Source organism: Amycolatopsis jejuensis (assembly GCF_000717335.1).
GTDB classification, from domain to species: Bacteria; Actinomycetota; Actinomycetes; order Mycobacteriales; family Pseudonocardiaceae; genus Amycolatopsis; species Amycolatopsis jejuensis.
In genome coordinates this window covers 1-56,931 of the sequence record NZ_JNYZ01000043.1, presented here as the reverse complement: position 1 = coordinate 56,931, position 56,931 = coordinate 1, and the positions used below count along the sequence as shown (strand labels likewise).

Genomic DNA, 56,931 nt, shown 5'->3' with positions numbered 1-56,931 from the left:
GACCTCGGCGCACCAGACGACCGCACGCTGACGGCAGTCGTCGATGTCGCGGAAGTCCTCTCCCACAAAGAAATTCGACCGTGCATATTGCACGCACCGTTCAACGCGCGGCTTGTCACGCGGATGCCGGACCCGCGCCGGATCGACCGCGAACCCGCGAGACTGGGCGTACTCGCGGAACGCGTCGTTCAACCGCGGATCGACCGCGTCGGCCTGATCCACGATCGCTTTCATGTTGTCCGGCACCACAACCGCGAACACGCCGCCGAAGAACACCCACGCCGCCTCGAACCCCGCCACCACATCCTCGAGCGTCTGCCGCAGCGTCGGATAGACGAACATGTGCCGCGAGTAGACCGCGGTGAAGATCAACCCCTGAGCGACCCGTTGCCGCGCCGTGGGCGGGTCCGGGACCAGGCCGAGCCGACCGAAATCGACCTGCACTTCCTGGCCTGGCTTGCCATCGGTCACCGGCACCGTCGGCTGACGGCGGCCGAACCCCAGCTCCGCCACCGCGAATCGGTGCAGCGTTCGGTAGGGCACCACGACACCGCGGCGCCCGAGCAGCATGTGGATCTTCGCCAGGGTCAAATCATGCTTCAGCCAGGTCTGGATCTGCTCACGTTGCACGGCGATCGCCTCCCACGAGGCGCCGTTGCCGCGGGGCCGGTCCGGGCGAACCACCGCCACCACCGCCCCGAGAACCTCGTCGGTCAGCTGCCCGTCGCCGCCCTCGCGGGCCACGCCTGCCGCCTGCGCGGCCTGGACGTACCTGCGGACCGTTTTCCGGTCCAACCCGGCAAGCCGGGTCACCTCACGCAGCGAATGGCCCGCCAGCCACAGCCGCAGCACCTCTTTGATCTCGATCACCGAAACCTCCCGATATGCCATCTGACCAGCACAAACGGCAGACGACCGGAGGTCGGGACGCCACACGGACACGTCCGGGTGGTGGTCCCATCAGTGGCAAAACCCTGATCAAGGTGGTCCCATCCTCATGGCAAACCAGCGCTCAGGTGGTCCCATGCTGGTGGCAGACGACACCTGACCACGCGTATCACGCACCGTGCACGCCACCCCACCGGCATTCACCAACCGCACGAACTCCCGCTCCACCGGCTTCGGCGAGGCATCCCACTTGCTGCCCGGAGTCGGATTCAACGGAATCACGTTCACATGCACCAACTGCCCCAGATGCTGCCGCAACCGGCGAGCCAGCAACTCCGCCCGCCACGGCTGATCATTGATATCCCGGATCAACGCATACTCGATCGAGACACGGCGACCGGACGTGTCCGCGTAGTACCGGGCTGCCGAGAGCACCTCATCCACCGACCGCCGCTCGTTCACCGGCACCAAAGTATCGCGCAGCTCGTCGTCCGGCGTGTGCAACGACACCGCCAAACGAACCTGCATCCGCTCGCCCGCCAACTTCCGGATCGCCGGAGCCAACCCCACCGTCGACACCGTCACCGAACGGTGCGAAATGCCAAGCTCAGCAGGAGCCGCATCAACAATACAATGTATCGCCGATATAACGCGACGGAAATTCGCCAGCGGTTTACCCATGCCCACCGTTTTACAACCTTCGAGCGATACGCATCGCGCCGGTTCAACAGCGTGTTCCGCTTCCTCATCCTTCGACATGAGCCCCACGTTTCCTGCGCTTGCGAACCCGGCAGACGATGCTGGCACCACACGCATCCACTAGCTTGGCGTCGACCGACATTGCAAGATCACGACAGCCAGGCCTAGACCGCGCTGGACCAAGCCCAACCTTTCAAGGGGCTCGTATCGCCACCGTGAGCAACCTAGGCGGTCAGGTCTGCAGCCGTGTTGGCCGAGGTTACTCGTCGACCAGTTGTCAGGTTGATGTATCGCAACTGGCCCGTCGGGGACACACTGTCCAGCACGCTGACAGTTCATTGCCCAAACCGATCAGTCGGAGTGGCGATGATCAGCGCCAGAGATCGATTGCCTTCCGATCACCGGGAACGCGGCCAGGACCTGCCCTTGCTTCGGCATCACCGCGCGAGACCCCTGTGCGCCGGTCAGTCTTCTTAGGAAAGTTTGACGCAGATCGGAATCGCGGTCCGGCCTCAGGAAGGCGATGTCCCGATCGCCCCGATGTACCGGCGAAGTGCCCACTCATAGCGCAGCAGCCTCTGGTCGTCGGACACATCCAGGAGATGGTTCGCCAACTCCGCGACACCGGCGGCCGCGTTCCCCAGGTCGACCAGAGTCAGCGCCGTGAACACGACAGCGGCGCCATCCAGGCGGTGTTCCTGCCGCACGGCCCGAAGCACGGCGAGCGCCTCGTTGTACCGGCCCAGGTTCCGCAGCGTGCTGGCATACTGCACCCTCCCGCCGCGACGATCGTCATCCGGCAGCGCTGACCAGTCACACCGCTCGTACTCCTCCGCCGCACCGGCCTCCAAGCCGGAGTAGTCCAGCGCGCAAGCGAGCGCGTACTGGGTCCGCGGGTCCTCCGGGTGTTCGGAACGGAGAGCCTGGAAGTACTCGAGCGTCACCGGGTAGTCATCGCGCCGAGCGGACGTCCAGCCGTCCTTGATCGCCAGTGCTACAAGATCGGGCAAAGTGGACTCCCGCCGCTTTCGTTGTCACCAATCGCCGAGTTCACCGGTCGTCGCCAAGATCCAGCAGTGCGACGGATCTGTTCCAGCGTAACCAGGAGTCGCGGTTCTCGTTGGCATCTCGCTCCAGGTCCAGTCGCTCCGCGACACGCGCGTCCGCGGCCGAATCATCCGGTTTCCGGCTCGAGTCGCCAGGCCAGAGGGCGGATCGGTACCTCGAATACGACCGTGATCGGAGAACCCGATCTTCCAGGACCCGTTCCACTTGCCGCCGATATGACGCGGCTGCGGCGGCGGGACTGTTGCGGGATATTTCTTCGATCAGCACGCCGGATTCCCACGCCGCAAGGGAAGCCCCTTGCCCAAGCTGGGGATCGGTCACCGCGAGTGAGTCGCCGACGCGAACGAGATAGTCAGGATCCGTCGAGGTGTCTACCAGCACATTCCTGGCGCCGCTATGGGTGGACAGGTCGGAAAGGGGGATCGATGTGCCCGGCCGACACCACTCGGCTATGCCGGGAATCTTCGAGAGAATCCGGTCGAAGTCAGCTGTGCCAGCGATCCGAAACGGGGCTTTTTCGCTGATCATGCGAGCGATGACCAGCACGAAATCGCTCGTTCCCTGCCGCAAGACCTGTCCCGACCACCCGCGGAACGAGCGACTGGTTCCGTAGCCGTATTCCAAGCTGGTGGGAGAAGGTCCGGTCAACGTGTAGAACCGGGAGGTGTAGATCAGGTCGCACGATTCGTCCATGTGCTTGGAGGAACCTCTCGAACTCGCACCGCCGCGTGCATCGACGACCAAGTCCGCGGTGTAGGAGGCGTTGTCGGTGGTGATCTCGGCTCCGGGCCCGGCCAGCGGGTGGACACCGGTCACCCGCTCGCGGCGGATCGTGAGTCCGGCATCCGCCCAAGCTGTGGCGGCCAGCACGGAATCGACGTTCGTGCGACGGCAGAAGAGGTACACAAGTTCGTCTTCGTTCCCGGCGGATGGCTGCGTGAGCAGGCATGCCGGTGGCGTGACCCGGTACTCGAACGCCCCTACGGCAACACGTCCAACGACTGGCTCTTCCGAAGCTCGATACCGGGCAAGACGATCCCGCTACGCGCTCGTGTCGAGAAACTCTTAGCTTGTTCGGAGGCAGGCAGCTGATCGAAGTGGTCAGCGGGCAAGCCAGGGAGCGAGCAGCTTCTCCAGGTCAGCATCCGACAGCGCCCGCGGGCCGCCATGGAACTCATGCCACCGCGATGCATCCCGTGCTGCCGTGTACTCCACCTCGAACGCCCGCATCAGCACATACATGAACGTCACCGTGCTGAACCGCTCACCCAGCAGTGCACGCGCCTCGCGAGCCACCTCGGTCGCACCACGGCCGCACACATCCGCGAGCCGCAGCTCCTCCCCAGCCGGCTCCAACAGGCTGGGGGCATACATCACGACAAACACTCCACCATCGAAACGAACAACTCAGCCTTCAGCCGCCAGCTGGCCACACGCCGCGGCGATTTCCTGACCACGCGTATCACGCACCGTGCACGCCACCCCACCGGCATTCACCAACCGCACGAACTCCCGCTCCACCGGCTTCGGCGACGCATCCCACTTCGAACCCGGCGTCGGATTCAACGGAATCACATTCACATGCACCAACTGGCCCAGATGCTGCCGCAACCGGCGAGCCAGCAACTCCGCCCGCCACGGCTGATCGTTGATGTCCCGGATCAACGCATACTCGATCGAAACCCGCCGACCCGACGTATCCGCGTAATACCGCGCAGCGGACAACACCTCATCCACCGACCACCGCTCATTGACCGGCACCAACGTATCCCGCAGCTCGTCATCCGGCGTATGCAACGAAACCGCAAGCCGCACCTGCATCCGCTCATCCGCCAACCGACGAATCGCCGGAGCCAAACCCACCGTCGACACCGTCACCGAACGCTGCCCAATACCGAGACCACCAGGGACCGGATCAGTGATCCGCCGCACCGCCGCCACCACCCGCTTGTAGTTCGCCAGCGGTTCGCCCATGCCCATGAACACGATGTTCGACAGCCGACCCGGGCCGCCTGGCATGGCGCCGTCGCGCATCACCGCGGCTGCCGAGCGGACCTGGTCCACGATCTCCGCTGTCGACAGGTTGCGGTCGAGGCCGCCCTGGCCCGTTGCGCAGAACGGGCACGCCATGCCGCAACCAGCCTGGCTCGAGATGCACAGCGTGGCGCGATCCGGGTACCGCATCAGGACGCTTTCCAGCAGCGTCCCGTCGTGCGCGCGCCACAGCGTCTTGCGCGTGGCACCGGCGTCCGCGGCCAGCGCGCGTACCTCGGTGAGCAGCGGCGGCATCAGGTCGGCCACCAGACGCTCGCGCGAGGCGGCCGGGATGTCGGTCATCTCCGCCGGGTCGACGGTGAGCCGCGAGAAGTAGTGGTTCGACAACTGCTTGGCGCGGAAGGCTTTCTCCCCCAGCGCGACGACCGCCTCGGCCCGCTCGGCCACGGTGAGGTCGGCGAGATGGCGCGGCGGCAGGCCGCGCTTGGGCGCGTCGAAAACAAGAGGGAGGACAGTCATGACCGATCAAGTGTCCCACACGCGTCAGCCGAGGTGCAGCTCCACCCCGGCCGGGACCGCGGGCGGCTGCCGCAGCGCGTCGAGGACCGCGTTCACCGCAGCTCGCCGCGGCGAAGCCCGCCGGGTGACCGCCACGATCGTGCGGGTGACCGGCGTCGCCAGTGGACGCGTCGCGACCCGGTACCGCTGATCCACCGCCAGCCCCGGCAGCAACGCGATCGACAACCCGGCCTCGACGTGCTGCAACGTCATCAAGTAGTTGCTGAACCGGCACACCACACGCGGCTCGAAACCGGACTCCCGGCACAGCCGCAACGTCAGATGCGCCATGTACGACGGCGGGACGTCCAGCGCCCACGGCTCGGCGGCGTAGTCCGCGAGCACTGCCGGGCCGCGCGGGCCGCCGGGTGCGGTCACCAGCACGATCGGGTCGGTCGCCAGCCGGACGATGTCGAGGTCCGGACCGAGCGGCAGGTCCGAGAAATCGGTGGTGGTGATGACGACGTCGCTGTCACCGGCCCGCAGGGCAGGCACGCTGTCGTGCGGTTCCCGTTCCACCAGTTCGGTTTCCAGCCGCGGGAAGGTGGCCGCGAGCCGGGTGACCGCCGGGACGACGAACGTGTGGATCGCGCTCTGGAATGCGCCGATCCGCACGAGCCCGGCCGGTTCGTCGCCGCGCAGTTCGGCCTCGATCGCGTCGAGGTGATCGAGGATCGCGCGGGCCTGGCGCGCCAGTTTCTGCCCGGCGGGCGTGAGCCGGACCCGCCGTCCCGTGCGTTCGAGCAGCCGGGTGCGCGTTTCCGTCTCGAGCACCGCGAGCTGATGCGACACGGTGGACGCGCTGAGGTTCACGTCCTTGGCGACCGCGCGGACCGTGCCCAGCACGTCGAGCCGGCTCAGCAGCCGCAACCGCCACGGGTTCAGCATGCCCCCATCGTTGTGCGACAGCATCGAACAAGCAAGCGCAAACTGTGAGATGGACACGGCGCTCGGACCGGATCTACCGTCGCAGGCATGGCCACCGACACCTTCTGGTCCGACGTCGACCGCCACCTCGTGCGCTACGCCGGTCCGGGCTCGTTCACCGGCGAAATCATCGACCGCGCCGAAGGCAGCTTCGTGTACACCGAGGACGGCCGCCGCATCCTCGATTTCACGTCCGGCCAGATGAGCGCGATCCTCGGGCACGGGCATCCGGAAATCGTCGCGACCGTCCGGCAGCAGACCGCGAAGCTCGACCACCTCTTCAGCGGCATGCTCAGCCGTCCGGTCGTCGACCTCGCCCGGCGCCTCGCCGAAACGCTGCCGGACCCCCTGGAGAAGGCACTGCTGCTCACCACCGGCGCCGAGTCCAACGAGGCCGCGATCCGGATGGCCAAGCTGGTCACCGGCAAGCACGAGATCGTGTCATTCGCGCGTTCGTGGCACGGCATGACGCAGGCCGCGGCGAATGCCACGTACAGCGCGGGCCGCAAGGGGTACGGCCCGGCCGCGCCCGGCAACTTCGCCATTCCGGTGCCGAGCGGGCCGGAGTGGCAGCACCAGCTGGACCTCGCCTTCGACCTCATCGACGCGCAATCCGTCGGCAGCCTCGCCGCGTGCATCGTGGAACCGATCCTCAGCTCCGGCGGCATTCTCGTGCCGCCGCCGGGATATTTCGTGGCCCTGCAACGGAAATGCCGGGAACGCGGCATGCTGCTGATCCTCGACGAGGCGCAGACCGGCTTGTGCCGCACCGGAACCTGGTACGCCTTCGAACACGAGGGCGTGGTCCCCGACATCCTGACCCTGTCCAAGACCCTCGGCGCCGGTCTGCCCCTGGCGGCCGTGCTGACCAGCGCGGAGATCGAGCAGGAGGCCCACGAACGCGGGTTCCTGTTCTTCACCACGCACGTGTCGGACCCGCTCCCGGCCGCCGTCGGCAACACCGTACTGGACATCCTGACCCGCGACCGCCTCGACGAACGCGCCCGTCAGCTCGGCAGCCTGCTGCACACCGGGCTTACGCAAATCGCACACCGGCACGACGTCGTCGGCGAAATCCGCGGCCGCGGCCTGCTCGCCGGACTGGAACTGGCCGGCGGCCCGGACACCGACAAACTCGGCGCGCGGGTGACGCAACGCTGCCTGGAACTGGGGTTGCACATGAACATCGTGCAGCTGCCCGGCATGGGCGGCGTGTTCCGGATCGCGCCGCCGCTCACCGCCACGGAACACGAAATCGCCCTCGGATTGTCCATTTTGGACGAAGCAATCGGCGACGTCGCCCGCGCGTGATCTTGGTGAGGGATAACCCCCCGAGGCACGGACACCGGCCCGCCGCGCCGTGCCCGCCCCCGCCGATGCGTCAGTGTGAGATGCGCAACTGGCGATCGAACAAGAGGGGCACCATGAAAAAGCTCGTGACAACGGCATTTCTGGCGTTGGGGATCCTCGCAGCCACCGCGACGAACGCTTCAGCGGCGAACTGGTACTACACCGGGCACTACTACGGCTCCGAAGGCGCCTGCCACCAGGGATGGATCGACATCCACGGCGGCGGAGGCGCGGCGCAACCGCACCAGTGCCGGAACCACAACGGATCGTGGGAGCTCTGGGAGTACCGGTGATCGTCCGGGGCCTGCGTGCGCGATGACGCGGGCCCCGCACTCCGGTCAGTGCACCAGATTGTCCAAGCGCCGCACCGTTTCCTCCGCGCCCAGTGCCTGCGTGATCGCGTGCAGGTCCGGGCTGCGGGTGGAACCGGTGATCGCGATGCGAATGAACGGAACCACTCCTACGCTACGTTTCGCGTCATTCACCGATTTCCGGGTCGTTCAGGAGTTCATGCGGATTCGCAAGTTCGCCGCATCGGCACTGGCCGTCGCTGGTCCGGGACTGGCTCTGGCCGTTCCGGCCGGCGTGGCCACTGCCATTGCCACGCCCGGTGCAGCATCGAGCCACACAGTCCTCGCTGACGGCGTCGACCCGACCCAGCCACCCGGAGGTGGCGGCGAAACCGCCCTGCAGTACCGGTGTCGGCACCGGCCACTGACCAGCAGGTCCCGGTACGGCGCGCGGCCCCGTCTGCCTCAGCCCACCAGATTGTCCAAGCGCCGCACCGTTTCCTCCGCACCCAGTGCCTCCGTGATCGCGTGCAGGTCCGGGCTGCGGGTGGAGCCGGTGATCGCGATGCGGATGATCTGTGACGCCTCGCGGATCGAACCCGGGTACGCCTCCGGGTCCTTCTTGTATTCCTTGGCATTACGGGCAAATCCGTGCTTCGCGGCGACGTCGCGGATCTGCTGGAACCATTCCTGGCCGTCGTCGAGCTGCCGGTACGCCGACACGAAATCCGACGCCACCGCGCGCACGACTTCCGACGGCACGCCGAGCGCTGCGATCCGCTCGTCCTCCGGGCCGGTCACCGGCTGGTGCAGCTGCGGGAAGAAGAACCCGTAGACCGCACGGAAATCGCTCCACTTCTTGAGGTCCTTACGCGGGTTCTCCGCGCCGTCGCGTTCCACCGCCAGCGCACGCAGCGCAAGCTCCCGCGAAGATTCCAGGACCTCCTGCAGCGCCGGGTCGAACCGCTGTGCCCACTCCAGCACCAGGTCGAGGATTTCCGTGCCGGACAGCGTCGCGACGTGGTCCGCGGAGAGGTCGTCCAGCTTCACCAGGTCCACGAGCGGACCCGCGACCCCGCATTCGTCGAGGTTGATCGGCGCGTCGAGGGCTTCGGGGAGCGGCATTTCGGCGAGCCGCCCGTTCGCGAGGCCGCGCAGGTAGTACAGCACCGCGGGCACCGGATAGCCGGACTCGAGGTAGAAGTCGACCGACGCCTCCGGGTCCTTGCGCTTCGACAGCTTCCGCTTGCTGCCGCCCTCCTGCTTCATCAGCGGCGCGATGTGCGCGTACTCGATCGGCTCGAACCCGAGCGCACCGAAGAGCTGCTGGTGCACCGGAACCGACGAGATCCACTCGTCGCCGCGGATGACGAGGTTCACCCGCATCAGGTGGTCGTCGACCGCGTGCGCGAAGTGGTACGTGGGCAGCCGCGGGCTCTGCTCGGAGCTCTTGAGGATGACGACGTCGTTGCGGTTGGCCTCGGCCTCGATCGTGCCGCGGATCGCGTCGGTGAAGCGCACACGCGCGCCGGTGTCGTCGGGCGCACGGAACCGGACCACCCACGGCTCACCGGCGTCGAGCTTCGCCTGTACGTCGGCCGGGTCAGCGTCACGCCACAGCGCCCAGGAGCCGTAGTACCCAGTGGGCAGCTTCGTCGCCTGCTGTCGCGCAGTGATCGACGCCAGCTCGTCCTTCGTCGCGAAGTCGATGTACGCGCGGCCTTCGCGCAACAGGTGCCGTACGTACGTCAGGTAGATCTGCTCGCGCTCGGACTGCCTATACGGGCCGTAGTCGCCACCGCGCAGCGAATCCTCGTCCGCCTTCAGCCCGAAGTAGGCGAAGCCGCGTTCGAACTGCTCCAGTGCACCTTCGACCTCGCGCGACTGGTCAGTGTCCTCGACGCGTACCAGGTACCGGCCACCAGAGCGGCGCGCGACGTCCTGGTCGATCGTCGCCACGTAGATGCCGCCGATGTGCACGAAGCCGGTCGGCGACGGGCCGAACCGCGTCACCTTCGCGCCGTCGGGCAGCTGCCGCTCCGGGTAGCGCTGTTCCCAGTGCTCCGGTTCGGGCAGATCCGTGGGGAACAGGGCGTCGATGACCGCACGGTCCAGCATCGGGGGTCAGGTCTCCCAGGTCGTCGGGGGTTTCGGCGTGTGGGACGAGTATCGCCGACTGCCGTCTTCGCCGGTCGGCCAGGTCCCCGCGCTGACCCGGCAGGTTGCGAACCGACCGTTTCCGATATATCGTGAACGTGTCGCAACAGTTCGAGAAAGGAACAGAGATCATGAACCGACGACAACATCCCTTCCCCGGTGGCCACCCCTTCCCCGGTCACCACGAGCACGGCGAAGCCGGACAGCGCGGACGATCCGCGTTCGGTCCGTGGGGCCGTGAGTTCGGCGAGTTCTTCGGCCCGGGCGGTCCCGGCCGGGGACGGCGTGGCCACGGTCCGGGCGGACACCGCGGACCCGGTCCCCGTCGCGGCAGGCGCGGCGACGTGCGGGCGGCGATCCTCGCCTTGCTGGTGGAGCAGCCGCGGCACGGCTACGAGATCATCCGCGAGATCGGCGAGCGCAGCGGCGGGTTCTGGAAGCCCAGCCCCGGCTCGATCTACCCGACCCTGCAGATGCTGGCCGACGAAGGCCTGGTCGTGAGCCGCGACGAGAACGGCAAGAAGCTGTTCGAGCTCACCGACGAGGGCCGCGCGGCAGCCGAGCAGCAGACCGGCACGCCGCCGTGGGAGCACTTCGCCGACGACGTCGACCCGGTCGAGCACGACCTGCGCAAGGCAGGCGCCACGCTCGCCGCAGCGGTCGTGCAGGTGATGCGCGCCGGCAGTGCGAGCCAGCAGGCCCGCACGGTGGACGTGCTCAACGAGGCACGGCGGTCGCTCTACTCGATCCTCGGCGAGGTCGACGAACCCGAAGAGTCCGAAGAGTCGGGTGAGGCGGCCGAGTGACCGGGCAGGACGAGGCCGGTGGGCTTGACGCGGCAATGCACGCGGTAGCCCACCGGCAGCGTCACCTCGCCCGATTCCGGGTTCAGCCGGCGCGTGTCGGCAATCGCCTGCCGGGCCACCTTCGCGCTGAACTCGATCTTCAGCACTGATTCCGCCGCGGCGAAGTCCGCGAAGCGCCAGCGCGTGCGCACCCGGCGGCAGCCGAATCCTTGCGCGGCGAAAAACCGTTCCACCGCGGGCGGGTCGTAATGCGGCAGGTCTGCGCGCATCCACCCGCCGTACGGCTCGCTGGTCACGTCGAGGTCCACGATCACGATCGACCCGCCGGGCCGCAGCACCCGCTCCGCCTCCCGCAACCCGGGTTCGCAACCGGGGCCGAAGAAGTACGCAGTGCGCGCGTGCACGACGTCGACGCTGGCGTCGTCCACCGGCAGCAGCTGCGCGCGGCCGAGGCGAATCCGCACGTTCCCCAGATCCCGCACCCGCCGCTCGGCATCGCGCGCGAGCGGCGGGTGCGGTTCGATCCCGAGCACCGAACGTGCGTCACGAGCGAAAACCGGCAAGTGGTATCCGTCACCGCAGCCGATGTCGAGGACGTCGCGACCGGTCCAGCCACACTCCTCGCGCAGCACCCGCCAGATCTCGCCGTCGGTGTCCTGCGCGCGGTTCTCGACGTCGTAAACCTGCTGGTGGTACCAGATGTTCGGGCTCGGAACGACCTCGTCGGACCGGTCCGGGCCGCGGGAGAACCAGCGCACGGGTACCTCACTTGCTCCGGGCCGGCAACACCTCGCGCCGGATTCTCCCGCTCAGAGGGTAGAACCTCGCTTCTGCGCATAGACTTCTCCCTCATCGGGAGGAGGGCAGTATGTCGATCAGCGGCGCGGGTACCCGCGTGATCCCGGCAGGTCTGCCGTGCTGGATCGAGGTCGCCTGCCACGACGAAACCCGGGCGCAGGACTTCTACGCAGGCCTTTTCGGCTGGCAGTACGAGGTCCGGCGCGACCCGGCGACCCCGAACGGCCGGTACTGGATCGCGGCGCACGACGGCGTTCCCGCGGGTGGTCTGTACCAAGCGGGGGCAAGAAGTGTGCCCGGGTGGACCTTGCACATTGCGGTACCGCACACGGCGAGTGCCGCCGAATGGGTGGAACACCTCGGTGGCCAGGTGACCCTGGGACCGGTCGCGATCCCCGAACGCGGCAGCATCCTGCACGCGCTCGACGCGTGCGGCGCGCCGGTGGTGTTCTGGGAGGCCCCGCCGGACTGGCAGTTCGCGGGCGGCGTACCCGGCACGTTCAGCGGCGCCGACCTCAACACGCACGACGGCGTGGCCGCGGATCACTTCTATACCAAGCTGTTCAACTACTCGAGCCGCCAGGTCGGCGACGGCGAGAGCGTCGATTACACCGAATATTCCATCGACCACACGCCGGTCCTGTACCGGTACGTGATGGGTCCGGAATACCGCCGCGACACTCCCCCGCACTGGCTCGTGTACTTCGAGGTCGACCCTGCGCGCGGCGCGGACGCCACCGCGGGACAGGCGCTGATGCTCGGCGGCTCGGTGGTGATCGAGCCGTACGACACCCCGTACGGCCGCACCGCCATCCTCGCCGATCCCGACGGCGCGGTGTTCGCGGTGATCGACCACTCGCGGGTACTCGAGGGTGTCGGCCGCGCCGAGGTCGACGACCCTTACGACGACTGAGGTCCGGTCGCGGCGGTCAGTGCCGCGATCCCGGCGTACCCGGCGGCGACGAGCCACATCGCAGCACCCGGCAGCAGCCCGCCGACGAGCGCCACCCCCACCGCGCCGCCGGTCTGCCGCGCTGCGTTCAGTACCCCGGCGGCGAGACCTGCCTTGCCGGGCAAGGCATTCATGGCCAGCGACGTCATCGCGGGCATGGCGAGGGCACAGCACCCGAACACGAGCGAACACGTGATCAGCAGCGCCAGTGACCGGTCCAGCAGCGCGAACCCCGCCGCACCCGCCAGCCCGGCCACCGCACCGGCGACGATCGGCAGGCGCGGCCCGAACCGCCCGGTGAGCCGTCCGCTGAAGAACGCGGCGATCCCGATCGCCGCGGTGAGCGGTACCAGCGCGAGCCCGGCCGCGAGTGCGCCGAATCCCCAAACCCGTTGCAGGTAAAGGGAAAGGCAGAAGAGGGTGCCGTAGATGCAGAAGTTGAACAACGCGCCGATCCCGGTCGCCACGGCGAACTTGCGGATCCGCAGCACGCCGGGCGGCAGCACCGGGTCGCGGACCACCCGCTGGACGACACCGAAGGCGACGGCCGCCACGATGCCGCCGCCGAGCAGGAAGACGCCGGCCCGGTGCCCGGCTTCGATGCATCCGGCGACGATCCCGGCGAGCGCCGCGGTCCCGAGGATCTGACCGGCAGCGTCGAACCGGGTACGCGGACGCGGCGGCGTTTCGGCGACGTACCGCCGGGTCAGCACGAGAGCGAGGATCCCGACCGGCACGTTCACCGCGAACACCAGCCGCCAGTCGGCGAGCCCGACCGCGAGCCCGCCGAGAAGTGGTCCGGCCGCGAGCCCGATCCCGCTCGTACCACCCCACACCCCGAGTGCGCGCGCACGTTCACCGGGCTCGGGAAACTGGTGCGCGATCAAGGCGAGCGACGACGGCAGCAACGCCGCCGCCCCGGCCCCCTGCACCGCCCGCGCGGCGATCAGCCAGGCGAGCGATCCGGCGAGCGCACACGCGAGCGAGGCAAGGACGAACACGGAAACCCCGACCACGAACACCCGTCGCGAACCCCACCGATCCCCCGCCGCACCCCAGGTGAGCAGGAACGCAGCGAGCGTAACGGTGTACGCGTCGATGACCCATTGGCTCGCCGCCGTGGACGTTTCGCCGAAGCCGGCGCCGATCGCGGGCAACGCGAGGTTCACGATGGTCGCGTCGACGAGGATCATGCCGAACCCGATGCAGACGGCGACGAGCGCGGGGTTGCGGATCATGTCCCCGAGTCAACCGTGGGGAACCTTCGGCGCGGACCGAAGCGTCAGGCCGGAACGAACGCCGACAGCAGCAGCCAGGACACGACGGCCGACGGCAGCAGCGAGTCGAGGCGGTCCATCATGCCGCCGTGGCCGGGCAGCATGGTGCCCATGTCCTTGATGCCGAGGTCCCGCTTGATGAGCGACTCGACGAGGTCGCCGAGCGTGGCAGTGAGCACGATGGCCGCGCCGAACAGGACGCCTTGCCACGCTTGGCCGTGCAGCATGAGGCTGACCGTGAGCGCCCCCGCGACGATCCCGGCGACCATCGACCCGGCAAAGCCCTCCCAGGACTTCTTCGGGCTGATCGTGGGCGCCATCGGGTGCTTGCCGCCGAGCACCCCGGCGATGTACCCACCGGTATCGGACGCGACGACGGCAATGAGGAACGTGAGCACCCGCCCGACGCCGTCCTCGGGTGGCACGAGCATGGCCGCGAACGCCCCGAACAACGGCAAATACGCGGCGGCGAACACCGAAGTGGCGGTGTCCCGCAGGTAGCCTTTGGCCCCGCCGGGCAACCGCCAGAGCAGACAGGCAAGCACGGTGAGCCCGAACGCGGTGAGCGCGCCTTCCCGCCCGAACGGCCAGGCCAGCCAGATCATCGCCTGCCCGCCGACGAGCACCGGCACGAGCGCAATCCGGGTATCCGCGACGCGCTTGAGTACGCCCGCGAATTCGAAAGTCCCGACGGCAATCGCGGCGGCGATCACCCCGATGAAGAGGAAACGCACGGTGAGCAGGGAGACGATGATCGCCGCCCCGAGCACTAACCCGACCCCGATGGCAGCAGGAAGATCCCGCCCTGCGCGGGAGGTTTTCTTTTCGGGTTGAGTCTGCGCCGCAGCGTCTTTGGCGGGGTGAGCCGCAGCATCCTTCGCCGAGCGACCCGCAGCGTCTTTCGCCGAGCGACCCGCACCGTCCTTCGCCGAACGACCCGCAGCATCCTTCGCCGAGCGACCCGCCGCGTCTACCCCAGGGTCAGCCTTGGCATCTTTGCCCACCCCGGCAGCGGATTTCGCATTCCTACCCGTACCAGCCGCGAATTTCGGCTTCTGTCCAGCCTGCACAGCGGATTCCGCACTCGGACCTGATCCGGCCCCGGCCGTCGACCCCGGCGTCTCCTCGAACTCGCGAGCCGCGGATTCCGCCGTCTTCCCCAACTCGGCAGCAGATTCCGCCGCCGAACTCCCCAGTCCCTCCGAATCCCGGAGCGAAGAACGCCCAGCCGGTCCCCCCGGCAAAGGCAGCTCGGCATCCGCAGCCCGCGGCTCATCCGCCGCTGGGTCCGGCCGCGATCCCCGGTCCGGCGCCCCGGCCGGTTCCGGTGGCGGGGTGGGTCCCACCCGCTCCTCGCGTTCCTCGCTCACCTGGCTCATCAGACCTCGAGCAGCTCGGCTTCCTTGTGTTTCACCAGCTCGTCGACCTGGTGCACGTAGGTGTCGGTGAGGTTCTGCAGCTCCTTCTCGGCGCGCACGACCTCATCCTCCCCCGCCTCGCCGTCCTTCGCGATCCGGTCCAGCTCTTCCTTCGCCTTGCGGCGGACGCTGCGGATCGACACGCGGGCGTCCTCGCCCTTGCTCTTCGCGACCTTCACCATCTCCTTGCGCCGCTCCTCGGTGAGCTGCGGGATGACGATGCGGATCACGTTGCCGTCGTTGCTCGGGTTCACGCCGAGGTCCGACTCGCGGATCGCCTTCTCGATGGCGACGAGCTGGGTCTGGTCGTACGGCTTGATGAGCGCCATCCGCGCCTCGGGCACGTTGACGCTCGCCAGCTGGTTCAGCGGGGTCGGCGCACCGTAGTACTCGACGACGATGCGGGAGAACATCGACGGGTTGGCCCGTCCGGTCCGCACCGACGTGAGGTCTTCCTTCGCGACGGACACCGCTTTTTCCATCTTCTCCTCGGCATCGAGGAGGGTCTCGTCGATCACGGCTACTCCCGGTGTTTGTGATTGTCGAACCTGTGCTGATCCCAGCAGGTCTAGGCGGTCACCCCGGCGGCGGGGGTGGAGACCAGCGTGCCGATCCTCTCACCACCCACCGCACGGGCGATGTTCCCCTCGGTGAGCAGGTTGAACACGATGATGGGCATGTTGTTGTCCATGCAGAGGCTGAACGCGGTCGCGTCGGCGACCTTGAGGCCGCGCTCGAGCACCTCGCGGTGGCTGATCTCGGTGAACATCTTCGCGTCCGGGTCGGTCTTCGGGTCCGCGGTGTAGACGCCGTCCACGGCCTTCGCCATCAGCACGGCTTCACAGCCCAGCTCAAGCGCGCGCTGCGCGGCGGCGGTGTCGGTGGAGAAGTACGGCATGCCGACCCCGGCGCCGAAGATCACCACGCGGCCCTTCTCGAGGTGCCGTTCGGCGCGGCGCGGGATGTAGGGCTCGGCGACCTGGCCCATGGTGATCGCGGTCTGCACACGCGTGGGCAGGCCTTCCTTCTCCAGGAAGTCCTGCAGGGCAAGGCAGTTCATGACGGTGCCGAGCATCGCCATGTAGTCGGCGCGGTCGCGGTCCATGCCCCGCTGCGACAGCTCCGCGCCGCGGAAATAGTTGCCGCCGCCGATCACCACCGCCACCTGGACTCCGGTGCGCGCGACCGCGGCGATCTGCTGGGCCACCGAGTGCACGACGTCGGGATCGACCCCGATCGAGCCGCCACCGAACATTTCGCCGCCCAGCTTCAGCAGTACGCGGCGATAGCCACCCTCGACCCGGTCGTCACCCATCAGTGTCGCCTCCTGCCCCTCGGTAGACCCGACTGTGCCCCGTCCCCGGATCCACGGAGACGGGGCACAGTGCCAGAACCTAGTCCCAGTGCCTCGCTCAGGCCTGGCCGACCTCGAACCGGGCGAACCGGGTCAGGGTCACGCCCGCCTCGTCGAGCAGGGCCTTGACGGTTTTCTTGTTGTCCTTCACCGACGGCTGCTCGAGCAGCACGTTGTCCTTGTAGTACGCGTTGACCTTGCCCTCGATGATCTTCGGCAGCGCCTGCTCCGGCTTGCCTTCCTCGCGGGCGGTCTGCTCGGCGATGCGGCGCTCGTTCTCGACGAGGTCGGCGGGCACCTCGTCGCGGGTCAGGTACTTCGCGCGCAGCGCGGCGACCTGCATGGCGGCACCGCGAGCGGCAGCGACGTCGCCGCCGGTGTACTCGACGAGCACGCCCACCGCGGGCGGCAGGTCCGAGCCGCGGCGGTGCAGGTAGGTGGCGGTCTGGCCCTCGAAGGACACGACGCGGCGCAGCTCGAGCTTCTCGCCGATGCGGGCCGACAGCTCCTGCACGGCCTCGTTGACCTGCTTGCCACCGAGGTCGGCGGCCTTGAGCGCCTCGACGTCGCTGCTCTTGAGCGTCTTCGCGGCCTCGACGATCTTGGCCGCGAGCTGCTGGAACTCGTCGTTCTTGGCGACGAAGTCGGTCTCCGAGTCGAGCTCGATCATGACGCCGCCGTCGCCGGCCACGAGGCCCTCGGCGGTGGCGCGCTCGGCGCGCTTGCCGACGTCCTTGGCACCCTTGATGCGCAGGAACTCGACGGCCTTCTCGAAGTCGCCGTCGTTCTCCTCGAGAGCCTTCTTGCAGTCCATCATGCCGGCGCCGGTCATCTCGCGCAGGCGCTTCACGTCAGCGGCGGTGTAGTTCGCCATCGTGTTGAATCCGTCCGTTTCAGGTACGTGGTGGTGCGGTGAGCGGTGCTCCGGGCGGCCCTGCGCGGACCGCCCGGGCACGGTGGATCAGGAGTTGGCCGGAGCCTGAGCCTGCTCGCCTGCCGCGTCCGCGGTGGCCGCAGCCGCCTCGGTCGCGTCGGCGGTGGCGTTCTCCGAGCCCGCGAGGAGCTCCTTCTCCCACTCGGCCAGCGGCTCGTCCGACGCGCCGGTCTCCGGCTTGGCGTCGGCCGACGCACCATTGCGGCCGGAACGGGCCATCAGCCCGGCCGCGGCAGCCTCGGCGACGACCTTGGTGAGCAGGGCGGCGGAGCGGATCGCGTCGTCGTTGCCCGGAATCGGGTAGTCGACCTCGTCCGGGTCGCAGTTGGTGTCGAGGATCGCGACGACCGGGATGTTGAGCTTGCGAGCCTCGCCGACGGCGATGTGCTCCTTCTTCGTGTCGACGATCCACACCGCGCTCGGCACCTTCGCCATGTCGCGGATACCGCCGAGGGTCTTCTCCAGCTTGTCCTTCTCACGGGTGAGCGTGAGGATCTCGCGCTTGGTGAGGCCGGTGAAGCCACCGGTCTGCTCCTGCGCCTCGAGCTCCTTCAGGCGGAGAAGGCGCTTGTGCACGGTCTGGAAGTTGGTGAGCATGCCGCCGAGCCAGCGCTGGTTCACGTAGGGCATGCCCACGCGCGCGGCCTCGTTGGCGATCGCTTCCTGCGCCTGCTTCTTCGTGCCGACGAACATGATGGTGCCGCCGTGCGCGACAGTTTCCTTGATGAACTCGAACGCACGGTCGATGTACGTCAGCGTCTGCTGCAGGTCGATGATGTAGATGCCATTGCGCTCGGTGAAGATGTAGCGCTTCATCTTCGGGTTCCACCGGCGGGTCTGGTGCCCGAAGTGCACGCCGCTGTCGAGCAGCTGCTTCATGGTGACGACGGCCATTGCCGGAATCACACCTTCTCTGTAGTCACGCGCTCCCGCGGCCCGTTCCGGCCCCGGAGGCGCTGTTCCGGTTCGTCGCTCGCGGCCGGGTGACCGCTCGCCCTGGTGCCGTGACCAGCGCCCGGACCCATGGGTTTCACTGCCGAAACCCCAGGGACCGCCGGACACCGTGCGCCCCACCGTCCGGACCCGGCCTTGCGGCGGACCGTCCGGGGAACGCGCGCACGTGCACGCGAAGTCAGCCCAGCGAGTGGACTGCGGGAATGATTCTACCCCCTGCCACCAGGCCCGCCCCTGCGGGCAGCCTTCGGTGACCCCGGGGTTGTCCACAACTCCGCCCGCCTGTGGACAACCCGGCCCGACGGCCCGGCCGACCATCGCCGATCCCCGACGATGGACGACGTGACCACTACCCGATCTTTCCTCCCGGCCCGCAAGCCGGGTTCCCCGCCGGACGCACCCGGCTCGGCCGCTGGGCCCGGTGACGAGGTTTCGCCGATTTCCGAGCCGGGCGCGTTCGGCCCGGACGCCGTTGCGGGCCTGGGTGCGGCGCTTGTTGCGGCGCATGTTGCGCCAGGTGAGCCTGCTTCGAGCACTGCGGATGAGGTGCTCGCTGGCCCCCCGGCTGACCTCAGCGCGAGCTCTGCGGACGGCGCGCCAACCGCGTGCGCCGGCGTAGCTCCGGGACCCAGCTTGGGCACGCCAGAGTCTCCCTCGGGCGCCGCAACCAGCACCGGTTCGGCCACCCACACCAGCACGCCACCACAACCCACCTCGGGCACCGTGACCAGCACAGGCTCGACCACCCACGCCAGCACGCCACCACAACCCACCTCGGGCACGGCAACCAGCCCGTCCAGCACCCACTCCGGTGCACCGCAGCCCATCTTGGGCATCGCGACCAGCGGCTCAGGTGCCGGTTCGACCACCGCACCCCTGTCCGACGAACTCCTCCCAGCAGTCAAACCTGTCACGACCAACGCCGGACCACCCGCACAATCCCGCTCCGCGCCCGAACCACCGACCGGCCCAGCCGTACATCCGGTCGTCCTGGCCACGGCCGCACTCCTCGAACGCCGACCACCGAACGCCGCCCCATTACCGACGACGCTGTTCTCCGCCAAGCCCATCCCCCCACGTGGCGGCCGCCATCGGCGGATGCCCGCTCGGCCGCGCCCTATCCACGCCATCACCACGCAACTCCGCCGAACCGGCTCACGGACCGCAGGTACCGTCGCCCGGTTCCTGACTCTCGCCATCCGATTCGCCGCCTTCGCCATCCGACGGCTCCTCCGGCCCAATCCCGCCACCTCCGAGAGCCGCCCGAAGATCCGAATCTCCTTCCCCTGCGACTTCAGCTGGGGACACCCACCATTGCGTCTGGCCGGAGCAGGCGGCGAAGTCGTACACCCGCTGTTCGGCCCGGACAGCCGTCGCGGCGCGATCCGTACCTGGCTCATCTTCGCGACGATCCTGCTCCTCTTCGGCTGGCCGCTCACAGTGCTCAGCACCCGAGCCAACGCCGCCGAACCTCCCGCCCCACCGCCGACCGCAGCATCACCGAGCCCGCCCACCCCGGGGCCGACCGCAGCATCACCAAGCCAAGCGGGCCGCCTCGCCTGGCCGCTCACGCCCCGCCCGCCCGTCACTCGCACCTTCGAACCACCGGCGACGCCGTACGGCCCAGGTCACCGCGGAGTCGACCTGGATGCCGCGGCAGGGCAACAAGTCCTGGCCGCGGACATGGGCGTGGTCGTATTCGCGGGGCAAGTGGCGGGCCAAGGGGTGGTCGCACTGGATCACGACGGCGGCCTTCACACGACCTACTTGCCGATCACGCCGTCAGTCGCCCCCGGCGACCAGGTCTACCGGGGCCAAGTCCTGGGCACGACCGTCGCCGGTCACCCAGGCTGCCCGGCCACGGTGTGCCTGCACTGGGGAGCGCGCCGCGGTACCGAGTACATCGACCCGCTCGCCCTGGTCGGCACTCCGAGCCGCGTGAGGCTCAAACCCTGGGCGGACGGTCCCTGATGCCGACCGCCCGCCCGCGACCACCGGGGGCAGCCTGGACCAAACCACCGCGAGCAGCCCGGATCGTCCTCGCCGCCGATGGCCCGCGGTGACTGCACCGTCGGCCAAGTAGCCCGCTGCTCGGCCGAGCTGTCGGCGGCCGGAATCCTCGCGGCGCACCACCGCTGCCGCCGAACTGTCCAGGAAAGGAGGGTCAGCCGCTGGGTTGTTCCATCAGCTTGGCGCGCAGGCGCATCACCGCGCGGGTGTGCAGCTGGCTCACGCGCGACTCGGTAACCCCCAGGACCTTGCCGATCTCGGCGAGCGTGAGGCTTTCGAAGTAGTAGAGGCTGACCACGATCTTGTCGCGGTCGGTGAGCTGCGCGATCGCTTCGGCGAGCTGACGGCGGTTGTCCTGATCGACCAGGACGGCGACCGGGTCCACGGCGCCGTCGTCGGGGAGGGTGTCGACCAGCGAGCCCGCGTCCTTGCCTGCGGCGACCAGGTCTTCCAGAGCTACGACGCTCGTGAGGCGGAGCTGGCCGTAGAAGTCGCGCAGGTCGTCGAGGCTGATGCCCATTTCGCCGGCCAGTTCGGCGTCCGTCGGGGTGCGGTGCAGGCGCGCGCCAAGGCGTTCCAGTGCCCGCGCGGTTTCCTTGGCCTTGCTGCGCACGGCGCGCGGCACCCAATCCTGGGAACGCAGGTCGTCCAGGATGGCGCCACGGATGCGTTGCATCGCATACGTCTCGAAGCGCAGGCCGCGCTCCTGGTCGAACTTCTCGATCGCGTCGACGAGCCCGAAAATGCCGGACTGCACGAGATCTCCGACATCCACGTGCGTCGGCAGGCCGGTGCCGACGCGGCCCGCGACGTACTTGACCAGCGGCGCGTAGTGCAGCACGAGCCGGTCGCGCGACGACTGGTCCGGCTTGTCGGAGAACTGCTGCCACAGCGCCTGTATCCCCGCGTCGACGTCATGAGCAGGACGGCCGTCACCGTTGACGGCGTCCTGTGCACCGGGGCGGCTCACCCCGGCGTCCGTGACCTGCGACGTGGAGGTCATTGCACGGTCGTTCTCGGCATGCGGCTCAGTGTGGTCTCCGTGCTCGTGCGGATGCGCGTGCGCCGGCGGTTCGGCCCTGCCGTCCCCGGCCGAGCCATCGCCGGCCTCTTCAGGCCCGCGGATGTGCTCGGTCATGGATCGCCTTCAGCCGATCGACGGTCACGTGAGTGTAGAGCTGGGTCGTGGCCAGCGTAGCGTGACCGAGCAGTTCCTGAACGCTCCTGAGATCGGCACCTCCCTCGAGCAGATGGGTCGCGGCGGAATGCCGTAGCCCGTGCGGCCCCATGTCCAGTGCGCCGGGTACCGCAGCGACCGACTCGTGCACCACGCGCCGTGCCGCGCGCGGGTCGAGACGTTTGCCGCGAACCCCCAGGAAAAGCGCCGGTACCGGCGTTTCCCCAGCCAGCGCAGGCCGTCCGTCGTCCAGCCACGCGGTGAGTGCGCCAGCAGCCGGGACACCGAACGGAACTGTCCGCTCTTTGTCGCCCTTGCCCACCACCGAAACCACGCGGCGGGAAAAGTCCACGGAGCCGACGTCGAGACCGCACAACTCCGACACCCGGATGCCGGTTGCGTACAGCAGCTCGACCACCGCGCGGTCACGCAGCGCGACCGGATCCCGTTCGGCTGCTCCTTTCGCGGAGGCCTCCATGAGCGCATCGGCTTGATCGGCCCGCAACACGCCCGGCAACGTCCGGTGCGCGCGCGGCGCGGCGAGCCGTCCGCCCGGGTCGGACTTCAGCAAACCGGTGCGGTGTGCCCAGGCCGTGAAGGTGCGCACGGCTGCCGCGCGACGCGCGAGCGTGGTGCGGCTGGCGCCGTCAGAGCGCAGACCGGCGAGCCACGCGCGCAGCCGCGTGACGTCCACGTCGTCGAAGCGCCGTGCGGGGCTATCCCCCTCCCCCGCGGTCAGGAACGCCAACAGCGAGACGACGTCGCCGATGTACGCGCGCACGGTATGCGGCGACAGGCCACGCTCCAGCGACAGATGCCGTTCGTAATCGGCCACCGCGGCCTGCGCCGACTCCGGCAATGCGCCGCGAAGTGCGCGAAGATCCGGTCGTGGCGGGCGTTTCCGGTGGCCACCGGGACGCGGGACCGCGTCCTTCCGTGCACTCGCTGACGGCATGACGGTTACGCTGCGCGAACCATCGCCGTTGGTCAAGCATCGCCACGCCGATCATCGCGCGGCCCTTCGGACGATCTGGCGCCAGCCGGTGTCGCCGCGGACCGCGAAGCCGTCGATCTCCAGTTCCGGCAACAAGCCGCGAACTCGCGAAACGGGCACACCGGCGCTCTGCGCGACCTGTTCCGGGCTGCGACCGGATCGCGGAAGCAGAGCGTCGTAGACCCGCAGTGCATCCGGACCGAGGACGTCCGTGGGCCGTCGTTGCGATTCGGGCGCGGCGCTCCCGATACCGATCAGGCCGACCGACTCCACGACCTCGTCGACGCTGGTGACGAGCGTGGCCTTGTCTTCCCGGATCAATGCGTGGCACCCGGCCGAGCCGCCCGAATCGACCGGCCCCGGAAGCGCCATCACGACTTTGCCGAGTACGCCCGCGGTGGTGGCAGTGTTGCGCGCGCCGCTGCGGATTCCGGCTTCGACAACGAGTGTGCCGTCGGTAAGACCCGCGATCAGGCGGTTACGCACCAGAAACCGATGGCGCGCCGGTTTCGTCGTGGGCGGGTACTCGCTGACGATCGCACCTCCTTCGTCGACGATGCGCTGCAGCAGATTGGCGTTGCTGGCCGGGTACGCATAGTCGACCGCGCAGGCCAACAGCGCGACGGTGACCCCGCCGGCACCGAGTGCGCCTCGGTGCGCAGCAGCATCGATGCCGATCGCGGCGCCGGAGAACACCGGTATTTGTCGGCCTGCCAAGAAGTATGCGAACTCGAGCGCGTTGCTCTCGCCGTACGGCGTGGCATTCCGGGCGCCGACGACGGCCACCGCACGAGTGGACACTTCAGCCAGGTTCACCCTGCCGCGGACCCACAGCCCGAGCGGCGCCGCCACGTCCTTCACCCCCCGGCCGGTGGCCACTGCCATCGACAGCAACGGCCAAGCCGGCCATTCGTGATCTTCGGGGACCACCAGCCGGTCACCGGACTTGGCCGCGGACTCGAGATGGAGTTCGGCGTTCAGGGTTTTGTACCGCGCGGCGGTTTCGCGGAGAACGCCGTCCGGGCAGTCCTTGGCACGCACCCGCGCGGCCGCCTCGATCGGTCCGCGCTCGCCGACGAACGCCAGCAAGTGGGGCGCAGGCGGCTCCGCGACGCCGAGCAGATAGGCCCGAGCGAGGCGTTCGGAGTCCGTCGCCGCGGTCTGGTCCTCGACGACGGCAGTCATGCCGCACCTCTTCGGACACCGGAGTGCTCGGCGGGGACGAGGGCGAGATGCCGGTGCAGCGCAAGGCGTTCCCGCACGCGGACCGGGTCGTGCTCCGGCCGGACTTCCTGGTACCGGACCGGATGCAGGTGCCGCACGATGTCTTGCTTGGCCGCACGCGGGCGGCGGTGCCGGGTGCGAGTGCGGGAGGACGGTACGGCTCGGCGGGTCATCATTGGTTTCCTTTCCTTGGAGGTCGGACGAGCGGGCGCTCGGCCGTGGGTCAAGCTGCTTTTCGTTCTCGGAAATCGAGGGCTGCGGTTACTTGGTCCGTGGTCGGTTGGGGCAGGTCGGCGAGGTCGGCCAACGTCCAAGCGATGCGGAGGCAGCGGTCGGCTCCGCGGGCGGTCAGGAGTCCTCGGTCCAGGGCTCGGTCCAGAACTGCGGTTGCCGGTGGCGGTAGGGCGAACTCTCGGCGCAGGACGGGACCGGGGACTTCGGTGTTGGCATGCCAGCCGCGGTCGCGCCAGCGGTGTCGGGCTCGGGCGCGAGCGGCGAGAACTCGCTCGCGGACTGTCGCCGACGTTTCCGGCGTGCTGGATTGGTGTGCGGAGATCGCGGTGAGCGGACGTAGCCGGACGCGGAGGTCGACTCTGTCGAGCAGCGGCCCGGAAAGCCTCGCCAGATAACGGCGGCGTGCGCTGGCCGAGCAGGTGCAGTCGGCTTCGCGCGGCGGGGCGCACGGGCACGGGTTCGTGGCGAGGACCAGCTGAAACCTCGCCGGGTAGCGGACGACGCCTTTTGCCCTGGCGATGCGGACTTCGCCGTCTTCCAGCACGGTGCGGAGGGAATCGAGGCGCTGGCTGCCAAATTCGCAAGCCTCATCCAAAAACAAAATTCCTCGATGGGCACGGCTGATCGCGCCGGGGGCGGCCAGGCCGGTGCCGCCGCCGATGAGTGCGGGCGGGCTGATCGAGTGGTGGGGCGCGACGAGTGGCGGCACGGTGACGAGCGGCGAGGACTTCGACAGCGAGCCGTCGACCGAGTGGATGGCGGTGACCTGCAACGATTCGTCCGGAGACAGGTCCGGTAGCAGGCCGGGAAGCCGACGGGCGAGCATGCTTTTGCCTACGCCCGGCGGGCCGGTGAGGAGCAGATGATGTCCGCCCGCGGCAGCGACTTCGAGGGCCCAGCGGGCTTCCGGCTGCCCGACGACGTCGGCGAGATCGGGGACTTCGGCAGGCTCGGCGGCGGCAGGGGCGGACGGCGACTCCAGGTCTCCCTCGTCTTTCAGCCATGCAACCAGTTCCGCCAGACGGGAGACGCCGGCGATCTCCAGGCCGTCGACGAGCGCGGCTTCGAAAAGTGACTCCGTGGGCACGACCGCGCGTTCGTGACCGGCGGCTTTCGCGGCGAGCAGACCAGGGAGGACACCGCGGACCGGACGGATGCGCCCGTCGAGCGAGAGCTCGCCGAGCAGGATGGTGCGCAAGAGTTTCCGGGCGGGCACAGCTCCGGTGGCGACCAGAATTGCGGCGGCGATGCCGAGGTCGTAACCAGAGCCCATTTTCGGCAGGTTGGCCGGGGACAGCGCGAGCGTGATCTTGCCGTCGGGCCACGGCTGACCCGAATTGCGCACGGCCGAGCGGACGCGATCCTTCGCCTCGCGCAGACCGGCATCAGGGAGGCCGACGAGCGTCACGCGGCTCAGGCCACCGCCCAGGTCGGCTTCGATCTCGACCACCCGGCCGTCGATCCCGAGCAACGCGACGGACCAGGTTTTGGCGTGCGGCATCAGAACGCTCCCACGAGATGCCGGACGACGGGTTCTTGACCGGGCTGCGCGAAAACGGTGACGACGTCGTAACGCGTGCGGCACCAGCCGACGCGGTGTTCCTTCAGCCAGCGCATGGCGGCGCGGTGGACGCGGTCGACTTTCTCCGGGGTGATGGATTCGGCGGGTGAGCCGTATTCGTTGCTGGAGCGGGTTTTGACCTCACAGAAGATGACCCGGTCGCCCTGGGAAAGGACGAGATCGAGTTCGCCTTCGCGGCATCGCCAGTTGCGGCTGAGCAGGACCATGCCGGCGTCCTGCAGATGCCGGGCGGCGAGGTCCTCACCCCATCGGCCGAACGACTGGCGCCAGAGCGCGCCGGAGTGCGGGCCGTCGTTCATGGTGTCCCCCTCGGACAACGTGAGCACCGTCGGTCACGGTGCGTGTGCCTCAACATTCGCAGCGTGATCCTCGGCGCGCCAGGGGTTTGTCGCCGCGCTGTGGATAACTGGGGGGTTGTGGATCAGGAGGGGGGTGAGGGGTGGGGAGGGCCGGGAATTGTCGGGGTGGTGTGCAGGGGGGAAATGAGAGGGAACGGCCGATGGTGCGGAACGGGCGCGGGGTGGCGGCGAGTAGCGGTGGCGTGCGGCGAGGGAGGGCAGCGGTGGCAGGGAAGGTGCAGCGACGGTAAGCGCGGCTATACGGGGCGAAGGGCGACAGACAGCGGCAGTCGGCAGCGGGAAGCGGCAGACAGGCGTGCGGCGGACCCGGGCAGGAAGGGCTTCGACGACGGAGGCCACCCGGGGGTGCCGGGTGGCCTCGTCGTCAAGCTGGTCGCGCGGGTCAAGCAAGTCATGCAGGGTCGAGCTGGTCAAGCGGGGTCGAGCAGGGTCAAGCTGTGTCGAGCCGGGTCAAGCAGCGTAGGCGGGTCAGCCCGAGAAGGGGCCGTCCTCGGGGAGGCGTAGGTCGGGTTTGTCCAGTTCCTCTACGTTGACGTCCTTGAACGTGATGACTCGGACGTGCTTCACGAAACGGGCGGGGCGGTACATGTCCCACACCCAGGCGTCCGACATGCGTACCTCGAAGTACACCTCGCCGCCGCCGTCGCGGACTTGGACGTCTACTGCGTTTGCCAGGTAGAACCGCCGCTCGGTCTCCACCACGTACGAGAATTGGCCGACTATGTCGCGGTACTCGCGGTACAGCGAGAGCTCCATCTCGGTCTCGTACTTCTCGAGATCCTCTGCGCTCATGAAATCCGCGCCCCTCCTCGCGTTCGTCCTGCTCCGGCGGCGGAGCGTTCATTCTTACCCACCGAGCGCGCCGGGGCACGGACCGGCCCGCCCGCTTTCTCCAGGGCGTTCTCAAGTGCAGCGTAGGTGAGCACGACCGGATGTGGGGCGGTGAGCCCGTGTGCAAGGGCCACCGTGGCGACATTCGTGTACGACCAGCGGTGTACGCGGCTCGGGCCGTGCTCACTCAGCGCAGCCAGATGGTCCGACGTGCTGTACCCCTTGTGCACGTCGAAACCGTACGCCGGAAGCTCCTCGTGCAGGCCTGCCATGATGCGGTCTCGCGTGACTTTCGCCAGCACCGACGCCGCCGCGATGCTCGCTACGCTGCGGTCTCCCTTGATCACCGCGACGCTCGGCGCCGGGATGCCGGGCACCGGGAACCCATCAGTCAGCACGTACCCGGGGTGGGTGCGCAAACCGGCGACGGCGCGGCGCATGCCTTCCAGGTTCATCACCCGGATGCCGAGCAAGTCCACCTGGTCGGTGGGGATGACGATCACCGAGTAGTCGAGGGCGCGCTGCAGAACGCGGTCGTACACGCGGTCTCGGGCCTTGGCGGTGAGCATCTTCGAATCAGTCAGTTCGGGCAGCCGCGCGCCGTCGCCGGGGCGGAGTACGCAGGAAGCCACGACCAGCGGACCGGCACATGCTCCGGCGCCTGCCTCGTCGACACCCGCGACCGGGCCGAGACCTCGCCGTTCGAGTGCGCCTTGCAGGCCCCAGAACAGGTCGCCACGCACCACGGCACGGGGCGGCCGCAGTGGTTCGGCCGGCGTACGGGGAGCGGGGACGGTCACCTCGAGCACCACCCGGAAGTCGCGGAGGGCACGGCTACCGTCTCCGGCCGGCCGCCTTGCGGAGGCCGGCCTTCAGGCGCCGTCCGGCGAAGAGCACCGGCACCGCGGTCGCGAACCCGATGCCGAGCGGCAGCCCCTGCTGCCACGCGGGAGCACCGAGCGCGACCGGCTGGGCTTTCTCCTGCGGATTGTGGTCCGAAATACCGCCCCAGCGGCTCGGCGGCAGCACGATGATGCGGGCCTTGCCGATGACGTCGTCGACCGGGACGGCACCATTGGGTCCGCCGCCGCCCTGGTAGCGCGAGTCGGCGGAGTTGTTGCGGTTGTCGCCCATCACCCAGAGTGCGCTCTGCGGGACCTTGACCGGGGCGAACGACTCCTGCACCGGGTGACCGGGATCTTCCCAGTGGATGTACGGCTCGTCGAGGGCCTTGCCGTCGACGATCACGCGATTTCGGTCGTCACAGCATTGGACCGTCTGCCCACCGGTGGCGATGACCCGTTTCACGAAGTCCCGCTCGTCCGGCGGCGCGAACCCGACCAATGAGCCGAGACCGCGCAGCGCACGCGTCACGACATTGCTCGACTCCTGCGGCGCGATCTCGTTCTCGGTCCACGCGGGCGGGCCCTTGAACACGACCACGTCGCCGGGGGCGGGGTCCTTGAAGTCGTACGTGACGCGGTCGACGAGGATCCGGTCGCCGGTGCAGCCGGGGCAGCCGTGCAGCGTGGACTCCATCGACCCCGACGGGATCATGTAGACCTTCGCCAGGAACGCCTGGATCAAGATCGTGAGCACGAGGGCGATCACGATCAGGATCGGCAGTTCCTTCCAGAACGACCGCTTCTTCGCAGGCTTGCCTCGCCGGTGCGACCCCCGGCGCCCACCGGACCGTTCCCGGTCCTCCTCAGGGCGCTCGGGGCCCTCCTCATCGGCGTTCCGGGACACGGGTTCGACCACGTCGCCAGGCTACCGGTAACCGTCCCGACACTCAGGAGGCAGAGGTGGTCTCGCGGTTCTCGCGGCGCTCCTTGATCTTCGCCTTCTTGCCGCGCAGCTCACGCAGGTAGTAGAGCTTCGCCCGGCGCACGTCGCCGCGCTTGAAGACCTCGACCTGGGCGAGGTTCGGCGAGTGCACCGGGAAGGTGCGCTCGACGCCGACGCCGAAGGAGATCTTGCGGACGGTGAAGGTCTCCCGCACGCCGCCGCCCTGACGGCGGATCACGACGCCCTGGAAGACCTGGTTGCGCTCGCGGTTGCCCTCGATGACGCGGACGTGCACCTTGAGCGTGTCGCCGGGGCGGAAGTCCGGGATGTCGGAACGCAGTGACTGCGCGTCCAGCGCGTCCAGGGTGTTCATCGGTGATCCGTCCTCGTCAGGTTCGTGTTCTCGGGTACTTCGTCCCGGGGCGCGCAGCGACCTGGCTGCGGCCACTCCGGGGGTGCTGGCGGGCTCGTGCACGAGGCGATCCACTCACGCCAACCGGTCAAGTATGGCAGAGGTGGCTAGCTACCCCTCGCAGGGGGTCTGGCCGGGCTGCTCGCCGAGCCGGTCGAGCACCTCGTGGTCCCTCCGGTCGAGGCTTCCATCGGGCAGCCGGGCCAGCAGATCGGGGCGGCGCCGGGCCGTGCGTTCGAGTGCCTGGTCGCGCCGCCAGCGGTCGACCAGCGCGTGGTTCCCGGACCGCAATACATCCGGAACCGCCAGGTCACGCCACACTTCCGGACGCGTGTAGCTGGGGCCTTCGAGCAGTCCGTCGGAGAACGAGTCCTCGGCTGCCGAGCGGACGTTGCCCAGCACTCCCGGCAGCAGCCGGACCACGGACTCCACGATCACCAGCACCGCGGCCTCGCCGCCGACCAGCACGTAGTCGCCGATCGAGACCTCGTCGACGGGCATCCGGCGGGCGGCGTCGTCGACCACGCGCTGGTCGATGCCCTCGTACCGGCCGCAGGCGAACACCAGGTGCTGCTCTTCCGCATATGCGTGCGCGAGCTCCTGGGTGAACGGCCGCCCGGCCGGGGTGGGGACCACGAGCCGGGTCTGCGGACCGCACACGTCGTCGAGTGCCGGACCCCAGATCTGCGGTTTCATCACCATGCCGGGGCCGCCGCCGTAGGGCGCGTCGTCGACTGCGCGGTGGACGTCGTGGGTCCAGTCGCGCAGGTCGTGGACCCCGATTTCGATGAGGCCGCGGTCGATCGCGCGCCCCAGTAACGCGGCGCGCAGTGGTTCCAGGTACTCCGGGAAAATGGTGACGACGTCGATGCGCATCTAGGCGTCCAGGAGCCCTTCCGGCGGGTCGAGCACGACCCGGCCGCCCGCGAGGTCCACCGTCGGCACGATCGCCAGCACGAACGGGACCAGCACCTCGCGGCCGTCCACGTCCAGCGAGAGCAGCTCTCCCGCCGGTGAATGCACAACCTCGACGACGGTGCCCACGAGCGACCCGTCGGCCAGCTCGGCGCGCAGGCCGGCCAGCTCGTGGTCGTAGAACTCGTCCGGGTCGCCGGTGGGCGGCAGCGTGTCCGTGTCCGCGAGCAGCAGCGCGCCGCGCAGGGTCTCCGCGACATCGCGCGTGAGCACCTGCTCGAAACGCACCAGCAGCCGCCCGCTGTGTTCGCGGGCGGCTGCGATGGTGAGGTCTCTCTTGCTGCCGTCACGCAGCTTCGTCGTGACGGCCGCACCGACCGCGAAGCGTTCCTGCGGCGAGTCCGTGCGCACGTCCACCGCGAGCTCGCCGCGGATGCCGTGCGCCTTCGCGATACGGCCGACTACGACGTCCATCCCTGACCTGTCCGTGACGACCGGGTCAGCGGTCGGTGTCGACGACGTCCACCCGGACGCCGCGGCCACCGATCCCGCCCATGACGGTGCGCAGGGCGGTCGCGGTGCGCCCGCCCCGGCCGATCACCTTGCCGAGATCGTCGGGGTGCACGTGCACCTCGAGCGTGCGGCCACGGCGCGTGGTCAGCAGCTCGACCCGGACCTCGTCCGGGTTGTCGACGATCCCGCGCACCAGGTGCTCGAGGGAGTCGGCGAGGAAGCTCACTCGGACTTCTCGCCCTCGGTACCTTCGGCCTTGTCGGCGTCGGCCTTCTTCGGGGCCGGCTTCTTCTTCGGCGTGGTGGCCTCGGCGGAGGGCTCCTCGCCCGCCGCGGCCAGCGCCGCGTTGAACAGGTCCTGCTTCGACGGCTTCGGCTCGGCCACCTTCAGGGTGCCCTCGGCGCCCGGCAGGCCCTTGAACTTCTGCCAGTCGCCGGTGATCTCGAGGATGCGCTGCACCGGCTCGGTCGGCTGCGCGCCGACGCCCAGCCAGTACTGCGCGCGCTCGGTGTCGACCTCGATCAGGCTCGGCTCTTCCTTCGGGTGGTACTTGCCGATCGTCTCGATGGCCTTGCCGTCCCGGCGGGTGCGCGCGTCGGCGATGATGATGCGGTAGTACGGCGCACGGATCTTGCCGAGGCGCTGCAGCTTGATCTTGACGGCCACGGGTGTGGGTACTCCTCGTTGCTCTCTGGTGCGGGCGCACGCCGAACCCCGTGGGGACAGGGCCGCGGGCACCCGAAGGTCAGGAGCTTCCGCACGGTGAGAGGGTCCGGCAGAAGCGGGCAAGCGAACATTCTGCCAGACGCCCTTGTTGTGCCTGCGCAGGGGCCTGCCGGACCGGCTTCAGAACGAGGCCGTCCCGAGCGCGCCGAGCAGGATCGCGACGGCCGGGAGGAAGTTGTTCATGGCGTGCGCGACGATGCTGCCCGCCAGCCGTCCGGTGGACAGCCTGGCGAGCCCGATCGGGATCGAGATCACGAGGAGCAGCGTGGTGCGCAGCGGTTCGAGGTGACTCGCCGCGAACACCGCGGTGGACAGCAGGAACGCGGCGAACCGGCCCCATTTCTCGCTGCGCCACTGCAGCCGCTCGACCGCGCCCCAGAGCAGGCCGCGGTAGATGATCTCCTCGCAGATCGGCCCGGCCAGCCACAGGTAGCCGAACATCACCGCGGCGGCGGGCACGGACATCTTGCGGTCGTCGACCAGCGCGCTGATCGCCGAGGTCGCGTTCGACGAGCCGACCAGCTGCGTCCACACGTACGCGCTCAGCGTGGTGAGCACGAGGCCGAGCAGGCCGAACTTGACGCCGACCCGCACGTCGGCCCAGCGCCATTCGAGCCGCAGGTCCAGCCTCGGCCCGTTGCCGCGCACGAGGGTGACGAGCACCGCGGCGCCGGCGGCGATCATGGTGGGCAGCATCGTCCCCAGCAGCACCGTGCTGATCGGGAGCGGCCGCCCTGGCGCCGGCTGGCCGGCGAGCACGCCGACGAACGCGGCCGACGCGAGCAGGATCGCCTCGACCAGCAGAAAGGCCCCGAACCCCCAGCGGTGCGCCGGGAACGTGGCGGGTTCGGCCACGAAGTCCTCCGGCGAGAGCGCGCCGGGAAGGGGCTCGCGGGACTGTGAAGTGGTCACGCCCGCCCTCCCGTGCTCGCTCGGCTCACCGGTCGAGCCTAGCCGCCGAAACGGTTTCGCACAGTACTCGCACCGGCATCGCTCAGTGACCGGTGAAGAGCAGCACGGCGGGCGGGAGGTTGTTGGCCGCGTGCGCGATGACACTCGCCGACGTGCGGCCGGAGTAGTACCGCGCCAGCCCGAGCACCAGGCCCTGGCCGAACAGCGCGATCGTGCGCGTGGCCTCGCCGTGCAGCTGGGCGAACACCAGTGACGTGAGCACCAGCACCACCCACGGCGGGACCCGGTGGTGCACGAGGGCGTTCCACAGCGCCCCGCGCACGAGCAGTTCCTCGGTGACCGGGACGGCGATCACGAGCACCAGCGCCGCGGCGACGAGCCAGACCGGATTCCCGCCGGAGACGTCGGGCAGATCGGTGAGCGGGCTGTCGGACACCTCGTCGCCGCCGAAGATGGCAATCTCGCCGAGGTTGAGCAGGAACCCGACCACGAGGGCGAGCGCGCCGCAGGCAAGGCCGATACGGACGTCGCGCCCGCGGGTGCGCAGCCCGAAGTCGGCTTCCGGACCCGTGCCGAAGCGGGCGGAGCCGAGCAGCGGGCCGAGCCCGAGCACCAGGTTCGGCAGGAAGGCCAGCAGCAGCAACGGACCGGCGAAGAGGTCGACCGGATCGTCGTCGCCGAACTGGTGGTTGACGGCGGCGGCGGTGCCGAGCGTGACGAGGTGGTACCCGGCGACCCCGGCGAAGAACGCAACGAACGCCCAGTGGGCGCCGAACACCCGTTTGTCCCCACCGTTTTCGGCCACCGGCTCACGCTAGGTGCCCGCTCGGTGGCGCATCCCGCCGGGGTGGGGTGGTGGGGGATGCACCCAATGTGGCATTGGGTGCGTCAGATGCAGCCAATGTGGCATTGGGTGCGTGAGATGCAGCGAATGTGGCATTGGGGCGGGATCAGGCAGTAGCGGCGATGGCGGCGAGATGCCGGGTCAGTCCGGCGGGATCGGCGAAGAACGGCGAGTGTCCGGTCGGCATGCGTACCGTGGCTCCGGCGGCTTTGGCCATTTCTTCTTGAGCGAACGGCGGAATCGCGGCGTCGTGCTCGCAGAGGACGTACGTGCTGGGGATCTTCGTCCACCCCGCACCGGACAGCGGCTGCTCGAACGAGTCGAGCGATTGCTTGCCGACGCGACCCGCGACCTCGGGAGGGCAGTCGTGGTAGAAGACCGCGACCGGGTCGGCGACCTCGACCGTGCGCCGGTCCGCGTCGATCACCCACCACGGCGGCGGGGTGCCGCCCACTGCCTGGAGCACCGACAGTCCTTCGGGAAGCAGGAACGCGGCGACGTAGACCAGGTGGTCGACGTTGTCGAGGCTCGCCGAAGCCTCCGTGATCGCCATGCCGCCGTAGGAGTGGCCGACCAGGGTCACGGGCTCGTCGATCGCGCTGGCCGCGGCGCGGACGACGGCGGCGTCGGCGCGCAAGTCACCAAGGTCGCCGCTGCTGGGCAGATCGACGGTGTGCACCGTGAACCCCTGTTCCGTCAGCAGCGGCGCGACGGCTTCCCAGGCCCAGGCGCCGTGCCAGGCTCCGTGGACCAGCATCAGGTGTCGGCTCATGGAATGACGGTAGAAGGGTGCGAGCCGCGAACCCCGTCGATGCTTCCGCCCAGTGAAAGTCAGTGGAAGACGGTGCCGCGCAAGACGATGTGGCTCGGGTGGTGCAGGGCGGCCAGATCGGTGCGTGGGTCGTCCGGATAGACGATCAGGTCGGCCGGGGCGCCGTGTTCGATGCCCGGGTGGCCGAGCCACTCGCGGGCTGCCCAGGACGCGCTGGCGAGCGCCTGCGTACGGGACATGCCTGCGCGATGGAGCGCTTCGACCTCGTCAGCGATACGGCCGTGGTCAACCATGCCTCCCGCATCAGTGCCCGCGAAGACGCGTACGCCTGCTTCGACTGCTGAAGACACCATCTCGGCCACGCCTGCGTGCAGGGCGCGCATGTGTGCCGCGTACGTCGGGTACTTGCCCGCCTTGTCCGCGATACCCGGGAAGTTCTCGATGTTGATCAGCGTGGGCACGAGAGCGACGTCGCGGCGCGCGAGTTCCGCCAGCTGGTCTGAGGACAAGGCGGTGCCGTGTTCGAGACAGTCGATGCCTGCGTCGATGAGGCCCGGCAACGCGGCTTCGCCGAACACATGCGCCGTTACGCGCGCGCCGAGATCGTGGGCGACGCGGATTGCTTCGGCCAGCACGTCGTCCGGCCACAACGGCGCGAGGTCGCCTTGCCCGCGGTCGATCCAGTCGCCGACCAGCTTGACCCAGCCGTCGCCGTCGCGGGCCTGTTCGGCGACTGCGTCGGGCAGCAGCTCCGGGTCGTCCAGCTCGATCGCGAAGCCCGGGATGTACCTCTTCGGCAGTGCGAGATGCCGTCCGCAGCGGATGATCGTGGGCAGGTCGGCGCGGGACTGCAGGGGCCGTACGTCGAGCGGCAGGCCGCAGTCGCGGATCAGCAGCGTGCCCGCGTCGCGGTCGGTCGCCGCTTGCTCCGCCGCCACGTCGACGCCAAGGCCGCCCTGCGGGCCGAGGCCGGGGTGGCAGTGCGCGTCGACGAGCCCCGGCACCAGGAACCCGCCGGTGGACAGGGTTTCCGCGCCGGGGACGGGCTCGAACGACAGCCGTCCGCCGTCGATCCAGAGGTCACGCGGCTCGCCGTCGGGAAGGACGGTGCCGGAAAGGTGCAGCGGGCTCAATTGTTGTTCGGGTCCTTCGGGAGCTTGAACTTCGACGGGTCGAAGCCGGGTACGTCGTTCATGCCGCCGAGCTGCGACAGGTCCGGCATGCCACCGCCACCCATGCCGCCGGGAGGCAGCATCGGCATGCCGCCGGGCATCCCGCCGCGCATCTTGGGCTGCGTGGGGCCGCGCCCCTTGCCCTTCTTCCCCTTCTTGCCCTTGCGCGTCTTGCTGCCGCCCCCGCCGAAGCCGAACCGGCCGGCCATCTGGGCCATCATCTTCCGCGCCTCGAAGAAGCGGTTGACCAGGTCGTTGACCTCGCGCACGGTGACCCCGGAGCCGTTCGCGATGCGCAGCCGGCGCGACCCGTTGATCATCTTCGGGTTGTCCCGCTCGGCCGGGGTCATGCCGCGGATGATCGCCTGCAGCCGGTCCAGGTGCTTGTCGTCGACCTGCGCGAGCTGGTCTTTCATCTGGCCCGCGCCGGGCAGCATGCCGAGCAGGTTGCCGATCGGGCCCATCTTGCGCACGGCGAGCATCTGCTCGAGGAAGTCCTCCAGCGTGAGCTGCCCGCTGGTGAGCTTCTGCGCGGCCTGTTCGGCCTGCTCCTGGTCGAAGTGCTGTTCGGCCTGCTCGATCAGGGTGAGCATGTCGCCCATGCCGAGGATGCGCGACGCCATCCGGTCCGGGTGGAAGGTGTCGAAGTCCTCGAGCTTCTCGCCGTTGGACGCGAAGAGGATCGGCTGCCCGGTGACGTCGCGGACGGACAGCGCGGCACCACCGCGGGCGTCGCCGTCGAGCTTCGTGAGCACGACACCGGTGAACCCGACGCCGTCGCGGAAGGCCTCGGCGGTGGTGACGGCGTCCTGGCCGATCATGGCGTCGACCACGAACAGGACTTCGTCGGGCTCGACCGCGTCGCGGATGTCCGCGGCCTGCTTCATCAGCTCTTCATCGACACCCAGCCGACCAGCGGTGTCGACCACCACGATGTCGTGCTGCGCGTGCCGGGCTTCCTCGATCGCACGGCGCGCGACGTCCACCGGATCGCCGACGCCGTTGCCCGGCTCGGGCGCGAACGTGGTGACCCCGGCCCGCTCGCCGACCACCTGCAGCTGCGTGACCGCGTTGGGCCGCTGGAGGTCACAGGCGACCAGCATCGGCGCGTGGCCCTGCTTCTTCAGCCACATCGCGAGCTTCCCGGCGAGCGTCGTCTTACCGGCGCCCTGCAGACCCGCGAGCATGATCACCGACGGCGGGTTCTTCGCCAGGTTCAGCCTGCGCGTTTCGCCGCCGAGGATCGCCACGAGCTCCTCGTTGACGATCTTGATGACCTGCTGTGCCGGGTTCAGCGCCTGGGAGACCTCGGCGCCCTTCGCCCGCTCTTTGATCTTCGCGATGAACGCCTTGACCACCGGCAGCGCGACGTCCGCCTCCAGCAGCGCGATGCGGATCTCGCGCGCGGTGGCGTCGATGTCGGCGTCGGACAGCCGGCCCTTGCGCGAGAGCGACTGAAGGGCCGAGGTGAGCCGATCGGAGAGGGTGTCGAACACGGGGGTGCACGCTCCAGCTGGGTCGAGAGTTCGCGTGCCGGGCGGCACTCGGCACCCCCGGCATCCCCCGAGGGTAGCCGCCCCGGCCACCCGGCTTCACAGGCGCAGGCCTGTTACTAGGCATCAGAGTACAAAATGCCCGAGCAGTATCCATTGAACAACAAGAAAATCACTCGACACCAGGTCGAGAAAAAGTAAACATACGAGTATGAAATCAGTCCAGCTGACCGAACCGGCCGGGGACGAGGACGAGCACGTGCCGTTCCGCCGCATCGCCGGGCTGTTCCGGCCGCACCGGCGCGCGCTGGCCGCGCTGTGCGGACTGCTGGTGGTACAGGCCGGGCTGGGCGTGACCTCGCCCTTCCTGCTGCGGGAGATGCTCGACGACGCCCTCCCCCACCGCGACGCACTGCTGGTGAGCCTGCTGGCGGTCGGGATGATCGCCGCCGCGCTCGGGTCCGGCGCGCTGAGCGTGCGCACCACCGGCCTGTCCAACACCATCGGCCAGCGCGTGATGAACGACCTGCGGGTATCGGTGTACAGCCACCTCCAGCGGATGTCGCTCGGCTTCTACACCCGAACGAAGACCGGCGAAGTGCTGTCGCGGGTGTTCAACGACATCGGCGGGGTGGACAACGTCGTCACCGGCACCGCCGCGTCGATCGTGCAGAACGGCACCACCGCGCTGGCGATCGCGGCCGCGATCCTGATCATGGACTGGCAGCTCGCCCTGCTGTCGCTGGTGGTCGTGCCGTTGTTCCTGCTCTTCACGCTGCGGCTGGGCGGGAAGCAGCGGAAGCTCGCGCGCGGCCGGACCCGGCGGATGGCCCGGCTGACCACGATCGTCGAGGAATCGCTGTCGGTCACCGGCGTGCTGCTGGCCAAGACGATGGGCAACGGGCAACTGATGCGCGACCGGTTCGCGACCGAGTCGCGCGAGGTCGCCGCGCTCGAACGCAGTGCCGCGCTGGCCGGACGCTGGCAGCGCGCGTCGCGGACGATGAGCCTCACGATCGTCCCGGCGCTGGTCTACTGGGTGGCCGGGCTGGAGTTCGCCGGTGGCGCCGCGGCGGTGTCGCTCGGCACCGTGGTCGCGTTCACCAGCATGCTGAACCGGCTGCTCGCGCCGGCGACCGCAATGCAGACGGTGAGCCAGAACGTCGCGTCGGCGAAGGCGTTGTTCGGGCGGATCTTCGAGGTCCTCGACCTGCCGGTGGAGATCGGCGACCGGCCGGGGGCGCGCGAACTGGTTCCGCGCGGCGGTGCGGTGTCGATGCGCGGGGTGTCGTTTCGCTATGGCGACGACGGCCCGTGGACGCTGCGCGACATCGACCTGGACGTACCCGCCGGGACTACCACGGCGTTGGTCGGCTCGACGGGTTCCGGGAAGACCACGCTCGCTTACCTCGTCGCCCGGCTTTACGAGACGACCGAAGGGAAGGTGTGCGTGGACGGCGACGACGTCCGGGACGTCACCCTCGCGTCGCTCGCCGCCGGGGTCGGGCTGGTGTCGCAGGAGACGTACCTGTTTCACGCGTCAGTACGGGAAAACCTGCGGTTCGCCAAACCGGACGCCACCGACGAGGAACTGGAGAACGCCGCCAAAGCCGCGCACATCCACGACACGCTGGCCGCGCTGCCCGACGGGTACGACACGGTGGTCGGCCAGCGCGGTTACCGGTTCTCCGGCGGCGAGAAACAGCGCATGGCCATCGCGCGGATCCTGTTGCGCAACCCACCGGTGCTGATCCTCGACGAGGCGACCAGCGCGCTGGACAACCGGACGGAACGGGCAGTACAGGCGGAGCTGGACCGGCTCGCGAAGGGACGGACGACGCTGACCATCGCGCATCGACTGTCCACTGTGGAGCATGCAGACCAGATCATGGTGCTCGACCGCGGACGGATCGCCGAACGCGGCACACATGCGGAGCTGCTTGCCCGGAACGGCCGGTATGCCCGGCTGGTGCGCGGGGAAACCGCCTGACCCGCCTTGCCCGGCCACGCGTTTCGTCCTATGATCTGGTTGTTTCATTTTTGGAGGCGACACATGCGTGACGAAGTCCGGGCGTCCCTGGTGCAATTCAGTTCGGTCCCGCTGGAACCGGCGAAGAACGCGAAACGGATGGCGGACTTCGTCCGGCGGGAACGGGACGAATACGGGGCCGACCTCGTCGTGTTCCCCGAGCTGGCCAACACCGGCTACGTCCAGTCGCCGCGCGACGACGAGTACGCCGAACAGCTGTATACCGCGTCCGAGCCGGTACCCGGGCCGACCACCGACGCGCTCGGCGAAGCCGCCCGGGAAACCGGAACCTATGTGGTGGCAGGGATTTCGCAACGGCATCCGGTGATCCCCGAGGTGCTGTACAACAGCGCCGTACTGCTGGACCCGTCGGGCGAAGTGGCCGGGATCCACCACAAGGTCCACGCGTGCCGCGACGAGAAGGAGTACTACATCGCCGGGGACACGGTCGATGTGTACGAAACGGAGCTAGGCGCGATCGCGCTGAACCTGTGCTACGACGTGCGTTTCCCCGAACTCGCGCGGGTACAAGCGCTGGGTGGCGCCGAAATCATCGTGTCGCTGTGGGCGTCGGCGGTGCAGCCGGGCAAGGTGCCGCCGGACAGCATCATCCAGCGATGTGCGACGCGCGGCATGGAGAACGCCGTGTTCTTCCTCGGCTGCAACCGCACCGGCACCGACGGCGACCAGGTTTTCTACGGCCGTAGCGCAATTGCCGGTCCCAGCGGCGACACTTTGGCGGCTTCCGGTACCGATCAGGAGGAAGCCGTCCGCGCCACGATGCGTGCCGCCGACCTGCGGGCCCAGCGCCGTTACCTGACGCTGTACCGGGATCGCCGTCCCGAGTTGTACGGCAAGATCACCGAATCGCTGTCGCAGGCCGGGCGGGTCGGGCCGCGATGAGCTACCTGCAGGTCACCACCCACGACACGGCGACGGACAGTCGCGCGCTGTACGAGGTGCTGATGGGCGCCGGATCGTGGATGACGTTGCGGGAAAGCGAGGAGCGAGCCGAATCCGGGTCGCGCTACGAGGAGATCTTCTCCGCGGACGACGCCCGGCCGCTGGCCGAGTCCGCACAGTACGTGTTCACCATCGAGATCGAGCTGGACCCGGACATCGATCTGGCGGCGTTTCACCATTGGTACAACACCAAGCACGTACCCATCGTCGCGCCCGCCGGGCTGCTGCGCGGACGGCGGTGGCACGACCTCGACCACGTATGGCGTTTCCTGGCCACCTACGACATGGCCGACCGCGACGTGCTGGACAGCGACGCGCTCGCCCGGGTCCGGGGCTTCGACGAGTTCACCCCGCAGGTCACCATCCGGCAGCGGACTGTGCTGGGGAAAGCCGGTCCGTCGTGGAGTTGAGCGAGCTGCTTGCGGGTACGCCGACGAACTGGGGCCGATGGGGACCCGGCGACGAGGTCGGCGCGCTGAACCATCTCACCGCGCAACGCGTGCTCCGCGGGGTGGCCGAGGTCCGGGACGGCCGGGTGTTCACGCTGGGTACGCGGATCGGCAGCCCCGAAGGCGATGCGGTGTGGCCCGGACGAGCGCAACCGCAGCGGTACAACACCCGTGACCGGTCGAGTTACGTGGCGGGCAAACAGGAATCGTTCGCCGGTGGTGGCGAGTACGCCGACGACATGATCGTGATGAACCTTCAAGGCGCCACGCACACCGACGCGCTCGGGCACGTGTGGCACGACGACACGATCTACAATGGACAGTCCGCGGGCACGACGGTGGACGCGCTCGGGTACGCCAGCGTGCTGCCACTCGCCGAACGGGGTATCGCCGGGAGGGGCGTGCTGCTGGACCTGGCCCGCCGCGCCGGGGTCGACGCGCTCGGCCCGGACGATCACTTCGGCCTCGCCGAACTGCTCGACACCGCCGCGCGCCAGGACGTCACCATCGAACCCGGTGACATCCTGCTGATCCGCACCGGCTGGCTGGGCACGTTCCGCGATGGGAAGTTCGCCGGTGAGACCACGCCGTACCGCGAGCCGGGCCTGGTGTTCGGCCGCGATCTCGTGGAGTGGTTCCACGCCACCGAAATCCCCGCGCTGGTCACCGACACGATGGCCAACGAGGCGACCCGGCAGCCGGACAGCGACGTCGTGTTCCCGCTGCACCAAAGCCTCATGCGCAACCTTGGGGTGACCTTCCACGAGATCGCCGCGCTGGACGAGCTGGCCGCCGACTGCGCTCAGGACGGCCGGTACCGGTTTCTGTTCGTGGCCGCGCCGCTCAAGGTGGTGGGCGCGACTGGCGCGCCGGTCAACCCTGTCGTCCTGAAGTGACTACTTGATCGCGATCGGGTTCACCGGCGAACCGGCCGCATCGACGACCTTCAGCGGCGCGGCGGCGTAAAGGAATTCGTAGCAACCGTCGTCCGCGCAATCGGCGGCCAGCTCGTCCAGCAGCGCTGTCTCGGTCATGGAGATACCCAGGTTGCGCATCAGCGCGCCGTGCAACGGGATCCCGATCCCGGTCGCCGGGTCGACGGCGACCTCGTTCGCCATCGTGTCCGTGACCAGGTTGGGGATTTCGGTGCGGTGGAACCATTCCACGAGCTCCCGGCTGTACTGGAGACCGGGCTCGGGAGTTCCGGTGACGTCGTCCCGGCCGCCGGTGTAGTACCAGCCGATCCAGCCCGTGCGGAGCACCACGATGTCTCGCGGACGCAGCTGCACGCCTTGCTGTTCGGCGCAGGACAGCAGGTCGTCCAGTCCGAAGGTCTCGCCGGAGGCCAGCACTTTCTTGTCGCGATGCCGGGCCAGGTCGAGCAGGACCCCACGCCCGACGACGCCGCGTTCGGCAATGGGCAGGACGCTGGCCTTGCTCAAGCCACCGACGGTGCTGGCGGCGTCGTAACCGTTCCAGAGCCGATCGTCGTACCAGGCATGGCCGAGCGCGTCGTATTGTGTGGAACCCTGGAGGAAGCACGTCATGGTGTCGTCGGCGTATTCGATGCCGCCGGGGAACGGGGCGAGGTCGCCGCTGGTGTAGCTGACCTTGTCGCACACCATTTCCCGCTGCGCGCCGGTCCGCCCGGCCACCACCGGGTCGCCGTCGGGGTGGGCCATCGGTGCCTGGAGCGTGAAGACGGCGCCCTTGCGAACCAGCCGCGCTGCCTCGATCACGATCTCAGGGGTGAGGTAGTTCAGCGCGCCCACCTCGTCGTCGGCTCCCCACCGGCCCCAGTTACTGGGGCTGTCGCGCAGCAGATCCGCGACCGGCATGACGCCGTCGGTCATGACGGTGCCCCTTCCAGCTTGTCCCGCGCGCCGAGCAGGAAACCCGCGGACGCAATGGTGGTCACCGATCCGGCGATCAGTGCGGCGGCGGTCATGGTCAGGCCGGATTGGAGCAGGATGGTCAGCAGCCCGGAGCCCACGATCAGCCCGACCGGACCCATTCCGTTCACCACCGAAGCGCCTGCCCCGCGCAGGTGCGCCGGGAACGATTCGCTGATGTAGTACAGCAAGGGGGCGTACGGGCCGAGCATGAAGAACAGGCCGATCGAATAGCAGGTGAGCACGAAACCCGGATTGTCCGGGCCGATCAGCATCACCGTGAAAGCAATCCCGGACACCAGCCAGCCGCCCGCGATCACGATCCGGCGGGGAATGAGGTCGCCGAGGAAACCGTGCAGAATGTAGCCGACGATCGCGCCGCCGTTGGAAATCAGCAGCAGCACCAAGGCGTTGTCGAAATTGACGTGTTTGGCTTGCGTGAGCACGGTGGTACCGAGAATGGAAAAGATCGCCAGCCCGATCATATTGCACAGGAATCCGGCGATGAGGAACAACGCGTGTCGCCGGATCCCGGGTTCGAGCAGCTGCCGGTACGCCGACCGGCCGATCCGCTTGATCTCCAGCCCGTGCTGCCGGGCCAGCGCTCCCGCCTCGGCTTCCTTGCCTTCGGCGCGCAGTTTCCGCGCTCGTTTCATGGCGGCGAACACGGGCGTTTCGGGCAGCCAGACCCGGAGGAGCACCACGATCACCGCGGGCGCAAGGCCCACCAGGAAGGCACTGCGCCAGCCCCATTCCGGTACCAGCGCCTTGGAAATCGCGGCACCGACCAGCAGGCCCACCGGGAAACCACTCTGCACGAAGCTGTACAGCAGACCTTGGCTCTTGCGGTTGCCGTAGAGTTCCTTGAGGTACACCGAATTCGCGACCTCTTCCGCGTACCCGAGGCCGGAGAACGTGCGGATCACCGCCATTATCCCGGCATTCGGCGCGACCACGGTGAGCGCGGAGCTGATGCCCGCCCCGGCCGTGGTGGCGAGCAGGGAGTTGCGGCGGCCCAGCCGGTCGAGCATCGGGCCGATGGCCAGCGTGCCGAGCACCATGCCGATGCTGGCGTAGGTGTTCATCGCCGTGCTGAATGCCGTGGACCAGCCGAGATCCGCGGCCATCAACGGCAGCAGCGTGCCGAAAAGCGTGTAGTCGTAGACCGAAAACGTCCAGGCGAAAAAACACACGACCGTGGCGTAAGCGATCTTCCCCCGCGAAATGGCGACCGGATCCCCGAGCCCGGTGGTTCGGTTCCTGACGGTCGACGTGTCGTCCATGACACCACCCGCGTTCCTACAGATGAAACGGTCAGTTCATAGTACGATACGGTTGAGGGGTGGGCAAGGGTCGTGGCGCCCGCCGCCGCGGTAACATTGAAATCACCGTGTCGAGGTGCGAAACTTCGGATCTTGGCACCACGGACAGGGGTTGCGAGCATGTCGGTTTCGGGCGAAAAGGTGACCTTCGCGAACGACGGCAAGGTTCCGATCCGGCGCAGCTACGGCGAGCACAGTGCGCCTGCGCTGCGTAAGTGGGCTGCCGAGCGCACCGAGTCGCCGGGTCCGTACCGGCCGCGGTTCATGGTGTACTCCGGCCTCGGCTCCCCGGAGATGACCGCGGAACGCCTTGGCGCGCTTCAGGAACTCGGCGCGGAGTCGTTCCTGCTCGCCGCGGACCTGCCGTCGCAGCTCGGCTGCGATCCCGACCACGAGCTGTCCTTCGCACAGGTCGGCCGCGCCGGAGTGTCCTGCTCCACGCTGGACGATTTCGCCGCGATCTGCGCGCAGCTGGACTTCGAGCGGGTGGAAAGCCTTGGCATGCTGGCCAATTCGCTCGGCCACATCGGGATGGGGATGGTTGCCTGCGTCCTGCGCGACCAGGGGGCCACCGACGTCCGGCTGGTCATGCAGAACGACCCGCTGAAGGAATTCACCGCGCGGGGAACCGAAATCCACACCCCGGAGCAGGCGCTGCGGATCGCGTGCGACTGCATTGCCTACGCCATCGACGAAAACCTCGGCGGCGCGGCGATCACGGTGTGCTCCAACCACCTCGACGTCGCCGGGGCCGGGCCGGTCGTAGCGCTCGCGGTGGCCTTCGGCAACGCCATCGAGTACGTCGACGAACTGGTCCGGCGGGGATACGCCGTCGCCGATGTCCTCACCAAGATGATGTTCTTCCTCAACGAGCGCAGCGATTTGTTCGTCGGCGCCTCGTTGTTCCGCACGGCCCGGATGATCTGGGCGGACATGGTGCGCGAGCGGTACGGGCTCGCGGTCGAGGACCAGCCGGTGATGAGCCTGATGGGGTACGCCCACGGGCTCGAAACGGCCGACGAGCCGCTGGTGAACGTCCCCCGGATCACGCTGGCGGTGCTCAGCTCGATGCTGGGCGGCGTCGATTACCTGTGTGCCAGCGCGTACGACGAAGCCTTGCGCATCCCGTCGCTCGACGCGGCCGCGCTTGCCTTGCGCACCATGGAAGTCGTCGCGCACGAGCACGGCGCGCTGACGTCGCTCGACCCGCTGGACGGCAGCCACAAACTCGCCGCAATCGACGAATACCTGCAGACCCAGGTCAAAGCGGAGCTTGACCGGCTCAACGAGGCCGGTGGCGCGCTCGCCGCAGTGAAGAGCGGGTACGTCAAGCAGCTCATCGACGACCGGCGCGGTACCCGGCAGCGGCAGCTCGAACAGGGCGAGCGGGAGATGGTGGGGACGAACATCCTGCGCAGCCCGGACCGGCAGTCGCTGTTCACCGGCAGCAGCCGGGGCGAGATCGACTTCGCCGAGGTCGAGGAATCCATGCGGAAGCGGATGCAGGCCCATCGGGAACGCCGTGACGAGGAAGCACTCCGCAAAGCACTCACCGCGGTCGAGGACGCTGCCGCCGGTACCGCCAACCTGCTGCCACCCACCATCGCCGCCCTGCGTGCCGGGGCGACCACCCAGGACATCGTTTCGGCCACCCGGGAAGGATTCGACCGATGACCACCAGGAGCCGCGTGGTGCTCGCGAAGGTCGGCCTCGACGGGCACGACGTCGGCGTCAACCTCGTCGCGAACTATCTGCTCACGGCCGGCTTCGAGGTGGTGTATCTCGGCAAACGGGTGTCCACCGAGCAGATCGTGCAGACCGCGATCGCCGAGGACGCCGCCGTCGTCGGGCTCAGCTGCCTCAGCGGCGGGCTCGCGCACTTCGCAACCAAGGTCGCGAAGGCGCTCGAAGCCGAGGATGCGGAGATCCCGGTGATCGCCGGGGGCATCGAGGAACCAGCAGAGATCGAACGCATGCTGGCCGAAGGCGTCTGGCGGTACTTCGGGCCGAGCACCAGCCGGGAGGACCTGGTGGACGGCTTCGCCGAAGCGAGCAAGCTCGCGCTGGGGGCGGGCGGTAGCCGGTCGTGACCGATGGTAAGGTCGGCGCAGCTTTGAGCTGGTCACCGCTCGAAGAAGAGGATTCGGGGGCTGCGTTGACGAGTGCTTCCTCCGGCGTCGCCCCGGTCCGGTCGGTGGCGCGGGCCGTCGACATCATGTCGGTGCTCGGGGGCGGGGCCCGGCCGCTCGGCGACATCAGCGTCGAGGTCAAGCTTTCGAAGGCCACCACGTACCGCATCCTGCTCACCTTGAAGAACAAGGGCATGGTGCTGCAGGACGAAACTACCGGCGAGTACCGGCTCGGGCCCGGCTGTTTCCGCCTGATGGCGGCGCTGGTGGACGGCCGGGCGGGCTTCCCGTTCGACGCCGAGGCCGAGCTGGAGCACCTGCGGTCCGGCACGCAGGAAACGGTGATGGTGCACGTGCGCGCCGGGTTCACGAGGCTGTGCATCCACGAGCTGCCGAGCCCGCACGCCATCCGCTACACGGCGGGAATCGGGGCGACGGCAGGGATTCACGTCGGGTCGGCGGGCAAGGTCCTGCTGGCGTTCATGCCGCCCGCGGAACTGGAAGCGCTGCTGTCCTCGCTTGAACTGCGGCCGGAAACGCCCAACACGATCGTCGACATGGCAGAGCTGCGGGCCGCGCTGGCGGAAACCCAGCAGACCGGGGTCGCGTACAGCGTGGGCGAGCGAGTGAGCGGCGCGGTCGGCGTGAGTGCGCCGGTGCTCGACGACCGTGGTTTCGTGGTTGCTGCGCTGAGCGTCCTCGGTCCGGAGTCGCGGTTGGACAAAGCGCGGCTCACGGAGTTCGAAGGGCTGGTGCGGCACACCGCGGAGCAGATCTCGCAGCGTATCCGCACCAGCTGAGTCAGCGCGGTTCGAACCAGTACGTCGGGGCGCCGAAGGAGTCCACGCCCGTCTTGACGTCGACGGGGCACGGCAGGTCCGGTGCCCCGTTCATCCCGGTGAGCCGCCCGAACAGCACCGGGCCACTGTCGTCGACCACGACCTGGGCCAGCCAGTACGGAACGTCCAGGCCGGGACGGCCAACCATCACCTCGGTACACGTCCGCATCGTGGCGGTGGTGGCGAACCGGCTCTCCCGGACCTCCGCGCTGCCGCAGCGGTGACACACGGCGCGGCCGGGCCAGGCCACCGCCTGACATTCGTCGCAGCGGCTGCCGACGAGCCGTCCTGCCTCCAGGTCGACGCGAGGCCGCTCACCGATGGTGGGGTGGCGCAGTGCTTGATCTAGTCCCATGGTTGCATCCGCTCCAGAATGTGCACGTTCACTGCGGCCGCTTCGCCTTCGAGCCAGCCGCCGCTGTTGTGGGCCAGCGCAAGGCGAGGTCGCTTCGTCTGGCGTTCACCGGCTTCGCCGCGCAGCTGCCAGGTGAGTTCGGAGATCTGCGCGAGCCCGGTGGCGCCGACCGGATGACCACGCGACGCCAGTCCCCCGCTGGGATTCATCGGTAACGAACCACCGATTTCCGTTGCGCCACTGCGGAAGAACTCCGCACCGGCACCAGGTGCGCAGAACCCGAGCTGCTCGGCGTACAGCAGCTCGGCGGGCGCCATCGCGTCGTGGACCTCCGCGACACCGATGTCCCCCGGTGACACCGCCGCCTCCGCGTACGCCCGCTCCGCACATTGCGTGGCAATGGAAATCCCACCGCCGGGATCGGTGGTGACACCGGAACCGCTCTGCGAAGCCCGCACGCGTACCGTCGGCCGACCGCCGCTGTCCAGGACTCCCGCACGGGCGACGACCACGGCTGCGGCGCCGTCGGACAACGAGCTGCACATGAGCAAGGTCAGCGGGTCGGCGATCTCGCGGGATTCGAGAACCTGTTCAGCCGTGACCTTTTTCCGGTGCTGGGCATAGGGATTGAGCGCCCCGTTGGCGTGGCTCTTCACCGAGACGTCCGCGAGGTCGCGCAGGCTGAGCACGCCGTCGGCGATCCGGGCGCGCAGCCGCATGGCGTAGATCGCGGTGAACTGGATCCCCAGCCCGCGTACCACTTCGAGGTCGGCCGCGGATTCCAGCGCGTCGAGAGTGCGGGCGAGGTCGTCGACGAACATCTTCTCGAAACCGACCGCCAGCACGACGTCCGACGAACCCGACCGGACCGCCATCACCGCCTGGGCCAGCGCGGTCGACCCACCGGCGCAAGCGTTTTCGACGTTGACGACCGGGACCCCCTCGATCCCGACCTCCCGCAGCACTGTCTGCCCGCGGACCATTTCCTGGCCCTGCAGCAGCCCGCCCATCGCGTTGGAGGAATACACCGCGTCGACGTCCTTCACGCCGATGCCGGCGTCGGTCAGCGCCCGGATGATGGCGACCCGCGCCAGATCCTTCAGCGTCAGCCCGGGAAACCGGCCGAACGGATGCATCCCGACGCCCGCGACCACCACGTCGTCCAACATCGTCATCCCACCTCCTGATCAAGCCTCGAGCGGATCGCGAACCGGTCGACCTTCCCGTAGGAATTGCGCGGGATGTCGCCCCAGACGACGACCCGTTTCGGAGTCCGGATGCCGAGCCGCGGGCGGACGAAGTCGATCAGATCGTCCACCTGCAGCCCGTCGGCCGAGCGCACGACCGCCGTGACCGCCATCCCCCACCGTTCGTCGGGCATCCCGAGCACCACCACCTCGTCGACCCCGCGATGCGTGCCGATCACGTCCTCGACCTCGCGCGGGGCGACGTTGAACCCGCCGGTGACGATCATTTCGTCACGCCGTCCGCGCAGGTAGACGAACCCGCGGTCGTCGACCGTGGCCATGTCCTTGGTGTGAATCCAGCCGTCGGTGATCACTTCGGCGGTTGCGCGGGGTTTGTTGTGGTAGCCGGTCATCAGGTGCCGGCCGCGCACGAAGACCTCGCCGAGCTCGCCAGGCGCAACCACGCGTCCGTCCTCCCCGCGCACCTCGACCGCGACGCTTCGCCACGGCAGCCCGGCCGACAGGCGGGTGTCCGGATCGACGTGGTCGGCCTTCTGCAGGCAGGTGATCGTGACCGGCGCTTCCGACTGGCCGTAGTCCTGGATCAGCGTGGGGCCGAACCGCTCCATCGCCCTGGCGAGCGTGGCCTGCGGAATGCCCGACGCGCCGTAGACGATGCTGTCGTACCCCCAGGCGCTTTGTGTTTCGGCGTCCAGGATGGGGTCCAGCATCGACGGGACGAGCTTCAGCGTGCGCACGGACGGTTTCCGGCCCAGCTCCCACACCCGCGCCGGATCGAAGGCGGGCATCAGGTACACGCCCGCGCCCGACATCAGGTACGGCAGCACGAAATACCCGGCCCCGTGCGAGATCGGCTGCGTGAGCACGATCTGCTCCCCCGGCTCGACCTGGCCGAGTTCGAGCAGCAGGTTGAGCGCGACCGCGAGGACCGCCCGGTGCGACAGCTCGACGCCCTTCGGCCGCCCGGTAGTGCCTGAGGTGTAAGAGATCCACGCCAGACCTTCCGGGTCCGCGGGACGCACCCGCCGTTCCCCGGACGCGTCGGCGATCAGCTTCTCCATCCCCAGCCCGCCCGGAATCGGGTCGTCGAAGGAGATGGTGATCAGGCCGAACTCCTCGCGGAGCGCGGCGGCGGCCTCGTCGAACTCGGCGGAGTGGAAGAGCACCCGAAGGTCGGCGTCCTCGGCCATGTAGCGGAAGTCTTCGAGGTGCAAGCGGGCGTTGAGCGCGACCCGGACCCGCCGCCCGAGCGCGATCGCGACGTCGGCTTCGACGTACGCGCTGCGGTTGTGCGACAACACCCCCACCGCGGCTTCCGTGGGTACGCCGAGCTCGTCGAGTGCGTTGGCCAGCCGTTCCCCCCTGGCAAGAAGCCCGGCGGCCGTCCACGACCGCCTGCCGTCGTCCACGGCGACCGAATGCGGGAAGGTACCGGCCGCCCGGCGGAGCACATACGCGGTGTCCAGAGCACTTCCTCCGTCTCGCACGTTTCACTACATAATCTCAACGTTTCACAGGACGATACCCTGTGATCGGTCCGGTCCGCAACGCACCGCGGCTAGGGTGGCGGCATGCAGACCGAACCCGACGCCAACCGAGCCGACGAGCTGGCCACGCTCGCGCGCGCGGTGCGGGAGGGTGTCGGACGGCTGAACTGGCGAATGCGCGCAGAGGCCGACTCACCGTCACCAGGCCCGACCGTGCTGGCCGTGCTTTCCCGGCTCTACCGCGCAGGCACGCACACGCCGGGCGAACTGGCCGAGGCCGAACGGATGCACCCGCAGTCACTCACGCGGGTACTGGCGTCGCTGACGGAACGCGAACTCGTCACGCGCACGACGGACCCGTCGGACGGGCGACGATCACTGATCGACATCACACCCGCCGGGCTGCGGATGCTGCGGGAGTACTCGATCGCGCGGGAGACATGGCTTGCGTCGGCTGTCGAGCGGACGCTGAGCCCTACCGAGCAGGAACTGCTCCGGTTGGCTGCCGGGCTGCTGGTGCGGATCGCGGATTCGTGAGACCTGGGCGTCACTGGCTGAGCGCGGGCGCCTCACGCGCACGACGGGCGGCAGTCACTGATCGACATCACACCGGCCGGAGTACTCGCGCAGGAGACGTGGCTCATGTCAGCCGTCGGGCGGAGCTGCTCCGGCTCGTCGTCCGGGTCGCAGATACCGGAAACCCAGGTGGTTCCGGGGCGGCCGCTCCCCAACGGCCTGCCCCGGAACCTTGGCGGAAGGATGCACCTCCCCGGGAACCTTCCGCCGCGGGCACGCGGAGCGGCTCCCCCTCAACCGCTCTGCGTTGAGGTGAAGTCTGCCTTCCCGAGCAGGGGTGGCGGCAGCGTGATGTCCCCCAATCGGGACCGGGTAGAACTACTCAAATACGGGTGTCCGGCCCCGCGGAATCGCTCACGGACTCGAAGAACGGCTCAGCGTCCGCCAGTTCCTCAGCCGAGCAGCCCACGGCGCACGCGGCCGACTGGAGTACCTCGGTGACCACCTCGACGTCCTCTGCCGACGCAGCAGCGAGCGCGGCATTGCGGACGTCCACGCGTCCAGCGAGACCGGCGATGGCGTGTGCGAGCGCGTGCTGACCTGCGACAAGCTGGGTGATGACCTCGGACAGCTCCCCCAGCGTGGCGGCTTGGCCGTCCCCGCGCAGCGACGCGGCAAGTTCCTCGGCGCACGTCCGGAGGTGGCCGGCCACGACTGTCGGAGGCAGCGTAAGCCCCGGAAGGTTCTCCTGACCCCGCACCGCGTTCACCAGCCCTCCGCGCCCCCTATGCCCGGACCCGCCATCCTGCCACCGGAATCCGCGCGCGCTAGCCCGACACCCCGGATGGGTGAGTCCGGATGGCGTAGTCAGGAAACCGCGGCGAGGACCGCGTCGGTGATTTTCTGCCGCCACTGCGGGGAAACCGGTCCATTTCTCGGCGAAAGCGCGAACGAGTCCACCACCGCGCCGCCGAGGGTCGCGGCTTTGGCCCAGTGCACGTCGGCCTCGGCGCGACGCAGCGCGCTGGCCACGCGGAACAGCAGGCCGATGCGGTCCGCGGCACGCAATTCGAGCACGACGGCGTCCGGGCCGCTGGTCTCGTCGTCGAACCAGAGCACCTTCGGCGCGACCACGGGGGCCGACGCAGTGGAGTAGTCACGTTCCTTCTCCGCCAGCCGCTGGGTGAGCGGCAGCGTCCCGGCGACGGCGCGGGCGAACTGTTCTCGCAGCAGCGCAGGGTCCGGCAGCGAACCGAACTTGGGCGACGCCGTGAAGACGCCTGCGCCGTGCTCGTTCAGCAAGGCGGCGTGGACCTCCAGCGAGTTGAGCGCGAGCACTCCGGCGGCAGGCGCGAGCAGTTCGCGCTGCGCGGGGACCGCGAGATGCGCGGTGACGACCTTGCCCTGCGCTGTGATCCGCACCTGGCCGGTTCCGGTGCGCGCGGCCTCGGCGACCAGCTCGTCGTCGAACGGCTCCGGCGGGGTGAAAGCCTTGCCGTGCACGGTTTCCTCGCAGCCGCTGACGAGTTCGGCGAGGAGGCGGTCCTTCCAGTCGGTCCACACGCCGGGTCCGGTGGCCAGCGAATCGGCGCGGGTGAGCGCGTGCAGGAGTTCGAGCAGGATGACGTCGTTGTCCAGCGTCTTGACCACGCGCGACACGGTGGCGCGGTCACCGATGTCGCGGCGGGTCGCGGTGTGCGGCAGGAGGAGGTGGTGGCGGACCATCGCGGACACCGTGGCGACGTCGCTCGGCGGCAGGCCCAGCCGTTGCGCCACTTGGGCGGAGATCTTGGCGCCCAGCTCGGAATGGTCGACGTCGCGGCCTTTGCCGATGTCGTGCAGGAGCGCGCCGATCAACAGCAGGTCCGGCCGGGACACGGTGGTGGTCAGCTTCGCGGCTTCGACACACGCTTGTACAAGATGCCGGTCGACGGTCCATTGGTGCACCGGCGAGCGCGGCGGCAGGTCGCGCACGGCGCCCCACTCCGGGAAGAGCCGGGCCCACAGATCGGTGCGGTCCAGGGCTTCGACCGCGTCCACGAGACCCTCCCCTGCGCCGAGCAGTTCGACGAGGGCGTTGCGGGCGTCGTCCGGCCATGGCTCGCGCAGCTCGGGTGCGGACTCCGCGAGCGCGCGCAAAGTGCCGTGCGAGATGGGCTTTCGGGTGCGTGCGGACGCTGCTGCCACGCGCAGCAGTAACGCCGGGTCCTTCGCGGGGATCGCGTCGCGGGCGAGGGCGACTTCCTCGCCGTGCAGGACAACGCCTTCCGCGAGGGGGCGACGGACTGGACGCCGTCCGAAGCGGGGTGGGTCCACTGTGGACCTGAGCGTGACGTCTACGGCATGGGCGATGGTGCGTCCGGCGCCAGACAGCTTGCGGGCCAAGGAGAACCGGTCGGTCATGCCGAGCTCGGCCGCGACGGCGTCTGCTTCGGGGGCGCTGAGGATGTCTCGTTCCCGGCGCAGTTCTCGACGCAGCTCGGTGCGCACGTCCAGGAGAAGATGCTTGGCAGCCATCAGTTCTTCGCCCGGCCGCGCGGTGAGCTGTGCGGCGGCCAGCGCTTCCAGCACGGCGAAGTCGCGGAGACCGCCACGGCCGTGTTTGAGGTCCGGCTCGGCGGACTGCGCGATCTCACCGCTGCGCCGCCAGCGGGTATGGACGGATTCGGACAGCTCGCCGAGCCGTTTCCGCGCGGTGCGCCGCCACTGGTCACGGGCGGCGGAGGCGAGCCGTTCGGTGAGGCCGGGGTCGCCGGCGAGGTGCCGGGCGTCGAGGAGGCCGAGCGCGGTACGCAGGTCCTCGGACGCGACCTTCAGTGCCTCGCCGGGGGTACGAACGGAGTGGTCGAGGCCGACTTTCGCGTCCCACAACGGGTACCACAGCGCGTCGGCGATTTCGCCGATCCGGTTGTTCCCGTTGTGCACGAGGACCAGGTCGAGGTCGGAGAACGGCACCAGTTCGCGGCGGCCGAGGCCACCCACGGCGACCAGCGCGACACCGGGTTCCGCAGTGTCGACGCCGGCCGCCGCGGCCCCCTTCCCGAGCCAGAACTCGTAGAGATCGACCAGTGCTGCCCGCAATGCAGGTGCCCCGTGCCGCCCCTCGAGCAGGCGCGCCGTGGCCCGGGCAAGCTCTCCCCCGCCGGTCATCGGCTACAGCGCGTCCGTGCCGCGTTCACCGGTCCGCACGCGGATCACGGTCTCCACCGGCGTGACCCAGACCTTCCCGTCGCCGATCTTGCCGGTGTGCGCGGCCGTGGTGACCGCGTCGAGGACCTTGTCGACGACGGTGTCGTCCACGACGACCTCGATCTTCAGCTTGGCCACGAAATCCACCGAGTACTCGGCGCCGCGGTAGACCTCGGTGTGCCCCTTCTGCCTGCCGTACCCTTGGACCTCGCTCACCGTCATCCCGAGCACCCCCAGCTGTTCCAGCGCGGAGCGGACGTCATCGAGCGTGAACGGCTTGACGATCGCGGTGATCAGCTTCATGCCTTGGTCTCCTCGAGTTTCGTGACGGCGGGCTTGACCGGGAACGTCGCGGAGTGGCCGAGCCCGCCCATGCCGGTGAAGTCGTACGCGCTCTCCGCGTGCTGGCCCTCGTCGATCCCGCCGACCTCGTGCTCGGTGCTGACGCGGAACCCGCCTGCCTTCTTGATCGCGAAGCCGATGATCAGCGTCAGGATGAAGGAGTAGCCCAGCACCGCGAGCACAGCGACCACCTGGATGCCGAGCTGCTTGAAGCCGCCACCGTAGAACAGGCCGTCGGCGCCCGCGGCGTTCACGCTCTTGGTGCCGAAGAAGCCGATCAGCACGGTCCCGACGAGCCCGCCGACGAGGTGCACGCCGACGACGTCGAGGGAGTCGTCGAAGCCGAGCCGGTACTTCAGCGACACCGCGAGCGCACACAGCACCCCGGCGATCGCCCCGATGGCAATCGAACCGAGCGGGCTCACGAACCCGCAGGCCGGGGTGATCGCGACGAGCCCGGCGACCGCACCGGAAGCCGCGCCGAGAGTGGTCGGCTTGCCGAACTTGAGCTGCTCCACGATCAGCCACCCGAGGACGGCGGCCGCGGTGGCGACGGTGGTGTTGGTGAACGCGACCCCGGCGAGATCGTTCGCACCGAGGGCGGACCCGGCGTTGAAGCCGTACCAGCCGAACCACAGGAGCGAGGCGCCGAGCAGCACGAACGGGACGTTGTGCGGCCGTCCGGTGTCCTTGGGCCAGCCCTTGCGCTTGCCGAGCACGATGGCGAGCGCGAGCCCCGCGGCACCGGCGTTGATGTGCACCGCGGTACCACCCGCGAAGTCGAGCGCCTTGAGCTGGTTGGCAATCCAGCCGCCGGTCGCGTTCTCGCCGACGAAACCGTTGAACGAGAACACCCAGTGCGCCACCGGGAAGTACACGACGATCACCCAGATAGTGACGAACAGGGTCCAGCCCCAGAACTTCGCCCGGTCGGCGATCGCCCCGGAGATCAAGGCGGGCGTGATGATGGCGAACATCAGCTGGAACATGCAGAATGCCAAGAGCGGCAACGCATCCGGCCCAGGCCACGCCACCGGCGGCGGCCCCTGGCTGGCAAGCCCGACGAGCTTCCCGAAGGCATCGGACAACCCCGCGAAGTCGAGGTTGCCGACGAGCCCGCCGAACGCGTCGTCGCCGAATGACAGTGAGAACCCGAAGAGCACCCACAACACCCCGACGACAGCCAGCGCGATGAAGTTCATCATGAGCATGTTCAAGACGCTCTTCGCGCGGACCATGCCGCCGTAGAAGAACGCGAGTCCTGGAGTCATGAGCATGACCAGCGCGGCGCTGATCAGCACCCATGCGGTGTCTCCGGCGTTCAGCACAATCGTTCCTCCCGTGCCGTGGGCTACTGCGGAGGCAGTGTTGGCGGCTGGTGTTTCACCGGGCCGCGGTTCAGGTTTCCCCCACGTGAACTCCGGTGCGGTGCTTGTTACGGGAAGGTTTCCGGATAGGTGGGGTTGGGGTTGGGGTTGTTGCTGGGGTTGGGGTTGTTGCTGGGTTGTTGCTGGTTGCTCGGGACGGGCCGGGCGTCCGGGGCTTCGATTACCGGGCTTCAGTTGCCCTGCGTCTCGCTACCCTCGGCCTCGGTCGCCCCGGGCCTCGCTGCCCAAGGTCTCGGTCGCCCTGCATCTCGCCAACCAGGGTCTCGGTCGCCCGCCATCTCCCCAACCCGGGTCTCGGTCGCCCGGCACCTCGCCGCCCAGAGCCTCGGTCGCCCAGCACCACACCACCCGGAGTCCCCGCCGCCCAGCACGTTCGCTGTCCAGGTGTCTCGACCGTCCAGCACCTCGCCACCCGGAGCCTCGCTCTCCCAGCGTCCGTTGGCCCAGTCCCCCCCGGTCGCCCATGGTCCAGCTACCGGATGGCCACGACCGGCTGCCCCCAGCCCGATGCCCACACCCACAATCCCGTGCTCAGGTCCCTCAACCCGGGGATGCTCGGCGTCCGGCCCCATGGGATCCGACGTCCCGTCACCGAACGCCAACTACCCGACCTCCGCCCATACCCGGTTCCCGATCCCTCCCCCAGTCCGTGCCGGTCGCCCAGGCCGGATGTCCGGGGTCCGATGTCCGAACATGCACCGCCATGGTCGAATGTCGCCATGCCCGCACCCGCGCTGCCATCCCAGGTGGTCGCCGCATTGCGCTGCTCGGTGTGCGCCAGCCCGGTCCAGCTGACCGACCGCACCCTCCACTGCCCCCAGCGGCACACGTTCGACCTGGCCCGCCAGGGTTACGTCAACCTCCTCCACGCCCGGATCCCCGCCGGAACAGCCGACACGGCACCGATGGTCGAGGCGAGAGCGGCATTCCTGGCCTCAGGCGCGTACGCCCCCCTCGCCGACGCCATCGCCTCCGCCGCAGGACCGTGCTCAGGCCTGATCATCGACGCAGGCGCCGGCCCGGGCTACTACCTGGCGCACGTCCTGTCCAAGGCCCCGTCTGCCATTGGCCTGGCCCTCGACGTATCGGCGGTGGCACTACGCCGAGCCGCCCGCGCACACCCCCGCCTGGGCGCAGCAGTGTGGAACCTGTGGGAACCATGGCCGGTAGCGGACGGTGTCGCTTCGGTGGTGCTGGACGTCTTCTCCCCCCGAAACGCAGCGGAGTACCACCGAGTCCTCGCCCCGGGCGGCCGTTTGGTGGTGGCTTCCCCGTTGCCAGGACATCTGGCCGAGCTGGGAGACCTGGTACTGGCCGTAGACGCACGAAAAGACGAACGCCTGTCGACGACTCTGGGCTCACATTTCGTACGCGAGTCAACGAGGGAAATCGTCTCGACGGTGCCGTTCACAGCCACGCAAGTGCATGACGTAGTCGCCATGGGCCCCACCGGTTTCCACCTCGACCGAGACCACCGCCGTGAACGATTGGCAACCACTCCGGGAGGCCCAGTGACCCTCGCTGTTGCAGTAAGTGTCTGGCGTCGCAAGGATTTCTGACCCCATCGCGTTCGTCCACCCCGCTCGCGCGGATCGGGGTCACCCGACCCCACCATGGTTACGCTCCCGCCGTAACCACCACTCGCCCCCTGGCCAGCATGAATCCACTCGTACCGTGGAGCTGACCGAATCCCTTTGCCAGTAATGACTTTTCGACTCCGCACAGTTAACCCCGAACCCTCACGTGAGTGACGCGGACTCAACCAGTTCGAGTGATGCATACTCGAACACCCGTTCGATAAAGTGGCGATGTGACCACACCGACGCCCCTCCCGGCCTGGCAACTGTCAGACCGCGAATTGACCGAACAACTCCTTGCCAGTCAACGACAACAGAACACCGGCTACGCCTGGCAGCTGGAAGTCATCCGCGAAATGGAAGATCGCGGAGTGACCCCCGAGGGACACCCGTCCACCGCGGTATTCCTGGCGACGGCCGTGCACCTGACCCCGCGCGAGGCACGCACCCGCGTCGCCCAAGCTGTCGGCAATTTTTCGTTGACCCGCAAGGCTTTGACCGCGGGCGACCTGACCGCGCAACACGCAGCCGTGATCGCGGAGTGTCTCGCCTCGGCCCCGGATTGGCTCACGCCCGAGGACTACACCGTCGCCGAAGACACCCTCGTCACCCTGGCCACCCAAGCCGACGCCACCGTCGTCCGCCGCGCTGCCACCCGCCTACGCACCTACTGGGACCACGAAAGCACCCCACCCACCGACCACGCCGACACCTCCGCCAGACCATGGCGAGAATTCCGCTACCACTGGACCCGGGGCGGCCGGTTCCACTTCACCGGCAACCTCGACCCCGACACCGGCACCCTCCTCGAACAGTTACTCGTCCCCCTCGCCGCCCCCGACCCCGCCGACCCCTCCGGCACC

57 protein-coding genes and 2 pseudogenes (1 of these 59 only partly in view) are annotated in these 56,931 nt (G+C 68.8%); 15 read left to right on the top strand and 44 right to left on the bottom strand.

The features are described 5' to 3' along the window. The 7 genes and pseudogenes from istA to OO71_RS40865 all read right to left on the bottom strand — a co-directional run. Window positions 1-870, bottom strand: partial view of an IS21 family transposase gene (istA, locus tag OO71_RS40895; RefSeq protein ID WP_245633944.1) — the 5' portion only. The gene continues 663 nt to the left of window position 1, outside the view; 870 of the gene's 1,533 nt are visible here — the first part of the coding sequence; the start codon lies at window positions 868-870; its stop codon lies beyond the left edge, outside the window. A 108-nt stretch (window positions 871-978) separates the two neighbouring features. Continuing rightward, a pseudogene (locus tag OO71_RS40890) lies at window positions 979-1,575 on the bottom strand (radical SAM protein); the annotation flags it as partial. Between the two features lie 524 nt (window positions 1,576-2,099). Further along, entirely contained in the window at window positions 2,100-2,597 is a 498-nt protein-coding gene (locus OO71_RS40885; RefSeq protein WP_084145618.1) for a tetratricopeptide repeat protein, read from the bottom strand. 40 nt (window positions 2,598-2,637) lie between these two features. Further along, window positions 2,638-3,525 (bottom strand): hypothetical protein, encoded by an 888-nt coding sequence (locus OO71_RS40880; protein ID WP_156096806.1) that lies wholly within the window; start codon window positions 3,523-3,525, stop codon window positions 2,638-2,640. A gap of 231 nt (window positions 3,526-3,756) precedes the next feature. Next, entirely contained in the window at window positions 3,757-4,032 is a 276-nt protein-coding gene (locus tag OO71_RS40875) for a hypothetical protein (protein WP_033295431.1), read from the bottom strand. A 30-nt stretch (window positions 4,033-4,062) separates the two neighbouring features. After that, entirely contained in the window at window positions 4,063-5,169 is a 1,107-nt protein-coding gene (rlmN, locus tag OO71_RS40870) for a dual-specificity RNA methyltransferase RlmN (RefSeq protein ID WP_033295430.1), read from the bottom strand. 24 nt (window positions 5,170-5,193) lie between these two features. After that, on the bottom strand, window positions 5,194-6,096 hold the full coding sequence (locus OO71_RS40865) for a LysR family transcriptional regulator (protein ID WP_033295429.1): 903 nt from the start codon (window positions 6,094-6,096) through the stop codon (window positions 5,194-5,196). Between the two features lie 87 nt (window positions 6,097-6,183). Between OO71_RS40865 and OO71_RS40860 the strand changes: the two genes are divergently transcribed. Together OO71_RS40860 and OO71_RS40855 are read left to right on the top strand one after the other, a co-directional pair. Continuing rightward, on the top strand, window positions 6,184-7,446 hold the full coding sequence (locus tag OO71_RS40860) for an aspartate aminotransferase family protein (RefSeq protein ID WP_033295428.1): 1,263 nt from the start codon (window positions 6,184-6,186) through the stop codon (window positions 7,444-7,446). A 113-nt stretch (window positions 7,447-7,559) separates the two neighbouring features. Next, window positions 7,560-7,778 carry a hypothetical protein gene (locus OO71_RS40855; protein WP_033295427.1) on the top strand — a complete coding sequence of 73 codons (219 nt, stop codon included), beginning with the start codon at window positions 7,560-7,562 and terminating at the stop codon, window positions 7,776-7,778. 45 nt (window positions 7,779-7,823) lie between these two features. Here the strand turns inward: OO71_RS40855 and OO71_RS52720 are convergent, their stop codons facing one another. Together OO71_RS52720 and OO71_RS40845 are read right to left on the bottom strand one after the other, a co-directional pair. After that, window positions 7,824-7,943, bottom strand: a complete 120-nt coding sequence (locus OO71_RS52720) for a hypothetical protein (protein ID WP_245633943.1) — start codon at window positions 7,941-7,943, stop codon at window positions 7,824-7,826. 297 nt (window positions 7,944-8,240) lie between these two features. Continuing rightward, entirely contained in the window at window positions 8,241-9,893 is a 1,653-nt protein-coding gene (locus OO71_RS40845; protein ID WP_033295425.1) for a glutamate--tRNA ligase, read from the bottom strand. A 170-nt stretch (window positions 9,894-10,063) separates the two neighbouring features. Here OO71_RS40845 and OO71_RS40840 point away from each other — a divergent pair, with 170 nt between their 5' ends. Continuing rightward, window positions 10,064-10,738: a PadR family transcriptional regulator gene (locus OO71_RS40840; RefSeq protein WP_211260819.1), complete on the top strand. Its 675-nt coding sequence runs from the start codon at window positions 10,064-10,066 to the stop codon at window positions 10,736-10,738. Here the strand turns inward: OO71_RS40840 and OO71_RS40835 are convergent. Continuing rightward, window positions 10,672-11,496 (bottom strand): class I SAM-dependent methyltransferase, encoded by an 825-nt coding sequence (locus tag OO71_RS40835; RefSeq protein WP_033295423.1) that lies wholly within the window; start codon window positions 11,494-11,496, stop codon window positions 10,672-10,674. The genes OO71_RS40840 and OO71_RS40835 overlap by 67 nt on opposite strands. 110 nt (window positions 11,497-11,606) lie before the next feature. On the opposite strand from OO71_RS40835, the gene OO71_RS40830 reads away from it, so the two are divergent. Continuing rightward, window positions 11,607-12,449: a VOC family protein gene (locus OO71_RS40830; protein ID WP_033295422.1), complete on the top strand. Its 843-nt coding sequence runs from the start codon at window positions 11,607-11,609 to the stop codon at window positions 12,447-12,449. Here OO71_RS40830 and OO71_RS40825 read toward each other — a convergent pair. From OO71_RS40825 to rpsB, 6 genes and pseudogenes are all read right to left on the bottom strand, one after another. Continuing rightward, window positions 12,437-13,726, bottom strand: a complete 1,290-nt coding sequence (locus tag OO71_RS40825; RefSeq protein WP_051792903.1) for an MFS transporter — start codon at window positions 13,724-13,726, stop codon at window positions 12,437-12,439. The genes OO71_RS40830 and OO71_RS40825 overlap by 13 nt on opposite strands. A 44-nt stretch (window positions 13,727-13,770) precedes the next feature. Beyond that, a pseudogene (locus tag OO71_RS51810) lies at window positions 13,771-14,595 on the bottom strand (phosphatidate cytidylyltransferase); the annotation flags it as partial. A 548-nt stretch (window positions 14,596-15,143) separates the two neighbouring features. After that, window positions 15,144-15,701, bottom strand: a complete 558-nt coding sequence (gene frr / locus OO71_RS40815; RefSeq protein ID WP_033295420.1) for a ribosome recycling factor — start codon at window positions 15,699-15,701, stop codon at window positions 15,144-15,146. A 50-nt stretch (window positions 15,702-15,751) separates the two neighbouring features. Next, on the bottom strand, window positions 15,752-16,498 hold the full coding sequence (gene pyrH, locus OO71_RS40810; protein WP_033295419.1) for a UMP kinase: 747 nt from the start codon (window positions 16,496-16,498) through the stop codon (window positions 15,752-15,754). Between the two features lie 97 nt (window positions 16,499-16,595). Beyond that, window positions 16,596-17,411 carry a translation elongation factor Ts gene (gene tsf / locus OO71_RS40805; RefSeq protein ID WP_033295418.1) on the bottom strand — a complete coding sequence of 272 codons (816 nt, stop codon included), beginning with the start codon at window positions 17,409-17,411 and terminating at the stop codon, window positions 16,596-16,598. 87 nt (window positions 17,412-17,498) lie between these two features. Next, entirely contained in the window at window positions 17,499-18,365 is an 867-nt protein-coding gene (gene rpsB, locus OO71_RS40800; RefSeq protein WP_033295417.1) for a 30S ribosomal protein S2, read from the bottom strand. Window positions 18,366-19,739: 1,374 nt separating this feature from the next. Here rpsB and OO71_RS40795 point away from each other — a divergent pair. Continuing rightward, window positions 19,740-20,396, top strand: a complete 657-nt coding sequence (locus tag OO71_RS40795; protein ID WP_245633942.1) for a murein hydrolase activator EnvC family protein — start codon at window positions 19,740-19,742, stop codon at window positions 20,394-20,396. A 193-nt stretch (window positions 20,397-20,589) separates the two neighbouring features. Here OO71_RS40795 and OO71_RS40790 read toward each other — a convergent pair whose 3' ends face one another. The 19 genes from OO71_RS40790 to ffh all read right to left on the bottom strand — a co-directional run bounded on the left by OO71_RS40790 (window position 20,590) and on the right by ffh (window position 36,386). Further along, the gene (locus tag OO71_RS40790; protein ID WP_425388744.1) at window positions 20,590-21,573 is read right to left on the bottom strand and encodes a FliA/WhiG family RNA polymerase sigma factor; all 984 of its coding nucleotides are present in this window, start codon (window positions 21,571-21,573) and stop codon (window positions 20,590-20,592) included. Next, window positions 21,548-22,567, bottom strand: a complete 1,020-nt coding sequence (locus OO71_RS40785; protein ID WP_033295416.1) for a tyrosine recombinase XerC — start codon at window positions 22,565-22,567, stop codon at window positions 21,548-21,550. The genes OO71_RS40790 and OO71_RS40785 overlap by 26 nt, the downstream gene beginning before the upstream one ends. Window positions 22,568-22,618: 51 nt before the next feature. Then, a complete protein-coding gene (gene dprA, locus OO71_RS40780) occupies window positions 22,619-23,791 on the bottom strand; it encodes a DNA-processing protein DprA (protein ID WP_033295415.1) in 1,173 nt (390 codons plus the stop codon). Then, window positions 23,788-24,003, bottom strand: coding sequence for a hypothetical protein (locus OO71_RS40775; protein WP_156096805.1), 216 nt, complete (start codon window positions 24,001-24,003; stop codon window positions 23,788-23,790). Before OO71_RS40775 ends, dprA begins: the two co-directional genes overlap by 4 nt. A 50-nt stretch (window positions 24,004-24,053) precedes the next feature. Then, window positions 24,054-25,565: a YifB family Mg chelatase-like AAA ATPase gene (locus OO71_RS40770; RefSeq protein WP_033295413.1), complete on the bottom strand. Its 1,512-nt coding sequence runs from the start codon at window positions 25,563-25,565 to the stop codon at window positions 24,054-24,056. Next, entirely contained in the window at window positions 25,565-25,945 is a 381-nt protein-coding gene (locus OO71_RS40765; RefSeq protein WP_033295461.1) for a YraN family protein, read from the bottom strand. The genes OO71_RS40770 and OO71_RS40765 overlap by 1 nt, the downstream gene beginning before the upstream one ends. A 528-nt stretch (window positions 25,946-26,473) precedes the next feature. Continuing rightward, complete coding sequence (locus OO71_RS40760; RefSeq protein WP_003096226.1) at window positions 26,474-26,797, bottom strand: DUF2469 domain-containing protein; 324 nt, start codon at window positions 26,795-26,797, stop codon at window positions 26,474-26,476. After that, the gene (locus tag OO71_RS40755; RefSeq protein WP_051792930.1) at window positions 26,794-27,582 is read right to left on the bottom strand and encodes a ribonuclease HII; all 789 of its coding nucleotides are present in this window, start codon (window positions 27,580-27,582) and stop codon (window positions 26,794-26,796) included. The genes OO71_RS40760 and OO71_RS40755 overlap by 4 nt, the downstream gene beginning before the upstream one ends. Window positions 27,583-27,670: 88 nt before the next feature. Beyond that, window positions 27,671-28,597: a signal peptidase I gene (lepB, locus tag OO71_RS40750; protein ID WP_033295412.1), complete on the bottom strand. Its 927-nt coding sequence runs from the start codon at window positions 28,595-28,597 to the stop codon at window positions 27,671-27,673. A 31-nt stretch (window positions 28,598-28,628) separates the two neighbouring features. Further along, on the bottom strand, window positions 28,629-28,997 hold the full coding sequence (gene rplS / locus OO71_RS40745) for a 50S ribosomal protein L19 (protein ID WP_033295411.1): 369 nt from the start codon (window positions 28,995-28,997) through the stop codon (window positions 28,629-28,631). A 150-nt stretch (window positions 28,998-29,147) separates the two neighbouring features. Then, window positions 29,148-29,912, bottom strand: a complete 765-nt coding sequence (trmD, locus tag OO71_RS40740; protein ID WP_033295410.1) for a tRNA (guanosine(37)-N1)-methyltransferase TrmD — start codon at window positions 29,910-29,912, stop codon at window positions 29,148-29,150. Then, window positions 29,913-30,425 carry a ribosome maturation factor RimM gene (gene rimM, locus OO71_RS40735; RefSeq protein WP_033295409.1) on the bottom strand — a complete coding sequence of 171 codons (513 nt, stop codon included), beginning with the start codon at window positions 30,423-30,425 and terminating at the stop codon, window positions 29,913-29,915. A gap of 25 nt (window positions 30,426-30,450) precedes the next feature. Further along, window positions 30,451-30,690, bottom strand: a complete 240-nt coding sequence (locus OO71_RS40730) for an RNA-binding protein (protein ID WP_003103110.1) — start codon at window positions 30,688-30,690, stop codon at window positions 30,451-30,453. Next, window positions 30,687-31,130, bottom strand: a complete 444-nt coding sequence (gene rpsP / locus OO71_RS40725; protein ID WP_033295408.1) for a 30S ribosomal protein S16 — start codon at window positions 31,128-31,130, stop codon at window positions 30,687-30,689. Before rpsP ends, OO71_RS40730 begins: the two co-directional genes overlap by 4 nt. A gap of 180 nt (window positions 31,131-31,310) precedes the next feature. Next, on the bottom strand, window positions 31,311-32,102 hold the full coding sequence (locus tag OO71_RS40720) for a CPBP family intramembrane glutamic endopeptidase (protein ID WP_033295407.1): 792 nt from the start codon (window positions 32,100-32,102) through the stop codon (window positions 31,311-31,313). An 82-nt stretch (window positions 32,103-32,184) separates the two neighbouring features. After that, window positions 32,185-32,907 carry a CPBP family intramembrane glutamic endopeptidase gene (locus OO71_RS40715; protein ID WP_033295406.1) on the bottom strand — a complete coding sequence of 241 codons (723 nt, stop codon included), beginning with the start codon at window positions 32,905-32,907 and terminating at the stop codon, window positions 32,185-32,187. A gap of 145 nt (window positions 32,908-33,052) precedes the next feature. Next, window positions 33,053-33,718: an alpha/beta fold hydrolase gene (locus OO71_RS40710; protein ID WP_033295405.1), complete on the bottom strand. Its 666-nt coding sequence runs from the start codon at window positions 33,716-33,718 to the stop codon at window positions 33,053-33,055. Between the two features lie 59 nt (window positions 33,719-33,777). Then, window positions 33,778-34,851 (bottom strand): amidohydrolase family protein, encoded by a 1,074-nt coding sequence (locus tag OO71_RS40705; RefSeq protein WP_033295404.1) that lies wholly within the window; start codon window positions 34,849-34,851, stop codon window positions 33,778-33,780. After that, window positions 34,848-36,386 (bottom strand): signal recognition particle protein, encoded by a 1,539-nt coding sequence (ffh, locus tag OO71_RS40700; RefSeq protein ID WP_033295403.1) that lies wholly within the window; start codon window positions 36,384-36,386, stop codon window positions 34,848-34,850. Before ffh ends, OO71_RS40705 begins: the two co-directional genes overlap by 4 nt. A gap of 208 nt (window positions 36,387-36,594) precedes the next feature. On the opposite strand from ffh, the gene OO71_RS40695 reads away from it, so the two are divergent. The 4 genes from OO71_RS40695 (at window position 36,595) to OO71_RS40680 (ending at window position 40,720) form a co-directional block, all read left to right on the top strand. Next, a complete protein-coding gene (locus OO71_RS40695; protein ID WP_033295402.1) occupies window positions 36,595-38,373 on the top strand; it encodes an ABC transporter ATP-binding protein in 1,779 nt (592 codons plus the stop codon). Between the two features lie 63 nt (window positions 38,374-38,436). Next, a complete protein-coding gene (locus OO71_RS48005; protein WP_051792898.1) occupies window positions 38,437-39,315 on the top strand; it encodes a carbon-nitrogen hydrolase family protein in 879 nt (292 codons plus the stop codon). Next, entirely contained in the window at window positions 39,312-39,785 is a 474-nt protein-coding gene (locus tag OO71_RS52715; RefSeq protein WP_033295401.1) for a hypothetical protein, read from the top strand. Before OO71_RS48005 ends, OO71_RS52715 begins: the two co-directional genes overlap by 4 nt. Continuing rightward, window positions 39,782-40,720, top strand: a complete 939-nt coding sequence (locus tag OO71_RS40680) for a cyclase family protein (RefSeq protein ID WP_245633941.1) — start codon at window positions 39,782-39,784, stop codon at window positions 40,718-40,720. Before OO71_RS52715 ends, OO71_RS40680 begins: the two co-directional genes overlap by 4 nt. Here the strand turns inward: OO71_RS40680 and OO71_RS40675 are convergent, their stop codons facing one another. Further along, window positions 40,721-41,677, bottom strand: coding sequence for a cyclase family protein (locus tag OO71_RS40675; protein WP_033295399.1), 957 nt, complete (start codon window positions 41,675-41,677; stop codon window positions 40,721-40,723). Next, window positions 41,674-42,999 (bottom strand): MFS transporter, encoded by a 1,326-nt coding sequence (locus tag OO71_RS40670; RefSeq protein ID WP_033295398.1) that lies wholly within the window; start codon window positions 42,997-42,999, stop codon window positions 41,674-41,676. The genes OO71_RS40675 and OO71_RS40670 overlap by 4 nt, the downstream gene beginning before the upstream one ends. Before the next feature lie 159 nt (window positions 43,000-43,158). On the opposite strand from OO71_RS40670, the gene OO71_RS40665 reads away from it, so the two are divergent. From OO71_RS40665 to OO71_RS40655, 3 genes are read left to right on the top strand one after another with little or no spacing between them, the layout of a single operon-like run. Continuing rightward, on the top strand, window positions 43,159-44,712 hold the full coding sequence (locus tag OO71_RS40665) for a methylmalonyl-CoA mutase family protein (RefSeq protein ID WP_033295397.1): 1,554 nt from the start codon (window positions 43,159-43,161) through the stop codon (window positions 44,710-44,712). Beyond that, the gene (locus OO71_RS40660) at window positions 44,709-45,128 is read left to right on the top strand and encodes a cobalamin B12-binding domain-containing protein (RefSeq protein WP_033295396.1); all 420 of its coding nucleotides are present in this window, start codon (window positions 44,709-44,711) and stop codon (window positions 45,126-45,128) included. Before OO71_RS40665 ends, OO71_RS40660 begins: the two co-directional genes overlap by 4 nt. Further along, window positions 45,125-45,967 (top strand): IclR family transcriptional regulator, encoded by an 843-nt coding sequence (locus tag OO71_RS40655; protein ID WP_051792896.1) that lies wholly within the window; start codon window positions 45,125-45,127, stop codon window positions 45,965-45,967. The genes OO71_RS40660 and OO71_RS40655 overlap by 4 nt, the downstream gene beginning before the upstream one ends. Before the next feature lies 1 nt (window position 45,968). Here the strand turns inward: OO71_RS40655 and OO71_RS40650 are convergent, their stop codons facing one another. Genes OO71_RS40650 through OO71_RS40640 form a run of 3 tightly spaced genes read right to left on the bottom strand, consistent with a single transcriptional unit; the run spans window position 45,969 to window position 49,056 of the window. Beyond that, window positions 45,969-46,361, bottom strand: a complete 393-nt coding sequence (locus OO71_RS40650; protein ID WP_033295395.1) for a Zn-ribbon domain-containing OB-fold protein — start codon at window positions 46,359-46,361, stop codon at window positions 45,969-45,971. After that, entirely contained in the window at window positions 46,352-47,536 is a 1,185-nt protein-coding gene (locus OO71_RS40645; protein ID WP_051792894.1) for a thiolase family protein, read from the bottom strand. Before OO71_RS40645 ends, OO71_RS40650 begins: the two co-directional genes overlap by 10 nt. Beyond that, a complete protein-coding gene (locus tag OO71_RS40640) occupies window positions 47,533-49,056 on the bottom strand; it encodes an AMP-binding protein (protein ID WP_084145614.1) in 1,524 nt (507 codons plus the stop codon). Before OO71_RS40640 ends, OO71_RS40645 begins: the two co-directional genes overlap by 4 nt. An 84-nt stretch (window positions 49,057-49,140) precedes the next feature. Here OO71_RS40640 and OO71_RS40635 point away from each other — a divergent pair, with 84 nt between their 5' ends. Next, a complete protein-coding gene (locus tag OO71_RS40635) occupies window positions 49,141-49,593 on the top strand; it encodes a MarR family winged helix-turn-helix transcriptional regulator (RefSeq protein WP_033295393.1) in 453 nt (150 codons plus the stop codon). A 361-nt stretch (window positions 49,594-49,954) separates the two neighbouring features. Here the strand turns inward: OO71_RS40635 and OO71_RS40630 are convergent, their stop codons facing one another. The 4 genes from OO71_RS40630 to OO71_RS40615 all read right to left on the bottom strand — a co-directional run bounded on the left by OO71_RS40630 (window position 49,955) and on the right by OO71_RS40615 (window position 54,431). Next, complete coding sequence (locus OO71_RS40630; protein ID WP_245633940.1) at window positions 49,955-50,284, bottom strand: hypothetical protein; 330 nt, start codon at window positions 50,282-50,284, stop codon at window positions 49,955-49,957. A gap of 155 nt (window positions 50,285-50,439) precedes the next feature. Then, window positions 50,440-52,722 carry a [protein-PII] uridylyltransferase gene (locus OO71_RS40625; RefSeq protein ID WP_033295392.1) on the bottom strand — a complete coding sequence of 761 codons (2,283 nt, stop codon included), beginning with the start codon at window positions 52,720-52,722 and terminating at the stop codon, window positions 50,440-50,442. A gap of 3 nt (window positions 52,723-52,725) precedes the next feature. Further along, entirely contained in the window at window positions 52,726-53,064 is a 339-nt protein-coding gene (locus OO71_RS40620) for a P-II family nitrogen regulator (RefSeq protein ID WP_033295391.1), read from the bottom strand. Next, a complete protein-coding gene (locus tag OO71_RS40615) occupies window positions 53,061-54,431 on the bottom strand; it encodes an ammonium transporter (protein WP_051792892.1) in 1,371 nt (456 codons plus the stop codon). Before OO71_RS40615 ends, OO71_RS40620 begins: the two co-directional genes overlap by 4 nt. Before the next feature lie 779 nt (window positions 54,432-55,210). Here OO71_RS40615 and OO71_RS40610 point away from each other — a divergent pair. Together OO71_RS40610 and OO71_RS40605 are read left to right on the top strand one after the other, a co-directional pair. After that, complete coding sequence (locus tag OO71_RS40610; RefSeq protein ID WP_063740178.1) at window positions 55,211-56,050, top strand: putative RNA methyltransferase; 840 nt, start codon at window positions 55,211-55,213, stop codon at window positions 56,048-56,050. Between the two features lie 251 nt (window positions 56,051-56,301). Further along, window positions 56,302-56,931, top strand: a 630-nt coding sequence (locus OO71_RS40605) for a DUF222 domain-containing protein (RefSeq protein ID WP_033295453.1), incomplete at its 3' end; no start/stop codon positions are given.

Coding starts and splice junctions, on each gene's coding strand:
- rlmN (WP_033295430.1), bottom strand. CDS start 5,169: ATGACTGTCCTCCCTCTTGTTTTCGACGCGCCCAAGCGCGGCCTGCCG.
- OO71_RS40865 (WP_033295429.1), bottom strand. CDS start 6,096: ATGCTGAACCCGTGGCGGTTGCGGCTGCTGAGCCGGCTCGACGTGCTG.
- OO71_RS40860 (WP_033295428.1), top strand. CDS start 6,184: ATGGCCACCGACACCTTCTGGTCCGACGTCGACCGCCACCTCGTGCGC.
- OO71_RS40855 (WP_033295427.1), top strand. CDS start 7,560: ATGAAAAAGCTCGTGACAACGGCATTTCTGGCGTTGGGGATCCTCGCA.
- OO71_RS40845 (WP_033295425.1), bottom strand. CDS start 9,893: ATGCTGGACCGTGCGGTCATCGACGCCCTGTTCCCCACGGATCTGCCC.
- OO71_RS40840 (WP_211260819.1), top strand. CDS start 10,064: ATGAACCGACGACAACATCCCTTCCCCGGTGGCCACCCCTTCCCCGGT.
- OO71_RS40830 (WP_033295422.1), top strand. CDS start 11,607: ATGTCGATCAGCGGCGCGGGTACCCGCGTGATCCCGGCAGGTCTGCCG.
- OO71_RS40825 (WP_051792903.1), bottom strand. CDS start 13,726: ATGATCCGCAACCCCGCGCTCGTCGCCGTCTGCATCGGGTTCGGCATG.
- pyrH (WP_033295419.1), bottom strand. CDS start 16,498: ATGGGTGACGACCGGGTCGAGGGTGGCTATCGCCGCGTACTGCTGAAG.
- tsf (WP_033295418.1), bottom strand. CDS start 17,411: ATGGCGAACTACACCGCCGCTGACGTGAAGCGCCTGCGCGAGATGACC.
- rpsB (WP_033295417.1), bottom strand. CDS start 18,365: ATGGCCGTCGTCACCATGAAGCAGCTGCTCGACAGCGGCGTGCACTTC.
- OO71_RS40790 (WP_425388744.1), bottom strand. CDS start 21,573: ATGACCGAGCACATCCGCGGGCCTGAAGAGGCCGGCGATGGCTCGGCC.
- OO71_RS40785 (WP_033295416.1), bottom strand. CDS start 22,567: ATGCCGTCAGCGAGTGCACGGAAGGACGCGGTCCCGCGTCCCGGTGGC.
- dprA (WP_033295415.1), bottom strand. CDS start 23,791: ATGACTGCCGTCGTCGAGGACCAGACCGCGGCGACGGACTCCGAACGC.
- OO71_RS40775 (WP_156096805.1), bottom strand. CDS start 24,003: ATGACCCGCCGAGCCGTACCGTCCTCCCGCACTCGCACCCGGCACCGC.
- OO71_RS40770 (WP_033295413.1), bottom strand. CDS start 25,565: ATGCCGCACGCCAAAACCTGGTCCGTCGCGTTGCTCGGGATCGACGGC.
- OO71_RS40765 (WP_033295461.1), bottom strand. CDS start 25,945: ATGAACGACGGCCCGCACTCCGGCGCGCTCTGGCGCCAGTCGTTCGGC.
- OO71_RS40760 (WP_003096226.1), bottom strand. CDS start 26,797: ATGAGCGCAGAGGATCTCGAGAAGTACGAGACCGAGATGGAGCTCTCG.
- rplS (WP_033295411.1), bottom strand. CDS start 28,997: ATGAACACCCTGGACGCGCTGGACGCGCAGTCACTGCGTTCCGACATC.
- trmD (WP_033295410.1), bottom strand. CDS start 29,912: ATGCGCATCGACGTCGTCACCATTTTCCCGGAGTACCTGGAACCACTG.
- rimM (WP_033295409.1), bottom strand. CDS start 30,425: ATGGACGTCGTAGTCGGCCGTATCGCGAAGGCGCACGGCATCCGCGGC.
- OO71_RS40710 (WP_033295405.1), bottom strand. CDS start 33,718: ATGAGCCGACACCTGATGCTGGTCCACGGAGCCTGGCACGGCGCCTGG.
- OO71_RS40695 (WP_033295402.1), top strand. CDS start 36,595: ATGAAATCAGTCCAGCTGACCGAACCGGCCGGGGACGAGGACGAGCAC.
- OO71_RS48005 (WP_051792898.1), top strand. CDS start 38,437: ATGCGTGACGAAGTCCGGGCGTCCCTGGTGCAATTCAGTTCGGTCCCG.
- OO71_RS52715 (WP_033295401.1), top strand. CDS start 39,312: ATGAGCTACCTGCAGGTCACCACCCACGACACGGCGACGGACAGTCGC.
- OO71_RS40675 (WP_033295399.1), bottom strand. CDS start 41,677: ATGACCGACGGCGTCATGCCGGTCGCGGATCTGCTGCGCGACAGCCCC.
- OO71_RS40670 (WP_033295398.1), bottom strand. CDS start 42,999: ATGGACGACACGTCGACCGTCAGGAACCGAACCACCGGGCTCGGGGAT.
- OO71_RS40665 (WP_033295397.1), top strand. CDS start 43,159: ATGTCGGTTTCGGGCGAAAAGGTGACCTTCGCGAACGACGGCAAGGTT.
- OO71_RS40660 (WP_033295396.1), top strand. CDS start 44,709: ATGACCACCAGGAGCCGCGTGGTGCTCGCGAAGGTCGGCCTCGACGGG.
- OO71_RS40650 (WP_033295395.1), bottom strand. CDS start 46,361: ATGGGACTAGATCAAGCACTGCGCCACCCCACCATCGGTGAGCGGCCT.
- OO71_RS40645 (WP_051792894.1), bottom strand. CDS start 47,536: ATGACGATGTTGGACGACGTGGTGGTCGCGGGCGTCGGGATGCATCCG.
- OO71_RS40635 (WP_033295393.1), top strand. CDS start 49,141: ATGCAGACCGAACCCGACGCCAACCGAGCCGACGAGCTGGCCACGCTC.
- OO71_RS40625 (WP_033295392.1), bottom strand. CDS start 52,722: ATGACCGGCGGGGGAGAGCTTGCCCGGGCCACGGCGCGCCTGCTCGAG.
- OO71_RS40620 (WP_033295391.1), bottom strand. CDS start 53,064: ATGAAGCTGATCACCGCGATCGTCAAGCCGTTCACGCTCGATGACGTC.
- OO71_RS40610 (WP_063740178.1), top strand. CDS start 55,211: ATGCCCGCACCCGCGCTGCCATCCCAGGTGGTCGCCGCATTGCGCTGC.